This is a genomic window from Candidatus Binataceae bacterium, from assembly GCA_035308025.1.
In the GTDB taxonomy this organism is placed as follows: domain Bacteria; phylum Desulfobacterota; class Binatia; order Binatales; family Binataceae; genus JAJPHI01.
On record DATGHL010000029.1, the window covers coordinates 1 to 57,671 of the forward strand.

The following is a 57,671-nucleotide window of genomic DNA, read 5'->3' on the forward strand; positions in this document are numbered from 1 at the left end:
CGGCCTCGAATCCAAAACCCGACAGTTTTTCGACCGCCCTCAGGACATGAAGGGCGGCCGGAAAAACTTGGGATGACAAATGAGCCGAAACGGCGGCCGACACTAAGTTACGAATGGGATATCAAAAGGGGTAAGGCCAACGGGTTGATGGCGCATCAAAGTCGCCACCCACCGCTGTACGGGTGTGCGTAGAGCCCCTACCACGATCGCGAGCATCAGACCGATCTGAAGAGCCGGTGCGCTAGAAGTGCTGTGAAAAACGCCAGCGCCGCGGCCAGCCCTTGCCAATCCTGCCAAAGAGTCTCGACACCTCCGAAGACCGTGATGAAGCTGCCCGTCCAAGGATCGTGAGACCGGAGCATGGGCACGGAATTCGCAATTACATAGAGCATCGGCGCGGCTACAGTCAGAGCGAAAGTCCGATTGAGTGAATTTGTTTTGTAACGCGGGCAGGCCACTAGCATCGGGTCGTTGATCGGCTCGTTGTGTGTGCGGCTAATCAAGCTGATCGTCCGTCTAGAGCTCAACTTGAGGTAAGGCAACGGTCAGGCCGAACCTGACGGTGTACCGTGGGGTAATCCCTGCAAATTGCCGATAGGCTGTCCACTCGCCGGAGACCCAGGTATTGAGTTCAGGCCCTGCGAACCTCCACACTTTCCCGAAACCCGAACTGATCGGAATTGTCGTCGAACCGCCGTGCCGCCAGTTGACGGTCCAAGTCGAATCGGCTGATTTCACATACCAGCCATGGCCAAGTGTGTACGAGATCAGTGGTTGGAGCTTCATTTGACTTTGAGGAGTTGCCGCCGGATTCGTATAGGCGAAGGAAATCGGGTTCTGGAAAAGAACCCCCAGCATCAGATGCGGAACGCCCCGATAAACTGCCGCGGCGGCCGGTCCTACCTCCCAAGCGCGCTTGCCCGCCCCAGGCACTTGGCCGGTCGGGAACACGAATGTCGGTCCCACGGCCCACCCGAATCCGGTCCGTTTCGGATCGGGCCAATTCGAAATGAACAGATCCAACAACTCCATGTCGGCGAACCCGGTTTTGCTGTCGCTGCCCTCTGACGTCGCAAAAGTCTGTAACTTGAACGTAGGTCTTATGACCTGCTGGAAAGGAATAAGCGAGAAGTGGTTTGTTGGAATCACCGCCTGCAATTGGACAGTGTTGGTTTGCGCTGACGTCTCGAAACTCCCAGGGGTGTAGAAATCTTGAAATTTAAGTTGCGTCAGAATCGCGGTCGGATCGTCGACTTCACCTGCCAGTTGGTCCTCTTCGCTCTCGGCGCCGGCTGCGTCGGCCGCGTTTCCCCACGCCGGCGCGCTGCAAGCGACCATCAGCAAGACGATCGAGAGGAGCGCCTGTCCCACAATTTTCATGGAACTTTGTTAGACAACGACTGGATCCGTGATCGGCACGGTGTGGTTCTCCGGCGCTCGCTAATCACTCAAAAGATTACCTTTGACGAGTGGAATTACAGGGTTATTGCGAATTGCAGATTCCACTGCTGGCCGAATACATCAGAATGGACAGGCATGTTCTGCCTCTTGGACGGCAAATATCATTGGTAGTATGCCGATCCAAATAACCTTAGGGGTATGTTAAGAGGAAAAGCTCCTGTTGACAACTGCGCGAGGGCGATTGAACTAGAATTTCTACCTGACATTGAGCGCAACGAGCTTAAAAGATAGTTCGTCGAAAAATGTCCCTGCAGAGTTCCCGCAAGCGGTCCGCGACTATTACTAAATGGTGCGTGACCGGCGTCCATGAATTCCCACGCGGCGCCGGCGGTGACATCCCTACTGATCTCGTATTGGTTGCCGGTCCCGTAGCGTAGCTGACGATCAATCGGCAGGACCGCATTACGGTTCGCCTTGGAACCCGGCGAACTGTCATAGGCAAATCTCGCTGACCAGACCCATTTTTCGGCGACGTGGGATTGCTGCCCGATCGCAATCTGACAGGTATCTGAAAAATGCAGATTCGCCCCAACCGTCTTCTGATTGGTCGCCTAGGTTCCAACTGGGAACTCGCCGAAGGCCTGCCAATTCTCAATCCCACGTTTCCCAGCAAGCGCCAGTTGGGCAATACCTCGTAAACCGCGCTAGCCATCACTTGCTGGGGCTCGGTCATCGGGACGTCGATCCTAAGGTCATATGGCGCGCCGCGCTCACGGAATCATCCGGCATTCGAAAAGCTTGTTGGTGGAAGCCGCTACGGTTAGAGATACCTTCCAGCGCTATCTGCGACTCGGCAGCGTTCACTTCCTCAAGTTGGAGCTCGAGCGCGATGGGATAGGCCAACGATTGCTAGCATACCCAGGCCCCGTCGGTTTGCCGCGTCGCGAGAAGTCAATGCGCACGCCATGATGATAAGCTCATAGGTCCATTAATTGCCCGGTAAACTCCGCGTCATTATCCGCGAATAGGCAGCGCGGCGCGCCGTGTTTCTGTACCAGCCGGTTGAGTACTGCTACTAGCTGTTCACCGCGTAAACGATGACCTAACTCGATCGCCAGGGCTTCGCGGCTGTAGACATCGATCACTGTCAAAGCCCGGAAGCTTTGCCCATTACTCAGTTGGTCGTGCACGAAATCCACACTCCAGGCGTCGTTAACCCGTGTGGGGCGGTAGCGCGCCTCGCGATTTACCGCCGCCTTGCGGCGGCGCGGGCGCCAGCGACGCAGCACCAGGCGCTCTTCGGGTACAGACGATAAACCAGGTTACGGCCCACGCTCCAGCCCTCACGCTTAAGCAGAATGTGTACCCGCCGATAGCCATAACGCACCCGGGTCTGCGCGATCTCATGCATCCGTAGGCGGATGGCCGTGTGGGGCTTGCGCCGGCTCGGCTTGCGCTGGGTCGAGCGGACCTGGAGTGTCAGCGCACAGGCTCGGCGCTCGCTGTAGCGGTGACACGCCGTCACGTAGACCACAACGTCTTTCATGAGCGCTGGCCTGAATTCGGCTCGCGCTACGCGCTCGCCAAGGCCAGCGGCATCCCAGTCACCACGTTGCAAAACTACGCGACGGGTTCGCGGCCGGGCATCGACACCCTCACGACCCTGGCGCGCGTCGCCAATGTCGACGCGACCTGGCTGTTAACCGGCCGCGGCCAGATGCGCGGCGACGGCCAACAATCCGGGGCTTTGCTCGCGGATGTTTTGCTGGTGGATCAACACGATCCCAACGCCTCACTAATCCATCCGACGATCCTCAATCAGCTCCCCTTCAGCCGCCATTATCTCGAGCGCACGCTGGGAATCAGCGAACCTACCTGGCAGTCGCTCCTGGCGATTGCCGCACCAGCGGAATTGTTCGACATCACCTAAGGCGATTTGTTGTTGATCGATCGCCGGCAGGCGCAACTCGCGCGCGACGGAGCCTACCTTCTGAGTCTGCCGGGATTTAGCCTCAGAGGCATCTTCAACCGGCCCGACAACCGCGTCAGCGCGATTGAACCACGTTTGAGTCGAGCCGCGGGTTCGATTCCGGCAAATGGCGCACTGTTGGCTGAGGCCTCCGCCGCCTATCAGATCGATCGCCAAGAATTACTCCTCGATGGGCCGCGGAGTTCAAGTGGTTGGGCGCGTCGTCTGGGTTGGCCGCGGCCGCTGAGCTTCAAAATGGCACCGCATCGCGATCCCTGATGTCGAAAAATCTTTTCCCTGTTCTGGACATAAAAATTCCCTCTTCGGCGCTTTACATTTCGCTGTTATGCGTCGTAGGGAATTTACGCGATAATCGCCCAGATACGCCTTCTTTCGATCGATTGCTAAGCCGTCCTTTTAGCCGTTTCCCTGAATTTGCGGGTAAATCAGGGAACTTTAATACAGAGAACAGTTCGAAGCAGACTGCCCCATCCGCCAGCCCGTCGCGAAATCAGATTAGACGCCGAACGGCGCGACCCAGGCGCGTGGGCCCGAGATTCCGCGAGCTTTCGCGGCGCCGGACAGCGTCAGGAGCAGTTATCTTGCGGCATCATGCAGCGCGCGCTTGAGCGCGTTATCGCGGTCGGCCTTGAATTGCTTTGACACCATCGCCGACGGCGCGAAGAGATCGAAGCCATGAAAGGCCCCAGGATAAACGTGGAGCTCAGTGGGCACGCCCGCCTCGATGAGACGCTGGGCGTACTCGATATTCTCGTCCACAAAAAGATCGAGTGCGCCAACTGGAATGTAGGTCGGCGGCAGATTGGTCAAATCGGTAGCCCGCGCCGCCGCCGCATAGGGCGAGACGTCGGCCCCACCCCCGTCGCGGCCCAGGTAGGCTTTCCAGCCCAGGCGGTTGCTCTCGCGATTCCACATGCGCGGGTCGGTAATCGCATAACTGGCCGGGGTAACGTTACGATCATCGATCATCGGGTAGATGAGAAGTTGAAAAGCGACCTGCACTGCGCCACGGTCGCGCGCCAGCAATGCCAATCCCGCGGCCAAGCCGCCGCCGCCGCTTGCGCCCCCAATGGCGATCCGAGATGACTCAACACCAAGCTCGTCGGCATGGGCAAACAGCCACTTTAGGCCGGCATAACAATCCTCGACTGGTGCGGGAAACGGATGTTCCGGCGCTAATCGGTAATCGACCGACACCGCCACGCAGCCGATTCTCTTGACCAGTTGCCTCATAAGTCGGTCGTCTTGCTCGATGTCTCCCATCACGTATCCGCCGCCATGAATCCAGTATAGGGCGGGAAGCTTGCTCGGCTGATCATTTGGCCGATAGACGCGGACTCGCACGGCAGGATCGCCTTGAGAACCGGGTGCGAATTGATCCTGGCTGGTGACACCCTCTACCGCGGCGAAGTTCGCCAGCATCGCGGTCACCATTTTTTTCATCTTCGCCCGGGCGGCTGGAATCTTATTGAGATCCAAAGGTCGATCAGTCGGCAGTTTCTCCACCGCGACGCGCAGCTCAGGGTCTAATTGGTCCATGAAGTTCATAGTCATTTCCTCGGTAGCACTTCACTGATGTCGCGAAAATCTACTTCATAATCTCTGCGAGGCCGGCGATCGTAGAGTAGGTGTTGAGATCTTGATATTCGCCGGGAACGTCGGCGTCGGCCAACATGTCTCGCCGACCTGAGCTCCTGGTTGAGGTGTTAGTGATGTGACCGCTCTTCACATCCCACGCGGTCGATGTGAACGCCCCGGGAACTTCGCCGAGTCCAGTCGCCGGCACAGTACGCTGCGCAATAAAACCCATCTTCCACAATTGCAGATTTGTATCGTAAACATCCTCCCACAGCGCATAATGTAGTTCAGAATCTTCGTAAATTATGCGTTTACCATAGCAATAGCCTGCCTGTTCGGCGGGTATTCGGCGAACGTCGATAACGTCGACGTCCCGTAACTGCCATCTTCCCCAAGACGGCTTGGGCCATCCGAACGTGGTGTAGTAACCGGCGGGGAAATCGCTTGTTACCGAGTCATAGCTGCCGGCCAGCGCCAGAATCCTTCGATGATCCAGAAATCGCGCATCGAAAGAGCCGATCCCGCCATTGAAACCCTGCCGTTTGAAATCATCTTGCGTGTAATCGGTTCCAGCAATAGGACTACATCGAGCCGTTAGTGACACTCTAAGCCAGCGCCGCAGCGCCGGGATAAAAACGGACTGCTCGATTGGACGCTGGTTGTCTTTCGGGTAGAGCGTCAGCTGCGTCGTGTATTTCAACTGCTCGGGCTCTTCGATCGACATCCACTCCGTGTACCAGTACTTCCTTGAGCCCGTCTCATCCATTGCAACATTTGGGTCGGTGTTGTAGGCCATCTGACGATATACATAAGATAATTTTATGCAACTGGAATACGACTCGCGAGTTTGCGTGCAGATCGTTAGCGGGTTGCTAGATGTACCAGCAACCAGATGGGGGATATAGGAAAACCACAAGTCAGCGAGAAGTTTGTCGCCCTTGTCGGGCGGTTGGGGATTCGGAAAGGGCTCGCCACCCTGGTAATTTTGGATGTCGTGATGTCCATCAGGAAGCAGCACGAGCCGTGCCTGCCGACTGTATTCTTCGGTGGCTGCCCGATAATTTCGCGAAGGCTTCAGAGCGGTTGTGCCGCCAATATCCATTTCGAAATCGGCGGGCATCTTCCAGAAGTAGCTACCGCGGAATAGAGCAATCATCCCGGTCGGCATATACCGTTGATATTCGCGCCAGTTCCGAGGGTTGATCCTGGTGCCAATCGGAATATCACCCCCGCCAACCTCCAGCACTGGGGAAAAGTTGTTTGCGGGTTTCGCAGGAAGGGAAGCCGGCACCGAAGGTGACCGGGTCCGATAGTGCAGGCTGTGAGCATGGGCTTGCGTGTGAGGGCGAGTTTTCGGCAGATTTAGTTCCTGTTGCATTACAAGGTGCCCGGCGGCTCTTACTGCTCTTTCTACTATATCACCACCACCCGCTTGGCGAAGCGAGGAGAGATCGGCCTCGGTAGGCGCGAAGGTGATTCCATGCTCTTCGACGAGATCGGCAACACGACTAGGGTAAACTCCCCCCGCCAGCAACTTCAGTAAATCACTTTCACTCAGGGGTCGGATCGGCGCGGCATTTACTATCGGACACAAGGTGCTTATTCCTATTGCAAGCAACAGAGCGGCCAAGATTCGTTTCATAGGAAACTCTCCGTCCCTGAATTGCGTGGGGTCTCGGGTTTGCAGCGTTCGTGGTCGGGGCTGACCGTCAGAATGCACCTTGAGTGCAGCCTTCGGGTTCATGCTTCAAGGTTTTGTAGGGTCCGGAGGAATGTCCAAGACCAGCTCCTCCGCCGTTTTGGCTCGATAAGCGCGCGCGATCTCATCGCGCAGTTCGTCGCGCCCAGGATCAGTGACTAGACCGGCCTGGAAGATTTTGATCGCGCCGTCATAGTCGCCCCTCGCGAGCAATTTCCGGCCAACGCGTAGGCAGTTCTGGGCATGGGTATGCACAACGCCGGCCGATTTCCGCGCTTCACTCCGGGAAGCCAGTCGGCTGGAGTTCGCGGGCGGATGATTTGACTCCCTTGGACCGGCTGAAGGATTACTTGACTCGTCTTCTAATCTCAGGGTCGAGGTTTCGGCGCCGTAATCGATGAACACGCTCTGCTCAGCCCGCTTCGCCTTGGCTGCCTGCGTGATCGCATCGCGCAAGCCCGGATTGTTGGGATCGGCGGCAAGAGCGGTGTGAAAAATCTTGAGAGCGTCGCCATAGTCGCCTTTGCGCATCAATCTTACGCCGTCACGCAGTGAGTTCCGGCTGAGTACTGGCATAGGCATCGTTTGCGGCTCGCGTAGCGCGGGTATCGCATGCCGGGTGGAGGCATCTGGTGTAAGCGATGCGCCGTTCCCGAGCTCCCGAGCCAGCTGTGATAAAATCGATGAGGCTGACGCGTGTGTGTCAGAGTTCGACACGAAGCGAGAGTGTGATAACGCCGACATGCGCGGCGCCATACCCTTATGGAGAGCCGTGACGGCGAGAAAAAGTATCGCCGTGGCCGGACCGGCACTCGCCAGAGTTAGCACGCGCCGATTAGTGAGCACGTTGCGCAACGCCCGACCTGTCTGGCGCAGGTCGGCGGAATTGCCTGACGATCTTGGTGTAAGTAAATTCTTTGCCGGAACTCGATCTCCCGGAAGACTTGCAGCTACTTCGGATTCATCTCCGAGTTGCGCGATGAGTTCACCGTTGATGGTCGCCTTTCGCTCGCGCCCTACGGTTTCCAATACCCTCTCGCACAAACCATTTATCGCGGCCGGAACGCCCCGGCTGATATCCGCAATCCGCGCACAAGCAGCCGGCGAGAAGACGCTGGTTTCGATCTCTCCAGCCATCTGCAGTCGATGGCCTATATACTCGGTCGCTTCGCTCGGTGTGAGAGCTCCAAATTCATAGGTCCATGTCTCAACGGGTCCGAAGCTTAGCGGAGCAAGCGCAGCGAGGCGGGTCCGGAATGCGGGCTGTCCGGAAAGTACCACTTGTACCAGCTTGCCGGTCCGATTGCTCAGCTCCGCTATCTGCAAGATCAACCCGAGCGCATGTCCGTCAAGCTTGTCCGCATCGTCTATGATTATGACGAATCGTTTCCCGGCACTTCTCTGGCGAAGGGCAAACTCGCCGAGCATATCGAGCATTTCCGCGGGAGCCAGTGTGTCTGACCACAAGACGGCCAATACCGACCGGCGCATATTCGACGAACCCCAGTCGTCACCCTGGAGAAAGATCGATCGCACCGAATCGTAGAGTTCATCGGCGAGGCGGCTGAGAAGCTCAGTCTTGCCCAAGCCGGAGTGGGCGAGGAGAAGTAGCAATGGCCGCCCGCCCCCGATGCCGGATTTGAGCGAATCCTTGATGTGACTTCGACTTGGCGAGAGGTATCGGCAGCGCCGGTCAAAGATTTTCCCTACCGTCGCTTTATACAATTCTAAAGAACGGGCTGAAATGTCAGTGTCACGCAGAGCATCGGATTTCACCGGCCCTTTCGCAGCCTTAGATGCCATCGCAATGCGCACACCTTGCTTGCGGGAATGCAGCCCTAACTCGTGACAGACTCACACCCGCCTAAAATTCTCAGACGGAACTTTTACTCATCTAGATTGGCTGTACCGGGTCTAGTGAACTTACAGCCGCACCTTCCCTTAATTCCTCACTCTCGTCTGTTGTAGCGTATACTCGGCTATATCTTGCCGAGTCAAGAGACGAGTAGGCGAATACCCTATTCAGGAAAGCTCTGCGAGACGAGCCCCCGACGATCATACCTTTTCCGACCCTCTGCTCGTGTCGGACGCGGCCTGAAGTAGTCGAATGTCATAGCGAGGAGACCAGATGGGAGCTCATTGAGATTGTGCTCCGTCCGCGATCACGATCCAGGCGGGCGCGTGGTCGCTCGCTTTTTCCCAGCCGCGGACTTCGCGATCGACGCCTGCGCTAACCATACGTGCGGCCGCAGACGGGCTCAGAAGCAGGTGATCGATGCGTAGTCCCGCATCGCGCACCCAGGCATTTCGGAAGTAATCCCAAAAAGTGTAGATGCGCTGGTCTTGATAGAGCTTACGCACCGCGTCGGTCCAGCCCATTGCGAGAAGATCAGCAAACGCGCTCCGTACCTCTGGCAGAAAGAGCGCGTCATCAAGCCAGCGTTCGGGCTTATAGACATCAATATCAGTCGGGATAACGTTGTAGTCGCCGGCGAGAACGACCGGCTCTGTCGTGGCGAGTAGTTCCTCTGCGTGTTTCGTCAAGCGTTCCAACCACCGCAGTTTATAATCGAACTTCGGGCCAGGCGCTGGATTGCCGTTGGGTAAGTAAAGGCATCCCACGCGCACGCCATCGATCAGCGCCTCAATATAGCGACTGTTGAAGTCCGCTGGATCGCCGGGCAGGCTGCGACGACTCTCAACCGGATCTGCTCCACGCGCAAGGATAGCGACACCATTCCAGCTCTTCTGGCCATGCCAGATCGCGCCATAACCTGCTGCGCGAATCGCGGCTTCCGGAAATTTCTCCTGCGGCGCCTTCAACTCCTGAAGGCACGCAACGTCCGGCTTGGATTCGGCGAGCCAGCGCAGAAGCGCCGATAGGCGCGCACTGATGCCGTTGACGTTGAAGGTCGCTATCTTCATTGGTTTTCGATTTAGTCTGTGACGAAGCGTCTGCGCAAATCCTGTCACATCGTGTTTATGGTGTAGACTTAGCTTGTGCCGAAGCAAGACGCTACGGAGTTGCTCTCGATTAACGGACACGAGGTCGCGGTTACTAACCCGGGCAAGCTGTACTTCTCGAAGCAGACAAAGCTCTCAAAACTAGACCTGGTTCGCTACTATTTGTCGGTCGCGGCGGGCGCGCTCGCCGGAATCCGCGACCGGCCGCTTGTCCTCAAGCGGTACGTTAACGGCGCCGAAGGCGAAGCCTTCTATCAGAAGCGTGCACCAGTGCAACGCCCCTCGTGGCTGCGAACGATAACGCTCGCGTTCCCTTCGGGACGGACTGCGGAAGAGATCGTTGTCGATGACGCGGCGGGGCTTGCATGGATCGTCAATCTTGGTTGCATCGAGCTGCATCCGCATCCTGTGCGCTCCGGCGATCTCGATCATCCGGACGAGTTGAGGGTCGATCTCGATCCTGTTCCGGGCGTCAGTTGGGCGGACGTGCGCACGGTCGCGCTCGAAGTGAAGTCGCTGCTGGATGAAATGGGCCTGTATGGCTGGCCCAAGACCAGCGGGTCGCGCGGGATGCACATCAATGTGCGGATTTATCCGCGGTGGACCTTCGCAGAGGTGCGCCGCGCGGCGCTCGCGCTGTCGCGAGCGGTCGAGCGGCGCGCGCCCAGCCTGGCCACATCGAAATGGTGGAAAGAGGAGCGGCATGGCGTGTTCCTCGACTACAACCAGAACGCGAAGGACCGCACCACCTGCTCGGCCTATTCTGTGCGGCCGCTCCCCGACGCCCGCGTCTCTGCGCCGCTTCACTGGCACGAGGTTCCCGACTGCGAGCCGTCCGACTTTACCGTCCTTACTATTCCGCAACGTTTTCTCGAGATCGGCGATCCGCAGGAAGGTATCGATGGAGCGGCCGGTTCGCTCGAAAAATTGCTCGAGCTTGCCGCACGAGACGAGGCCGCGGGCCTCGGCGACGCACCTTGGCCGCCGCACTTTCGCAAAACCGCGGGCGAACCGCGCCGGATTGCACCTTCGCGCGCCAGCTCCGTCGCCAGCGAACCGCGAACGAAGATGCCCGTGATAGTTGTGGCGAACTCACCAAGTAAGGAGGCCGCGTTTTCGGGTCTGGAAAGATGGAAACGCGAACATGCCGAGGCGGCCAAGCTTCTCGCCGCCGATGACGTGCTGATTGATTCGATGCGCGGCAGATCGTCCACCTGGACGCGGATCCGAATCAACCTGCGCCATGTGCCCGATAAGTTACGGCCGCCGCACGAAACTCCTGATCCTGATGACGACCCAACTCGCGAATGGCGCACGATGCGCGCGTCGAAGAAAGGCCCTTGAGAGCATCCCGGCTCAGATGGATCCGGCAAAAATGGCTTTCAGCTCGTGCGGCGGAACAACTTCAAGCTGCTCGTAGGTGCAATCGCGCGGCTGCTTGTCGGTACGCCACCTCCGGAACTGCGCCATATGACGAAAGCGGGCGCCCTGCATATGCTCGTACGCGACTTCGACTACCAGTTCGGGTCTGAGCGGTTCCCACGATAGATCCTTACCGTGGCTCCAACGGCTCTGGCCTCCCGGCATCCGCGGCGTTGCGTCATTTGCAGTTGGCTCCGCCCACGACTTCCATGGGTGATCGATGAGAGCGTTGCGACGATAGGGCGCCAGAAATTTCACCAGCTCCTGGCGTTTAGTTTGCGTGAAGCTCGCGCACACGCCGACGTGTTGCAGCGCGCCCGAATCGTCAAACAGGCCGAGCAGAAGCGAGCCGATCGCCGTGCCGACCCCTCCCTTGTGCCATCGAAAGCCGGCGACCACGCAATCGCAGTCGCGCCCGTGCTTGACTTTGAACATCACGCGCTTGTCAGGTTGATAGGCGCCGGAAATCGACTTGGCCATCACGCCGTCGAGGCCCGCGCCTTCAAAGCGTCTGAACCAATCCGCTGCGACACTTGGTGCACGCGTCGCCGGAGTCAGATGGATTGGCGGCATCGTGCTTGCCAGCAACGACTCCAGCTTCTCGCGCCGCCGCTCGAATGAAGCGGTCCGCCAATCGCAGTTTCCTTCGCACAATAGGTCGAAAAAGACGATCGAAGCCGGACTCTGTCGCGAAAGCAGTTTAACCCGCGAGGCGGCTGGATGAATCCGAAGCTGCAATTCCTCGAAATCGAGCCCGTCGTTCTTTGCGACAACGATTTCGCCGTCGAGAACGCATCGCGCGGGCAACTGCGCGCCCAGCGGCTCGAGCAACTCGGGAAAGTATCGATTCAGCGATTTCGCCTCGCGGCTCTGCATAAGGATTTCGTCCCGGTCGCGGAAGATCAACACGCGAAACCCGTCCCACTTCGGTTCGAAGATCCAGGTTTCGCCCGCAGGTAATTTATCAATCCGCTGCGCGAGCATCGGTAGGATCGGCGGGTTCACGGGGAGATGCACGCTTTCAACGCTATTACCGGGACGGGAACGAACCAATCCGAAGACGCATGCCGGTTCGCCTTTTGGGGCGGGCGCGATCTGTGGAAATTAGCCATAGAAGATCTTATCCGGTATGCGACCGTCGCCCCGCGATCGCGCAGGCGGTTCGACGCCGCGTCCAGCCTCCGACCAAGGCGACGAAGAGAAGGCCCGATGAGACGACCTCGCAGCAGCCGCCGCCAGACCTTCGCGCACGAGCGTTCATTAGCAAAGCTAATAATTTGCGACGCAGCGTCGGTCGCTTGTCGGCGGTCAAGAATGATCCAGGATGACTCTTGACGCGCCATAGCGTCTCGATGTTCGCCCCGCCCGATGACGCTAAAGCACAGGGTGCCTGTCGCCACGCCATCCGGTCGGCTAGATAGGCGTTTGATCGCGATAATCAGCGACTCTCCGCGCGACCCGAGATAATCGCATTGTGCTCGCCGGCCTATACAGATTGGCGATATGCTGGCGCGGCCCCCGCAATGGGTCCGCGCCATCTTCTCATAAGTCTCACGCCTCGATTAGCTGCGGCGACACCAGCGGCAACTCTGAATGCGGCTGCGGCCGTCCCATGCACTCACGCAGCAAGGCCGCATAACTCCGGGTTATATGCGCGGAACTGGCGAACTCCGCCTTCGACATCAACAAGGCGTGCAATTGCGGCAACCGAAAGAACGGCACGCTCGGAAAGAAGTGATGCTCGATATGGTAGGAGACATTCTTGGGCGCCACCAGCAGCCGTCCAACCAGACCGACCTGCATCGTGCGGCTCTGGCCGAAGGCGCCGGCAGTGTAGTCGATCGCAAAATGCTCGGCGATACTTCGCCAACGCATTATCACGATAAGCCAGGTGAAAAATGGGACCACCCAGTAGAGGATCAAGGCCTCTTCTTCGCGCGTCCAGATAATCGCCGCCAGAGCGGCAACGTAAAAAGCGACGCGCGCGCGCACAAAGGCCTTGCTGGGCTTGTCAGGCGCAGAGAACGACGACGCCAGCCTGATCAGGTTGACGCCGCCCACTCCCGACAGGTCGCGCAAGGCGATGCGTAGGAGACTCGATAGCGGCTGCGGAAAGCGCCACTCCGGATTGTCTTTCTTGCGCCTCCAGTCAGGGTCCTGTTCGCTATTGACAAAGTTGTGATGGTTCATGTGATTGTGGCGGTACGCGCGCATCGTGGTCAGGTGCGGCCACGCCAACAGCAATTCCGACAACCAGTCGTTTAGACGCCGATTGCCGAACAGCCGATAGTGCGTCCCGTCGTGCATGAGGATTAACAGCGCGTGCTGTCGCGCCCCGATGAAGATCACCGTCCCCACGTATAACCACGGATTCCACCAATGCTGGCAGCATGCGATCGCCGCGATGATCAGGATCCACTCAAGCATGATGTGATAGACGCTCATCAGGGGATTGATTTGCGAAAGCGCCAGCAGCTCCTCTTTGCCCAGCTTGACCGGCGTTGCGATCCTGCCGCCGGTTTCCACTTCGTTACTTGTATTCATCTTCGCTGCTCCGGATCTTTGGTTGGCCGATTCATCTCGTTCAGCTTGATCTTTAGTTAGGTTTCTCATTTTTGGATTCCTCGCATCGAGCGGCTATCCAGCCATGGACATCTCGGCGGCAGAGGGGACCGCGGCGGCCGCCCGGCGCTCGACATGACTTGGGCGCCGCGAGGAGCCTCGGAGCAAAGGCCGCATAAAGCTTCGCATCCGTGGCACGTCGTCGGAGAACTCCGCCGCGAAAGCATCGATCACGTTGACTAAAGCCGCGCCCTGCAAAATCACCGGCTGCACCCGCAGATAGCCGCCGCCGGCGGCCTCCACGAATGGATGCTCCACGATCGGTCCGGCGCCAACGAAACCCATCGCGGCGTAAAAGCCTGCGTGCTCGTTTGCCAGATCCCCGGCGGCCAAATATGCGATGACGGCTTTGACGCCGAGCACACGTATGCGCTTCGCCAGGCCGGCCCACACGAACAATCCGGCGCCGCTGGAGAGCGACCAGTGATCACTGCATTCGAATACGGTGCGCGGAATAAAGTCCGAAAGGTCGGGCTCGCGGCAACTTTGTGGAAAGGCTTCGAGATCGTGGGTCGCGATCCCCGCGATCATGCGGTCGGCGGACGCCGCCTCATCTTTGAAGAGACCGTAAAGTTGCGACGCGGCGAGGCGCCGGCGATTCTCCGACTGCATGCGGCTGGTTTCGCGGAAAATGCCGGCCGCCGCCCGGGCTCTTTCGACCTGCTCGATGAAAACGTCGCGTTCTGCCTCATTAACGAGTTGACGGAATTCCATAAACACTCCTCCTTCGAGTGCGAGTTTGCGGAGGCGCGGGCGACCCTTTCCGCTCGCGCTCCAAGTTTTGGCTTGATTTTGGGAATAAAAATGTATAACCGCGGCTGAAGCCGCAGTCCCCCCCTCTGTGAATTTAGCTCTTCATTAGCGTCTTGAACAATTCCTATTGCTAACTAGGTGTCATCTGCGGTATCGTGCTCGTATTCTGCGCAAAACAATGGCCATAGCCGCATGGACCTCGATCTGAGGGCGAAGAAGCCCAACCTGCTGTTTCAACGGCTCGCAGCCGAGTTGACGGATACTTCGCCACTTGCTGCTCAGCCGAAACACGAAGGTCACGCCAAAGCTTTTGCGGAAATTCGCGAGCTCGCGACTTTGAACTACGCGAAGCCCTTGCGGCAGAAATTGAGCCGGGGAGAATTGCAGGAGATACTTCGAGAAGCTAAACGCGGGGCTTGGCCGAATTTGAATAAACAGGCAGTCAAGCTCGTATCACCCAACGAATTTGTCCAGCTGTGGTCTCCGTTAGGGCTGGAGATAAAGTTCGCGAATTTTTCGGCAAAAGAGGACCTCTCCCTGCTTGGTTTCTACACCAACGGCGAGGCTGTGCGCCGCCGTCCGCTGATCTGTGTCAACATCGCGCACCATCCGGCGGTCGTTGGCGCCGCGCTGGTTCACGAAATGGGGCATCACCTGACCGCAAGGATGTTTGCCTCCAATGCAGTCGCTACCAGATCTCTCAGCCTGACTGGTTACAAAGAGCATTTGACCGATCAGGCCGAGTTGGTGGCCGACATTCTCGTGAGCTTCGGTATGTATCCTGAAGGTATCGCGCGGATGCTCTTGGATAACGATGCTGCGCAAGCATCGCCGAAGCATCTATCCGATCCTGTATTTGCCAAGGTACTTGCCTACGTCGCGGATCAGTACGGTCTGCGGCTCGACGCTAAGTTTGCCGCCGGGCAGAAACTCTATGCGCTGGCGGGACTGATCCATTACACTAAATTGCGCGAGGCGTTATTGGGGGAGTTTGACACATGAAATCCAAGGAAACCCTCGGGAATTGTCTGAAGGAGCGGCGCTTGGCCTTAGGTTTCACCCAGCGCGCGCTCGCCCGCCTGCTCGGAGTTGAGGCGAGTCACGTCGCCTTTATCGAAGGGGGACGACGTCGTCCGTCGCTTAAACTAATCGGACGATTGGCCAATACCCTCGGCCTTGACCAGCAGGCACTTTTCGGCCTCGCTCATCCGGAAGCAAAAACTTTGCTGACGCCGACGTCGTACGAAGAACCCAAAAAGACCAGCCCTTCATGGCAGCGCTTCATCAGCGATCGCGCACTGCTCACGCGCTATCGCGTGACGGCTCGCGAGCTCCAGACTCTCCAGCACGTAAACCTGATGGGAAGAGTCTCTTCGCCTCAGCAACTTCTTGCTATCCTGATGTTGATACGGGATACCTCAGAAAAGGAATAGTCTCAGGATTCTCCTCTGCTCGGCGAATCGCCGCGCACACTAATTCAGGATTTCAACGACCAGTCGGCAAGACTGGTCGTTTCTTTATGCGCAAGAAACCTGAACTGTCCGAGACATTATCTCGTGCGGCAGGTAATCGACAGACTATGTTCCTAATCAGACAACTCTTTGCTCGGCCTGATTAATCCATTTATCGACTGACTCGAGATTGAAGCGCCAATCACTGCCGACCTTGAAGGCAGGCAGCTGATTCTTGCGCAGCAACCGATAAATTGTGGAAGGATGCACCCGCAGATAATCTGCCATTTCTTCAAGCGTGATTACCTTATTCATCGACTTAGCCTCTTCTTAATATCACGTACCACAGCACTGCCATTATAATCAAGAACAGTCACATCTAAAACCAGCATAGCAATGTATACCTGAAACGCGCGGAGTTATGTCGGTTTTGTTATTGGACATCAATTTACCCTTTTGGTATTCTTTTATAGGTTATGTTTGCTTACTGAGAGTTAGTTTTGTGCTAACTTTTAGTGCGCACAGGGGGATAACCAAAATGGAATCAAGACATTTTGAAGTTGAGCTGATGAGCGATCCCGCTCAACTCGCGATTTTTTCGGCGCGAATCATCGCTGGCGGCGGCTTGCTGGTTTGCGATCGCTGCTGCGACGCGGAAGAGATCATCGTGGCGATCATGCGTATTCCCGATCTGGAAGGCGCATGGTCCTTATGCGGGCCATGCCTGAGGGAACTGCCACAAGCACCGATTATTGTTTGATTTCATGCTCCGACTTGGCGAGTTGGATCCGCTTCGATCTAGCTACGCGGCGGGATCAACTTTTGTTCCGCTTAACTCGCAGTCATCGCACACCGGGAGCTCTCTGAAACTTCTGTAATGAAACACCACCCGCGCCATTTAGGAGGGCGGCAGGGAACCGCCCTTCAGAGCGGCAACCCACAGGTAGATGCGGCTAGTTTGCGCCGCGTGGGATCGATCGCAATCACAGTCGCAGCGCTTCGCTTGAAATGAGTCCGCGGGGGGAGAAAAACTCGAGCGAATGACCAGCGCTTAACCGGCCAGCAGTGCAATGCCGTACTGCCGTCCTCCTGAGCTCTCCAGCGGCTCGGCAGCGTGAGAAAAAAAGGGACGCCGAAAACGGCGTCCCTTTCGAGCTATATCTGCGAAGAGCACGCGCGTCTAGTAATAGTCGACTGGATCGATCTGACGTTTGGCGCCGTACCAGAAGAGCATGTTCTCAGTCAGACCCTGCCAAGTGAATTTGTTCGGCGGCAGCAACAGCCGCTTGAACATCGATCTGAATGAGTAGAACTCCTTCGTACAGCGCCACACCCCTTCCTCGACCTGCTGCGGCGAGAGATTCTTCGGCACGAACATGCAGCGGAAGTTGTTGGTGTACATGTCCGCGTCCGGGATGATCACGCGGCCCTCGTTTTCGAGCTGCGTGCGCATCGGCGTGCCGACCCGCGGCGTGACCGTGTTGAAGAAGGCTTCGGGCGCGCGCACCTCGTGCAGAAATTTGAGCGTGTCCTCGAAAATCTGCGGATGATCGTCCTCGAGGCCGAAAAGGAAATTCAGCGAATAGTAGATACCGTGATGCTCCAGCCGCTTGAGGAGCTTCTTGTAGTCCTTGGTGTGATTCTGAATCTTGTTCATCGACAACAGGCTGTCCTGGCTGATCGATTCGACGCCGATATTGACGTGAAAGACGCCGGCCTTGGCGGCCAGCTCGAGCAACTCGTCGTCGTGATTCGAGTTGACCGTCCATAAGCAGGAAAACCGGATATTGAGCGGCTCGAGTGCGCGAAACAATTCCTTCGCGAACTTATGCTTGCCGGTAATCTGATCATCGATAAACTGGAAGCGCTTGAAGCCGGTGACGGCGATAACCTGCTTGATCTCCTCGACGATGTCGGCGATTGGCCGCGTCCGATAACTTCCGCTGTAAAACACCGGGATCTCGCAAAACGAACAGCGGTACGGGCATCCGCGGCTGGCCTGCACCGGCACCGCCTTGAACAGGTAGCGGTTGAGCTTGAGCAGCTCGTGCCGTGGCCGCGGCAGGTTCTTCAGATCGTGCAGTTTGTCGGACTTGTAGATCTGTTTGAGCTTGCCGTCACGCCAGTCCTGCAACAGCTCCGGCCAGACCACGTCGGCCTCGCCCTGGACAACCGCGTCGGCATGTTTGAGCGCCTCCTGCGTCTGCAAGGTCGCGTGGAAGCCGCCCATCACGACGGGAGTGCCGCGGCGGCGAAACTCGTCGCTGAGCTGATAGGCGCGCAGCGAGGCGCCGATCGTCGTGGTCATCCCGACGAGGTCCCAGCCGCCATCGAAGTCGAGCTCTTCCAGGCGCTCGTCGCACAACGTGACGTCGTAGTCGTCAGGCGTTAGCCCGGCCATCAGCGGAATCATCAGGCCCATGATCAGACGCCAACGGGTCTTGTGCGGCGTCCCGTCAAGATGGAGCGTGGTCGGTTGCACCAATAGGATTCTAGGTTTTTTCACAACTTTCTCTCGGAGTGCAGATGGAGATAGATCAGTTTTTCAGGACCCTTGCCGTTGCCGACTAGTCAGAATCCAGAGCACGAACGCGAAGGCGTAGCAGCCGACCGCCGCGGTCCATGCAAACCACGCCAGCCGATTGGCGATCGCCAGAATCAGTACGATATATGCAAAGTCGCGCCCCGTCGCCCGCTCGACCTTGCTGATCCATCTGCTGGTGGAAGCGCCCGCGACGCGCAGTGCGCGATCTACGGAAACTGCGCACAGGCTGAAACCGGCCAAGAGAATCAGCAGCAGGTAAAGATATGCGGCGCTGTGGTTGACGCGATAACAACCCGTCATCAGGCCGGCGAAAATCGCCACGTGGACCAGATTGTCGGTGAAGACGTCGAGCTTGCCGCCGAACTTGGTCTCGACCATGCGCAGGCGCGCCAGTTCGCCATCAACGCCATCGATCGTCGTCGATACCACGAACAGCATCGCACCGAGGAGCCTCAGCCAATAGCTGGTCGACGCCAGCATGGCGGCGCAGCCGAACCCCAGCGCGGTATTCGCGAGCGTAACCGCGTTCGGTGAGACACGGCGGCGCGCGAGTGGCAAGCTGAGGCGCCACGACAGTCGCCGATCGAGCCATCGCGCCATCGGTGCGTCGGAGGCGACGCTTTCATCGCGCACGGCGCGCGCCAGTCGCACTTCGGCTTCGTTCCGATCCTCGGGGCGTCCATTCAGCGCGAACGGCAGCACGCCAGTGACCATCCGGTCGGGCCGCGCAGCGCCTGCCGCGTCGCCGTCGAGCAAATTCCTTAGCGGACCCACTATGATCGCACCGCCCTGCTCCGGGTCGGCACTGTTGATAGTCAACGTACCACCCGGCGATGCGGCGTACTGCGCGAGCGCGCGCCTCAGGTTCGACTGCGCCATCACCAGATTACCGGTGAAACGGACACATGGCGTAGAGGGCTCAATATCTTCACTCGCATCGGCAAGAGATTCGACCAGACAAACCGCCGGATTGTCGCGAAAACGTCCCAAAGCCGCCTGAGCTTCCGCACGCCGAGCCGTCGGGGTTTCAATCAGGAAGCGCCGGATACCTGCGCGTTCGCAGAGGATCATCAAGCGCTCCAGCAACGGCCGGCCGAAGATAGAATCTTTTGCTCTCGACGGGGCTTGTATTAGCGCAGTTTCTATCACAGGCAATTACGGAACACGGTTCTAAACGATTCTGACCGATGAGTCAATGTAACAAGCCGACAACTCGCGGTTAACACCCTATGCGTAAGTATAGCCCCGGGTCACTGACTCGATGGGACCAAGGACAGCCGATCGTCGCCCACCCTATATGTTCGGCCCAGAGAGGGGCTGCTAAACTCGTGCGGACGAATGCGCGCTCTCCTCTTCGACTTCGGTGGAACGCTAGATTTTCCGCGCCATTGGCTCGATCGTTTCGTCGGACACTACCACGGCGCCGGGCTGAGTCTCAGCCGCGCCGAGCTTGACCCGGCCTTTGCGGCGGCAACTTTGGCGGGTTATCGCGCAGGGCCGGCGATTTGGAATTACAGTCTGCGCGAACTGGTTGCGTTTATGGTGGATCACCAAATCAGATTCTTGAGTAATCAAAAGATGAAAGGACATCCGTTCTATGGAGAACCGAACCAACTTCCGCTCATTGGGGAAATGAAGCATCTTATCCAGTCGGCTTTTGTCGAGGAGTCCGAGATCGGACTCGCGCGTAGCCGCGGCCTTATCTCAACGCTCGCGCAGGAATTCAGGATCGGCGTGGTGTCGAACTTTTACGGCAATCTGGAGCGGGTGCTCGACGACGCCGGGTTCGGCAGGATTATCACGACAGTTGCGGATTCGGGGCGGTTGGGGGTCTACAAGCCCGACGCAGGAATCTATGCGGCGGCGCTCGCGATGCTCGGAGCCGAGGCGCGCGCGGCCGTGATGGTCGGTGATTCCCTGAGCAAAGACTGCGCGCCCGCCCGCCGCGTCGGGATGCGCACGGTTTGGCTGCGACACGCGGATGCAACCGCCATCGAACCGGTTGAAGCCGATTTCACGATCGATACGCTCGATGAGTTGGAGGATGTGCTATGCCGGATGGGCTGAGTGGCGCGATTATCGCGGCTGGACGCGGCGAACGTCTGCGAGCGGCCAGCGGCGGGCTGCCCAAGCCGTTGGTCGAGTTGGGCGGCAAATCGCTGCTCTTGCGTCAGGTTGAGGGGCTGACGCGGCTCGGCGCCAATCCGATCCACGTAATCGTTAATTCCGAAACGGCAGCTTTGATGGGGGCGCGGCAAATCCGCATGCCCGATCAGGTGCAATTGATTGTAGCCGATACGCCGAACTCGATGGAGTCGCTGCTGATTCTGGGTGAGCGGATCCAATCACCGCGGTTTCTCTTGAGCACGGTCGATGCGATCGTCGCTGAGGATGAACTGGAAACGTTCGCGGCACACGCGCAGCTCGCGATGGAATTACGCTCGCTGGACGGCGCGCTTGGCGTCGTGCGATGGCGCGGCGACCATCGGCCGCTGTTTGTCGAGACTATCGCCGACGGTGCGATCACTCACTTTGGCGGCGAAGCAGCCGCTCGCGTGACGGCCGGAATCTACCTCTTTACGCAGCGAATCTTTACGTATGCTGCCATGGCGCACGCGCGGCGACTCGGCGCGCTGCGCGAGTTTCTGGGGTTCCTGCTTGAGCAGCGGCTGCGGTTTATCGCGATTGAACTGAAGAGTGCAGTGGATATCGACGAGGCGGCAGATCTCGCTTTGGCCCGCTCGATAATCGCGAGCCGGGCGACGGGAGAATCCGGATGAGTCTGCAGGTTCTCGGTATCTATCGGGAAGTTGAGTTTTCGCCCGGCAAGGTCGGGGCGGACCGCGCAATCATGGACGCCGCACTGGATTGTCTGCGTGCGAGAGGAGCGCGAACCGCGGCGCTGGAAGCCCCGGCGTTCGTCTCGTCGTCGGCGGAGCTGCCCGACACGCAACTGGTGCTGGCAATGTGTCAGGGCGGCGAGGCGCTCGCGCGTCTGGCCGCGGTTGAGAAAGCCGGCGCTGTCGTAATCAACTCCGCCTTGGCGATCCGCAACTGTTATCGCGACCTGCTCGGCCTGGGTTTGAGTAACGCCCGAGTGCCGACCCCTGCCGGGGCGGTGGTGCAAACGCACGCGCCATATTTTTCATCGCCCGGCGGCAGCGCCGCTCCGTTGTCGCGGCTTGAGCCGGTTCCGAGGTTGGGGCTCACGGCCTCGCAGCCGTTGGATTTGTCGCGGCCGATGTACGTCAAGCGCGGGGATATGCACGCGCTGGCCGAGGACGACGTCAGTCGGGTAGACGGGGGCGCACAACTCGAGGCGGCGTTGCGGCGGTTCGCGCAACGCGGGATTGCCCAAGCCTATGTTCAGCAGGAGGCCGAGGGCATCGTGATCAAGTTCTATGGCGTGGGCAACGGGCAGGAGTATTTCTCGACGCTTGCGGCTGACGGTCTCCAGTTGCCGGAGGAGGTTCGTCGTGAACTAGTCTCCGCGGCCGGCCGCGGCGCGAAAGCCCTGGGACTCGAAGTCTGGGGCGGGGACGCCGTGATTGGCGCCGGCGGCCTTTCGGTGATCGATTTTAACGACTGGCCGAGCTTTGAGCGCGTGCGCGCCGCCGCCGCCCCCGCTATCGCCCGCCGTGGCCTCGATTGCTGGCGGCGTCACGTGGCGGAGCGCGACGTTGCAGTCTGAAAATCCAGCCGTGAGCTGGGTCTCTCAGTGCACGTAGTTGAACCCGAGATAGCCTAACACCATGTCGGCGTCCACGTTCGAGAGCATCGCGGCGCTGACCACCTGCAGCACCTGATCGGTGACATTGGCGGGAACGGGCTCATCTTCACGAGGATCAAACAGCAACGGATCGTCGGGTTTGGGTTCTCGTCCGAAGCGTTCGCGAAACGCCTCGTAGCGAATACGCGCAATCTCAAGCAACGCCGAAGCAATTCGTGTATCCCGCTCGAGCGGCTCGAGCGATTCGGACGTGTCGTGGGTATCGTGCATTGTGAATAGCCCCCTTGGCGCCCTTCCAAATTTGGAAGCGGCACACGAGGTTATTCAGCAACGCCTGTGCCATCCGCTTTGCGATACCAGTGGGAACCAACGGCTGCTTTGCGATATGCGCGCGGTGCGCAACGACCCATCCATACATTTTCGATACGTTGCGCTTTCGAGCGACCGTATCGATCTCGCCAGCGGTTTCTTGTGCAAGCTCGCGTAATCACCGGCCGGATCGGAACCGATTGCAGGCCCGCGCTAACGCAAGCCGTACTCCTTGACTTTGCGCTGCAGCTGCACCCGCGAAACCCCCATCTTCTTGGCCGCCCGCGAGAGGTTGCCCGCACACTGCTGGAGAATTTCGCCGATGTAGCGGGCTTCGAAGGCGGCACGCGCTTCGCGGAGCGAGCGGTCGCCATTTATCTCAGCGGCGACGCTAAGATCGTCGGACAGATTTATCTGCGATTCTGACACGCTGGCGGCGGCCCGCGTTGATGCAGCGGGCGGCGTTGAACCCGATTGCAGGACAGCCGAGAGGCGGTCTGAGCCGATGATCTCGCCGTCGCGGGCGAGCGCGGCGGCTCGTTCAACTTCATTTTGCAGCTCGCGGACATTGCCCGGCCACGAGAAGGCGCTGAGCAGTCGCGTCGCCGCGTCATCGAAGCCGATGAGTTGCTTATGATGGCGCGGGGCTGCGCGGGTTAGGAAACGATTCGCCAGAATGGGAATATCTTCGCGCCGTTCGCGCAGGGGGGGTACGCGGATGGGAAAGACCGCTATTCGGTAAAAGAGGTCTTCACGGAAGGTTCCGCGTTGAATTTGCGCGCGCAGATCGCGATTGGTAGCCGATAAGACGCGGACGTCGACCTTGACCGGGAAGCTCTCGCCGACCGGCACGATCTCCTCCTCTTCGAGCACGCGCAGCAGCTTGGCTTGCATCGCGAGCGGCATGTCGCCGATCTCGTCGAGAAAGACCGCGCCGCCGGTCGCAGCGCGGAAGAGTCCCGGGCTATCGCGCAGTGCGCCGGTAAAGGCGCCGCGGCGATGGCCGAAGAGTTCGCTCTCAAGCAGATTCTCGGGCATCGCCGCGCAGTTCACCGCGAGGAACGGCGCCTCGGCGCGAGGGCCCGCGCGATGGATGCCGCGCGCTACCAGCTCCTTGCCGGTGCCGGTCTCGCCCTCGATCAACACCGTTATCGACGACGCCGCTGCGGTCTCCATCAGCGCAAACACTTCGGCCATCGCCGGGCTGGTGCCGATCATCTCGCTGAAGCGATCCTGGCGGGCGAGGTCGCGGCGCAGCGCCCCGACCTGGGTCCGCAGGGTCGCTTCGGCGGTGCGCATCTGTGCGTAGAAGCGCGCGTTCTCGACCGCGATCGTGATACTGCCAGCCAGCGCCTCGAGGAAGTGAACATCCTCGCTGGAGAAGGGTTCGAGGCCGCGCCGGTTGACCACTTCGATCACGCCGAGCGGACCCTGCGGTGAGATCAGCGGCGTGGCGATCAGGTTGCGCGTAACCAGTCCGGTGGTCTTATCCGCGCCCTGATAAAAACGCGCGTCGCTCTGGGCATTGTCCACGCGCACCGAGCGCCCGGTTTTCAGCGCCTCGCCGGCGAAACCCTGATCGGCGGAGAAGCGCACGCCGCCCAGACGCGTAATGGCCTCGGCCTCGGCGCCGGAGACGTAGGGAAAATAAAATTCGTTGCGTTCGCGATCGAGCAGGAGCAGCGACGAGCCGTCGGCGTTCATCGCATCGCGGCACTTCTTGATGATGAAGGGCAGCAGCTCATCGAGTTCGAGGCGCGCGGCGAAACCGCACCCTAGGTCGTAGAGCAGCTTGAAACGCGCGCTTTCGCTTTCCACGTTCGGCGTCCGGTCGAGAGCGACGGTCTAACTACTGCTACTTATTTGACGCCGGACGATCTGTAAACCTCGCCCAGGCTCAGGAGCCGAATTGTTCGGCGCGTTTCTCGAGCGCGCGCAAGCGTCGCGCAAGTTCGGGTAGGCGCGGCTCGACCGCAACCATCCGACGGAAGACTTTCAGATCGATCGCCGGCGTGCCGCCGACCAGAGCGTCGTCCGCCAAATCGTTATGCACGCCCGCCTGCGCAATGACGCGAACCCGATCGCCGATATTAGCATGATCGGCGCAGCCCGATTGTCCGCCGAACTGGCACCAGCTCCCGAGCTTGACCGAACCGGCGAGGCCGGACTGCGCCGCCATCCGCGAGTATTCGCCAACCTCGCAGTTGTGCCCCACCTGAATCAGATTGTCGAGTTTGACGCCACGCCGGATGAGCGTCACGCCCATCGTGGCGCGATCAATCGTCGTGTTCGCGCCGATTTCGACGTCGTCCTCGAGCATTACGCTGCCGACCTGCGGGACCTTGAGCAAGGCGCCGCGATGCTCGACGAAGCCGAAGCCGTCGGCGCCGATCACCGCACCGTTGAGAATCACGACGCGGTTGCCGATCGTGACGCCCTCACGAAGCGAAACCTGGCTGTGGCAGACGAAGTCGTCACCGATACGGACGTTCGCGTAAATCGTTACATGGGGATGAATCACCGCGTTGCGGCCGATCTTGACGTTCTCGCCAATCACCGCGTATGCGCCGACATGGGCGTTGTCGCCGATCCGGGCCGACGCGGCGATGGCGGCACTCGGATGGATTCCGGCCGAGGGACGATAGGGCGGAAAGAAGACCTCGAGCGCGCGCGCGAAGTCGAACGCCGGATTCTCGCTGATCAAGACGGCGCCCGGGGCATCGCCGACGAGGTCGGCGGGCACGATCGCCGCGGCGGCGGCCGAGGATCGTAACGCCGCGGCGTATTTCGGCCCGGTCGCAAAGGTAATCATGCCGGGCCCGGCCATCTCGATCGGAGCCGGGCCGGCGATCTCGACTGATCCATCACCGCGAATTGGCAAGCCGAGCTTTTGCGCAAGTTCAGTCAGCTTCATGAGCGATTCTCCGGTCCAGGTGAACTAAAGCTATATTTGGCGATTATGCTGGACTTGACTAACGGTACACCGTGTGTTAGATTTGTCGCATGAACATATGGAAAGATGGCGAACCGCAGATTGCCCGCCAGATGACGCTTGCTGACTTTGACCGGATGTTTCCTGATGAAACGGCGTGCAAGCTCTACCTGACCCTGAAGCGCTGGCCCGGAGGCGTTCAGTGCCCGCGCTGCGCCAATACCAAGGTTTACGAGAGCACCAAGCGCCCGTTCCATTGGCAGTGCATGAAATGCGGTCCAGGAAAGCGCAGGCCCTATCGGTTCTCGGTCACGGTCGGTACTGTATTCGAGAACACTAATTACAAACTGCTGGTTTGGTTTAAGGTTCTGTATCTGATCCTTACCAGCAAGAAGGGAATCAGCGCGCTTCAGATTCACCGCATGATCGGAAGCGGCTCCTACCGTACGGCTTGGTTCATGTGCCATCGGCTTCGCGCTGGACTCGCCGACGAGGGATTCCGCAAGTTGATGGGTATTGTCGAAGTTGACGAGACCTATATCGGTGGACTCAATGCAAACCGACCGCTGAAAAAGCGCTTCGCCCAGAAAGGACGCGGCCCGTCCGGAAAAACTGCGGTTATTGGAGCTATCGCCCGCAAAGGTAACGTCACCTGTCAAATCATCGAAGATACTTCCATCCCGACCATTTCGCGGTTCGTCCGTAAAGCGGTCTCCGACAAGGTTAGCTTGGTCGCCACCGATGAAGGCGCGGGCTATCGCTCTTTGCATCGTGAGTTTCCGCACGACACGGTTGACCATAAGGCACTCGAATACGTTCGCGGCGAAGTACATACGAACAATATCGAAAGCTTTTGGAGTCTGCTGAAGCGCGGAATTATCGGCACCTATCACAACGTGAGCACGAAATACCTGCCGCTGTACCTGAATGAGTTTCAGTTTCGCCACAATAACCGCAAAAATCCTGACATATTCGGCGAGGCGGTAAGAGGATGCTGAAGCGTCCGAACTGGCGGATGCTTCTGCATCATGCGACCAGAAAGCCAACGCAGCTTGATTTGTTTCCGCGAGCACGGCGCTACTGTTGATCCTGCACGGCTTTAGCCGCCGCTTCTTTGGCGCGTTTGGCTTTGCGCCGCTTCATCGCCCGATAGTGCGGATGTGTCTTCAGGTGATACTCAGCGCACGGGCGGCAGAAGAAGTGAATGATTTTCTGTTTATACATAAAGGTTCAGACACCTCATTTGCCATTTTGGATGACTATTTCAAAGTAATCCAACTTTCTCATGTTGGCATCTTCGACGTCCGTCCGGTCAATACCAAAGTCATAGAGCGTGTTTGCTAGAACAGCAGCGCACGTATCATCGACCTTTGAATGAATGACGAGCCGGGACTTTAATCGGGTCCATCCGTGCGATGTTGGCTCCCAGGGCATTGCCCAGCCAGCCCGCGCTAGAACCGCAGTGAGGGCGCGACTATCATCCTCGCAGCCCACTGAAGGGCAACGTAGTATGAGTGCCCTGCAATGCAAATTCATACTCTGTGCGCGTTTCGCTATCGCATCGCCCAAATCTGCCTGGTCCTGCGGCTTGATGAGTGTGCTTGTTACTGGTGCGAAAATCCCTGTCGCGGCGCTGCTTGGGATAGGAGCGGCACGCTCAACGCTGGATGGTATTGGGATAGCTTTAGGAGCGCCCGCCGCTACAATAGGCGCCCCGACAACTTGCTGAAAGGGCAAGCTAGAAGGGCTGCTAGTTGACCTAATTACTGCGAGCATAATAGCCGCTACCATGCAGGCTACTCCGAAGGCATAAGAGAACACGGCCCAGATGCGATGCCGATGGTCTAGTGCGTAGCCGCCGTACACAAAAGCTGCGCCTCCGAAGAATAGGGTGAGTAAGATCCCAAACATGAGACGCCCCTCCGCATCGAGAGATTCAGGCTCGCCAAAGTGGTGAAATCTTTGGCAATCTCTTGACCGGAGACGCTTATAGCCCGGCCCGACTTGTTAGTCAAGCTTGGCATAATCGCCCTATATTTCAGGATGGTCGAAAGCGCCGAGCTGCACGAGCGTCGCCGCGACTTCGCTCGCGGTAATAGCGTGCAGACAGTCGTAGTGTCCGAAGCGGCAGGTGCGCGCCAGACACGGGCTGCACGGCGGGGGATGAAGGATAAAGCGGGCACGCGGCCCGAGCGGTCCGGTGCGCGCTGGGTTAGTCGAGCCGAAGATCCCGACCGTCGCAATGCCGAGCGCCGCCGCCAGATGCATCGCGCCCGAGTCGTTACCGGCGAAGCCATCGCAGAGACTCAGCAGTGCTATCTGCTCACCCAAGGAGAGCGCTCCCGCGGCAACGATCGCACCGCCGCGCGCGACCGCCGCAAGCTGTTCGCAGCGGGTTCGCTCCGAAGCAGCGCCAACGATCACGCATCGTGCGCCGTGCACTTCCTGCAAGCGATTGATCAGCTCGACGTAACGCGCGGAGGGCCACTCCTTGGCCGCGCCGTACGCCGCGATCGGAGCGATCGCGACCAGCGCTCCGACGTGCCGGCCGCGCTGAGTATCGAGCCATGCGCGGATCCGTGCGAGATTATCGCGCGAAGGCTCGAGCTGTTCGCCGGTCGTTTCGGCGCTAGTCTGCGCGCCCAGAGTATCGCGCACCATCCCCAGCCAATAACCCGCCTGGTGGCCGCCGAGTGCGTCCGGCGCCGGTGTGGCGCGATGGGTCAAGAGAGGCCGCCGCCCGCCGGTCGCGTAGCCGGCGCGATTGGGAATTCTCGCCAGCGTCATCCATAGCGCCGACTCGAAGCTGTTGGGAAAGAGTATCGCGAGGTCAAAACTTCGCGCACGAATTCCCCGAACCACATGCCAATTGCGGCGCAGGACGCGCAAGCCGGAAGCGTCGCGGTAGGTGATCGTCTCGTTGATCCAGTCGATACCGTCGAAGAAACCTGCGAGGTTCTCTCTGACCAGGACGGCGAGCCGGGCGGCTGGAAAAGCGGCGCGTACGGCGCGCAGCGCCGGCAGGCTCATCACGAGGTCGCCGAGCCAGTTGACCTCCTTGACGAGAATCCGCTGCGGAACGATCTCTAGCGCACGCGGAGCGGGCCGATGTGGCGATGTCGGCGTGGGTGAGACTTCATCCATCGCGTGGGCGGATAGGCAAGTAGAGATCGTCGCTCAACCGTCGAGCTTGCGTTTGAGAATGTCGTTGACCATGCGCGGATTGCCCTTGCCGCTCATCTCCTTCATGACCGAGCCGACGAAGAAGCCAAAGAGCTTGTCGCGGCCCGCGCGATATTCGCCGACTTTGCGGATATGTCTTTCGATTACGCGATCGCATGCGTCTGCGATCGCGGCCTCATCGGAGACCTGCATCAGGCCCAGTTCGCCGACTGTGGCAGTGGCGCTTTTGCCCGACTTGACCATCGCGGCGAAAGCGGTCTTCGCGGCGTTGAGGCTGATCGCGCCGTCCTCGATTAGTTTGAGCAGCGCGCCCGTTTCTGCCGCCGCGGGCGCGGCCTCGGCGAGCGGCTTGCCGCTCTCGTTGACCAGGCGGAGGACTTCGGTCATCACCCAGTTGGCTGCAGCCTTGTAATTTTTGAGGCCCACGGCGAGCAGATTGGTGAAGTAGTCGGCCAGCTCGCGATCTTCGGTGAGCACGCCCGCTTCGTATGCCGTTAGCCCATAGTCGCGCACGAGGTTTTCGCGAAGCTGGGCAGGCAGCACCGGCATCGCCGCGGCGATCTGCTCGATCATTTCGGCGCTTACGCGCAGCGGCGGCAGGTCGGGCTCGGGGAAATAACGATAGTCGTTGGCGAACTCCTTGGAACGCATCGGGCGGGTCTCTGCGCGCACCGGATCCCACAGCAGGGTTTCCTGCGGGATGCGGCCGCCCGCCGCGATAACGTCAATCTGGCGCGCGACTTCGTGACCTATCGCATCCTCGACGAAGCGGATCGAATTGAGATTTTTGATTTCGGTCCGTGAGCCGAATTTTTCCGAGCCCCTGGGCCTGACCGAGACATTGACGTCGCAGCGGAAGTTGCCCTCTTCCATCCGCGCCTCGGATGCGCCGGTATAGCGCAGCAACGCGCGCAGCGCGTGCAGGTAGGCCGCGGCCTCGGCGGCCGTGCGAATATCAGGCTCGCTGACAACCTCGACGAGCGGCACGCCGGAACGGTTGAAATCAACCAGGCTAAAGTCGCCTTCGTGGATGTTCTTGCCGGCGTCTTCCTCCATGTGAATGCGCACGAGGCGGATAGGCCTTACCCCGCCGTTATGGGGAATCTCGATATAGCCGCCGATACACAGCGGCTGATCATACATGCTGATCTGATAGCCCTTGGGCAGGTCCGGATAGAAGTAGCTCTTGCGCGCGAAGATCGAATCGGGCGCGATGGTGCAATGGGCGGCGAGTCCCATCCGAATCGCCAGCTCGACCGCGTCCCGATTGAGCACCGGCAACACTCCCGGCATCCCGAGACATACCGGGCACGTATGCTCGTTGGGTCCGGCGCCGAAGCCGTTCGCGCATCCGCAAAACAGTTTCGAGCGGGTCGCCAGATGGGCGTGGACTTCGAGTCCGATTACCGCTTCATAGGTTTCTGAAGAAATTGACTCGTTCATTCTATTAAGCCGCACTGCGCAACGGCGGTGTCCGGCGCTCGCAAGCGCCCGAGTTTTCGTAGGCGTCGGCCGCGCGCAGCATCGCCTCTTCGCCGAACGGTGCGCCGATGATCTGCAAGCCGATCGGCAGCCCGGCGCCGTCGTAGCCGCAAGGGAGCGAGAGCCCGGGCAGTCCCGCCAGATTAACCGAAATCGTAAAAATGTCCGAGAGGTACATCTGCATTGGATCGGCCGTCTTCTCGCCCAGGCGAAAAGCCGTGGTTGGCGCGACCGGCGTAGCGATAAGGTCGCAGCGCGCGAAGGCCGCTTCAAAGTCACGCCGAATCAGCGTGCGCACCTGCTGCGCCTTCAAATAGTAGGCGTCGTAATAGCCGCTCGAGAGTGCGAAGGTGCCGAGCATGATCCGCCGTTTGACCTCGGCGCCGAAGCCGCGCGCGCGCGTCCGGTTATACAACTCGATATTGTTGTCGGCATCGACGCGCAGGCCGTAGCGGATGCCGTCGTAGCGCGCGAGATTGGCGCTCGCCTCGGCGGTCGCGACAATGTAGTAAGTCGCGATCGCATAATCGGTATGCGGCAGCGAGATTTCGACCAGCTTCGCGCCCAGCGACTCAAACTGCCGCAACGCGGTGCGTACAGACTCCTCGACTTCAGGATTCATCCCGCTGACGAAGTATTCGCGCGGGACGCCGATTCGCAGCCCCTCGATGTCGCCGGTCAGCGCGCGCTCGTAATCGGGAACGGGCCGCGCCGAACAGGTCGAATCCTGCGGGTCGCTGCCCGCGAGCTCGCGCAACATGATCGCGGCGTCGCGCACGGTCTTGGTGAAGGGGCCGACCTGATCGAGCGACGAAGCGAAAGCGATTACGCCGAAGCGGCTGACGCGGCTGTAGGTCGGCTTGAGGCCGACGACGCCGCAGAACGATGCCGGCTCGCGGATCGAGCCGCCGGTATCGGTGCCGAGCGCGGCGAGACACTCCTCCGCAGCGACCGCCGCGGCCGAGCCGCCCGACGAGCCGCCGGCGACGCGCGTCAAATCGTAGGGATTGCGCGTCGGCCCGAAGGCGGAATTCTCGCTCGACGAGCCCATCGCGAACTCGTCCATATTGGCCTTGCCGACGAAGACTGCGCCGGCCTCCCGCAGCCGTGCGATCACCGTGGCGTCGTAGGGCGCGACGAAATTGCCGAGGATCTTTGACGCGCAGGTCGTCCGGATGCCGCGGGTCAGATAGATGTCCTTGATCGCGAGCGGGATGCCGCAGAGCGCCGGGGCGTCGCCGCGCGCGAGCCGCGCGTCCGCCGCCGCGGCCTGCTCCAGAGCTTCGCGCGGGCAGACCGTGATGAAGGCGTTGAGACGGCGCTCCAACTCGGCGATGCGATCGAGGCAGGCGCGCGTCAGCTCCTGCGCGGAGATTTCGCGGCGCACGAGGCGATCGCGGGCCTCGGCGATAGTCAGTCTGAACAACTCTCCACTCATCGTTACGGTGCCCGGGCCTACTCGATAATCTTTGGCACCCGAAAGAAATGGTCCTGACGTGCGGGCGCGTTCGCGAGCATCGGTTCGGCCGCCGGCGCGTTGAGAACCTCATCGGCGCGCATCGGAACGCCGATCTCGCCGACCTGAGCAGTTGGCGGGATGGCGCTGGTGTCGAGCTGATTGAGCTTGTCCACGTAAGTGAGGATCGCGCTGAGGTCATTCTGCAGCGCACCTTCTTCCTCGGGCGCCAGTTCGAGCCGGGCCAGGCGCGCGACATGACGGACCTGCTCGAGGGTTATGCGGCTGTCAGACATGGACGGAAATCGTAACATCGGTCGCGGGCCAAGTCAGGGGCTTTGGGCATCGCCGCACCCGGGTAATCGCGCCCGCGGTGGCGGCTCGTTAAGATAGCTCATCCGCACCAAACTCCGATGCCGCCAATACCGTCGCACAGCCGCTCAATCCGCAACTGGATCCGAAGGCCGTACATCGCGCTGGGCGAGCTCCTGGATCGCTGCTACGAGGAGCTGCCGTGGCGCAGACGGCTCCCGCTCGGTCCGCGCGGCGAGCAGATCGCACGGCGCTATCTGCGCCGCTGCGGCTATTTGATTCTAGCGCGGAACTATCGCGCGATGGGCGCTGAAATCGATCTCGTCGCGCTCGACGACGCCGCGCTGGTGTTCGTCGAGGTCAAGGCGCGCAGCGGCCTCGAGGCCGGGACGCCGCAGGAGGCGGTGGACGAGCGCAAGCAGGAGCAGATCCGCCGCGCGGCCGAGGCCTATGTCGCCGCCCGCCACGCCCACGGCGTCGCGACCCGCTTTGACGTAATCGCGATTACCGGGGCCGGACGCCGGCGCAAGCTCGAACTGATAAAGGATGCGTTCTAAATGCTGGATATCAAGCTGATTCGCGAACAGACCGCCTGGGTCAAGGCGGAACTCGGCCGTGCCGGAGTGCCTGAGGGTGATGTCGACACGGTGCTCGAAGCAGATGTGGCGCGCCGCCTCGCACAAAAGGAACTTGACGACCTACGCGCGCATCGAAGCAGCAGGTCAAAGGAACTCGGTGCCTTGCCGGCCGCGCAGCGCGAAAAGCTTCGCGGCGAAATGCGCGAGGTGGGCGACCGGATTGCCGCGCTGGAGCAGCATCAGGCCGAGGTCGAGAAACGCTTCGCCGAATCGATGCTCGCCTTGCGGAACATCCCGCGCGACTACGTTCCGACCGGCAATAGCGAGGCCGATAACCGCGTGATCCGGACCGAGGGTGAGCCGCGCCAATTCGACTTCAAGCCGCTACCGCATTGGGAGCTCGGTGAACGCCTCGGCATCATCGACTTCGAGCGCGGGGTGAAGCTCTCCGGCTCACGCTTCTACTTGTTGCGCGGGCCTGGCGCGCGGCTCGAGCGCGCGCTCATCTCATGGATGCTCGACCTCAAGCGCGAGCAGGGTTATCTCGAAATCATCCCGCCGCTGATGGTCAACACCGCGACGGCGACCAGCACGGGACATCTGCCAAAGAATGCCGACACGATGTATCGCGACGTCGAAGACGATTTTTGGTTCATCCCGACCGCCGAGGTGCCGCTGACCAGCATGTATCGCGACGAGATTCTCGACGCCGGCCAGCTACCGATCAATCTCACGGCCTATACGCCCTGCTTCCGGCGCGAGCGGATGTCGGCCGGCCGCGACGTGCGCGGTATCAAGCGTGGCCATCAGTTCGACAAGGTCGAGATGGTCAAGCTGGTGCGGCCCGAGACCTCGGATGAGGAATTGAAGACGTTGGTCGATCACGCCGCCGCGGTCTGCCGCGGGCTCGAGATTCCGTTCCGCGTCGTGCAGCAGTGCACCGGCGATCTTAACGTGGCGAGCGCCGCGAGCTACGACCTCGAGCTGTGGGCGCCCGGACTCGGCGAGTGGCTCGAAGTAAGCTCGTGCTCGAACTGCACCGATTTCCAGATGCGACGCGCCAATATCCGCTTCCGGCCGCAGAAAGGCGGCAAGACCGAGTTCGTCCACGCGCTCAACGGCTCGGGGCTGGGATTGCCGCGGACGCTAATCGCGGTGCTCGAGAATTATCAGCAGGCCGACGGCAGTGTCACGATTCCCGAGGTGCTGCGTCCGTATATGGGTGGGTCAGCGACGATTTCGGCGGGTTGAGGACCGCCGGCCCATAGACTCGTCGTCCACGATCGGGCTCCTGCAAAATTCACGGGGAGCTCTCAGGCCCAAGGCCAAGTCACGTTGGTAGGCTTTTAACAATTTGATAACACGCGCTACCTGTACTTTTGGTAGACCGCAGGTTGTGATCAAAGTCGGCCGGTTTTGCGCGTCAGCACAATGGGTGTCGTTATATTGCCCGCGCCGGGATTAAGATGGATCACGAGCAGCAGCTCCAGAGTAGTGAGGGATGGCGGATAAACTGGAAGCCCGGCGGCTTAGCGCCTGGTTCGGCAAGACGCGCGCGCTGCACGAGATTAGTCTCGGCGTCGCGGCGAATCGGATCACGGCGATCATCGGTCCGTCGGGCTGCGGCAAGTCAACGCTGGTGCGTTGTTTCAATCGTATGCACGAGGTCATACCCGGCGCGACGGCCGAGGGTGAGGTGCTGCTGGACGGCAAGAATATCTACGATGCCCCGATTGATCCGGTAAGGGTGCGGCGGCGGATCGGAATGGTCTTTCAAAGGCCGACGCCGTTCCCGACGATGTCGGTCGCCGAGAATGTCGCCGCCGGGTTGACCCTCAATGGCGCCGCGCCCTCGCGCGCCGAGCGCGATCGCATCGTCGAGCAAAGTTTGCGGCTGGCGGCCTTGTGGGATGAGGTCAAAGATCGCCTGCGACGACCCGGCACCAGCCTGTCAGGCGGTCAGCAGCAGCGGTTGTGTGTGGCGCGCGCCCTGGCAGTCGAGCCGGAGGTGCTGCTGATGGACGAGCCATGCTCGGCGCTCGACCCGATCTCGACGGCGCGGATCGAAGAGCTGCTGCTCGAACTGAAGGAGAATTATACGATCGCGATTGTGACGCATAATATGCAGCAGGCGGCCCGCACCGCGGACTTCACCGCGTTCTTGTATGCGGGCGATCTGATCGAGTTCGGCGAGACCAAGCAAATTTTTACTAATCCGTCGAAGCGCGAAACTGAGGACTACATCACCGGCAGATTCGGCTAAAGGCGGTAAGCGAGGAAGTCTCATGGACACGGTTCAGCCCCAGCACACTAATCGCCAGTACGAAGTCGAGTTGCGCGAGCTGCGAGCCGGTCTGATCAAGATGGGCGGTCTGGTTGAGAGCCAGATCGCCGAGGCGATCGAAGCCCTGACCGAGCGCGATACTGCGCAGGCGCACGCGACGATTGCTCGCGACGCCGAGGTCAACCGCATGGACGTCGAGAACGATGAGCGCTCGATTCGCCTGCTCGCACTGCATCAGCCGGCGGCGAGCGACCTGCGCTTCATCACGACCAGCCTCAAGATCACCACGGATCTGGAAAGGATCGGCGACAACGCCGTCAATATCTGCGAGCGCGCGCTTGAGTTGAGCGGGCTGCCTCAGATCAAACCTTATATCGACATTCCGCGCATGGCTGCGATTGCGCAATCGATGGTCAGGGATAGCGTTGACGCCTTCATGCGCGACGATCCCAACCTGGCCGAAGACGTGATCAGCCGCGACGACGAAGTGGACGCGCTCAATTATCAGATTTACCGCGAGCTGCTGAGCTACATGGCGGAGGATCCGACGATCATCGGGCACGCCACGCAGGTGTTGTTTGTGTCGAAGAACCTTGAACGCGTCGCGGATCACGCGACCAATATCGCGGAGATGGTGGTCTATATGGTGAAAGGGCGGACGATCCGGCACATGGAAAAGAAGCAGCCATGATGAATCAAACAGCCGAAGCGACGCGGGAACGGATTCGCCAGAAAATCCTGGTGGTCGAGGATGAGGCCGACATCCGCGAACTGCTCTGCTACAGCCTCACGCAAGAGGGTTACGCAGTCGAGGAAGCCGCCGACGGCGCCGAGGCGCTTGAGCGCGTGAACCGGCGCGCGCCGGACCTCGCGATGCTCGATTTGATGCTGCCGCGCATGTCGGGGCTCGAGGTCTGCCGGCGCCTGCGCGCCAATCCCGAAACCGCGCGTCTGCCGGTGATCATGGTGACGGCGAAGGGCGCTGAGGTCGATCGCATCCTGGGGCTCGAAATGGGCGCGGACGATTACGTCGTCAAGCCCTTCAGCCCGCGCGAAGTGGTCGCCCGCGTCAAGGCTCTACTGCGGCGCGCCAACGCAGAGCTCGAGCCGCGCGCCGCGGGGAGCTACGAAAAAGGACGACTGCGGGTGGACTTCGGCACCTATGAAGTTTTTGTCGAAGACGTTAAGCATGATCTCGCCTTGCGCGAGTTCGAGCTGCTGCGCTTTTTCGTCCAGCACCCGCTGCGCGTTTACAGCCGCGAGCAATTGCTCGACCTGGTGTGGGGCCGCGACACCTTTGTCGAGCCGCGCACCGTCGACGTCCATGTACGCCGCCTCCGTCAGCAGATCGAGCGCGACGACGCCAACCCCGAACTCATTCTGACAGTGCGCAGCGTCGGCTATCGGTTCAATCCGGAACCGCTTGGCTAGATCGTTCACGGCCCGGCTAGCGGCCGCGACCTTTCTCGGATTCCTTCCGGCGGCCGCGCTCCTCCTGGTGCTCGCCGCACGTGGTGTGGTGGCGCCGCTTTGGGTTGGGCTGGCGCTCGCGCTGAGCCTGCTTACTGGAGGAGCCGCAGTGGCGGCCTTGGCGCGCGGCCGGCAGCGGCGTGATGAGCGCCTGGCCGCGGTGGCCGACGCCCTGATGCGGCACAAGCCGCCGTTTCATCTGATTACGCGCCGCCGCGACGCACCGCCAGATCCGGTGGAGAGCCGCCTGCTCGACGCCGCCGCCGCGATCGCGGCCGAACTCGCCGTCCTGGCCGGCCAGCGCGAGGAATTCGAGGCGATTCTGCGCAGTATGTCGGAGGCCGTGGTCGTCACCGGCCGGCGCGGCGACGTCGTCCTGCTCAATGGCGCTGCCCATCGGATGTTTGCGCTGGCGCCTGACGCCAACTACCTCGCGCGCGATTTCGTTGAACTGTGCCGCGATCCGCGCCTGCAGGAGTTCGTCGCCCGCGCCACCGCCGCCGACGCCACCGAGCTGATTGCCGGCGAGGTGCAGATTCAGTTACCCGCGCCCCGCGCGCTCGAGGTCAGCGCCGCGCCGGTGCGTCAGAATCCGTCGGCTGCCGCCTGGGTCTTCGTCTTTCACGACATCTCACGGCTCAAGTCCTACGAAACCATGCGCAGCGACTTTATCGCCAACCTGACGCACGAATTGCGCACGCCGCTGACGGCGCTGTACGGCTACGCCGAGACCCTGCAAAAGGGCGTCGATGATCCGCCCACCGCCCGCCGTTTCCTCGGGATCATCGCGCGCCAGACACGCCGTCTCGCGCGGCTCATCGACGACCTCGTCTCGCTCTCCGACCTCGAGCGCGGCTTTACTCCGCTCAAGTTCGAGCGGGTCGCGCCAATGAGGGTGATCGAGGAGGCCGTCGAGCTGATGCTCGAGCAGGCCCGCGAGCGCGGGGTCGCGCTCGCCGTCAAGCCGGAAGCCGCTGAGGCGGAGCTCACCGCGGACCGCGATCGCCTGCATCAGGTGCTGATCAATTTGATCGATAACGCGCTCAAATACACGCCGCGCGGCGGAAGCGTGACCGTGCAGGCGCACGCCGTCGAAGACATTGGGGTCAACATCGCGGGTCACAACCCGTTGGGTGGCATCGCTTTCAGCGTGGCGGATACGGGCGAGGGGATCCCAGCGGCGCATATCCCGCGGCTCACGGAACGCTTCTATCGGGTCGATCGCGCCCGCTCGCGTGAACTCGGCGGCACCGGGTTAGGCCTTGCGATCGTCAAGCATATCGTGCAGATGCATCGCGGCAACCTGAAGATTGAAAGCCGCGTGCGCGAAGGCACCACCGTAACGGTCTTCCTGCCCTCGGCGCCGCCGCGAAATTAAGGCCGCAGTGCGTCTTGCGATAGCCCTCCGCTTATGGACAATGAAAGGTTCACGCCAGCCGCGCCCTTAGCTCAGCGGATTAGAGCAACAGACTACGGATCTGTGGGTCGGGGGTTCAAATCCCTCAGGGCGCGCCATTTCCATCAGCTGATTCCGGTCGCGCCGACTTTGCCTTTGCTAAATTGTGTTCTCCAGAGAACATTCAGTTACTTACGGTCCTTCCCGGCGCCCGGCTGCCAGATTAGATATGAGAGACCCTGGAGCGCAGAACAGAATGGAACTTAGCTAGCCGCTCCCCCCGGCAAGTCGGTTCTATAAGTTCTGCGCCCTCCCAGGGCCTCCTTCCCGCCTTCACGTTCAATCTTTAGTCTTTGAGACAACTTTCGCGGCGGCGCCCGAAGACGACCCACCGTCTGACAGCCGCCGCCACCCCTTGAACCTTTCATTCTGCACGGTTAGACGATGCAACCTGCATCGGCTGATCGGCTGGACGCCAAATAATCGAGGCTTTCCCACTTCCGGCGCGCGGCACGGATGCTGCTCCGCCTCTCGCTCATGATGGACTTTATTTTCCTTTCGACGACCGGCGCATTCTTCCTGATCGCGCTTGCATATGTCTGGGGGTGCACACGCCTATGAGCCCGTGGGAATTGGTGATGGGCTCGCTCATGGCGGTGGGGCTGACGACCTACCTGGTCTACGCAATGTTGCGCCCGGAAAAGTTCTAGGCGGAGCCGTCGATGCTAAACGCCATCATTCAAGTTGGACTATTTTTCGTTCTCGTGACTGTGATCAGCGTGCCGTTGGGACTCTACATGGCGCGAGTTTTTGCGGGCGAACGGACGCTGCTCGATCCCGTGCTGAGGCCGGTCGAGCGCTTGATCTGTCGACTGTGCAGTGTGCAGCCCGCGACCGAGCAGACTTGGGTCGAGTATGCGGTCGCGATGCTGCTGTTCAGCGCGGCTGGCATGATTCTGCTCTACGCGATGGAACGGTTGCAGCAATTTCTCCCGTTGAATCCCGCCGGGTTAGGGGCGGTCGCGCCGGACCTCGCTTTCAACACCGCAGCGAGCTTCACGACCAATACCAACTGGCAGGCCTACGGTGGCGAATCGACCATGAGCTACTTCACGCAAATGGCCGGGCTCGCCTTTCACAACTTCGTCTCGGCCGCCGCGGGTATCGCCGTCGCGATCGCGGTTATCCGCGGCTTCGTGCGCCGCAGCAGTAAGACGATCGGGAATTTCTGGGTCGATCTCGTGCGCGCGACCCTGTGGGTGCTGCTGCCGATCAGTCTCCTCGGCACGCTGGTGCTCGTATGGCAGGGCGTGCCGGACAACTTCAGCTCCTACACGCACGTGAAAACCGTTGAAGGGGCCGAGCAGGTAATTGCGCAAGGTCCCGTCGCGTCACAGGAAGTGATCAAGGAGCTCGGCACCAACGGCGGCGGCTTTTTTAACGCCAACTCGGCCCATCCGTACGAGAATCCGACGCCGCTGACCAACTTGCTCGAGATGCTTGCGATCTTAGCGATCAGCGCCGGCCTCACTCACACCTTCGGCCAGATGGCCGGCGACCGCCGTCAGGGCTGGGCGTTGTTCGGCGCGATGGCGCTTCTGTTCCTGATGGGCGCCGCGGTCGCCATTCGCAGCGAGCAGCACGGCAATCCGCAATTCGCCGCGATGGGCATACATCAGGCCGCCAGCGCGACGCAAAGCGGCGGCAACATGGAAGGTAAGGAGACCCGCTTCGGCATCGTCAATTCAGCGCTCTGGGCGACCATCACGACCGATACGTCATGCGGCGCGGTCAATGCGATGCATGACAGCTTCACGCCGCTCGGTGGCCTGATTCCGCTGATCGATATGCAGATCGGCGAAATCATCTTTGGCGGCGTCGGCTCGGGGCTCTATGGGATGCTGATCATGGCCGTGCTCGCAGTTTTCATCGCGGGCCTGATGGTCGGTCGCACGCCGGAATATCTCGGCAAGAAAATCGAGGGACGCGAGATGAAACTCGCGATGCTCTTCATCCTGATTTTTCCGACAGTAATTCTCTTGCCGGCTGCGATCGCAGTAGTTATCAAGCCCGGACTCGCCGGCATTTCGAATCCCGGCCCGCACGGCTTTTCGCAGATTCTCTATGCCTTCACTGAGGCCTCGGCGAACAACGGCTCGGCCTTCGGCGGACTCAACGCGAACGCACCGTTCTACAACGTGACGCTCGCGGTGGTGATGCTCTTCGGCCGCTTCATGATGAAAGTGCCCGCGCTGGCGCTGGCCGGATCGTTGGTGGTCAAAAAAACCGTGCCGCCGAGCGCCGGAACCTTTCCCACCAATGGCGCGATCTTCGTGGTGCTGCTGGTCGGCGTCATTCTGATTGTCGCCGCGCTGACGTTTTTTCCTGCCGACGCGCTCGGACCAATCGTCGAGCATCTCGTGATGCGCGCCGGCAAGCTCTACTAGGAAACCTCTGCACAACCTCCTGTGTCATCCTGAGCGAAGTGAGCGACGCGAACGCAGTCGAAGGACCTCGGACAGCTTCGCGTCAGCGAAGCCGGCACCGGTTTCTGAGCTCGGTGAGTTCTGGTTTTTTCAAGGAATTTCTAACCCGCTCTACTAGGCAAGAGGACTGAGCTGAAATGGCTGATCGCAAGGCAACCCCGCTGTGGCAAGGCGAAATCGTTCGCGGCGCGATGCGGGACTCCATCCGCAAGTTCGATCCGCGCATCCAGGCGCGCAACCCGGTGATGTTCGTGGTCGAAGTTACGGCGCTCGCCGTGACCTTTATCCTGGCGCGCGATTTTTTCATGGGACGCAACACGCTCGCGCTCTTCGAGCTGCAAATCGCGCTGTGGCTGTGGTTTACCGTCGGATTCGCCAACTTCGCCGAGGCGATGGCGGAGGGGCGCGGCAAAGCCCAAGCCGACAACCTGCGCAAAACCCGTACGGAAACTCAGGCGCGGCAGATCAAAGACGACCGTGAAATCATAGTGCCGGCGCCCTCGCTGCGGCGCGACGATGTCGTCCTGGTCAAGGCGGGCGAAGTGATCCCCGGTGACGGCGAGGTCATCGAGGGCGTCGCCGCGGTCAACGAGGCGGCGATCACCGGCGAGTCGGCCCCGGTAATTCGCGAGAGCGGCGGCGATCGCAGCGCGGTCACCGGCGGCACCACCGTCATCTCGGACTGGATCAAGGTACGGGTCACCGCCAATCCGGGCGAGACCTTTCTCGATCGCATGATCGCGCTTGTCGAGGGCGCGGCGCGGCAAAAAACCCCCAACGAGATTGCACTGAGCATCCTGCTCGCCGGCCTGACGATCATCTTCATGCTGGTCTGCGTGAGCCTCTATCCGTTCGCGCTTTTCGGCGGCACGACCTTGACGCTGCCGATGCTGGTGGCCTTGCTGGTCTGTCTGATTCCAACCACGATCGGCGGCCTGCTCTCGGCGATCGGGATCGCCGGCATGGACCGGCTGGTGCAGCACAACGTACTCGCGATGTCCGGCCGCGCGGTCGAGGCCGCCGGTGACGTCGATACCTTGCTGCTCGACAAGACCGGCACGATTACCCTGGGTGATCGGATGGCCACCGAGTTTCTTCCCGTCGGCGGTTTGAGCGCGGCTGACCTCGCCGACGCGGCGCAGCTCGCGTCGCTGGCCGACGAGACCCCAGAAGGGCGCTCGATCGTGGTGCTGGCCAAGCGCGAATATAATCTGCGCGGCCGCGAGCTGGCGGACGCCGGCGCGGAATTCATCGCGTTTTCGGCGCAGACCCGCATGAGCGGCGTCGATATCGGGGGGCGCAAAATTCGCAAGGGTGCCGCCGCGCAAATCACCAGGTTCGTCCAAGACAATCACGGCCTGGTGCCGGAAGAGCTCGCCGAGATTGTCGAGCGTATCGCCAAGGGCGGCGGCACGCCGCTGGTGGTCGCCGACAGCGCGCGCGTGCTCGGCGTGATCCATTTGAAGGACATCATCAAAGAGGGCATCAAGGAGCGCTTCGCCCGGCTGCGCGCGATGGGTATGCGGACCGTGATGATCACCGGCGACAATCCGTTGACCGCCGCCGCGATCGCGCGCGAGGCCGGCGTCGACGACTTCCGCGCCGAGGCCACGCCCGAAACCAAGCTCAAGCTGATTCGCGACGAGCAGGCGGACGGCAAGCTGGTCGCGATGATCGGCGACGGCACCAACGATGCACCCGCGCTCGCGCAGGCCGACGTAGGCATCGCCATGAACGCCGGCACGCAGGCGGCGCGCGAAGCCGGCAATATGATCGATTTGGATTCGAATCCGACCAAAATTATGGAGGTCGTCGAGATCGGCAAGCAACTCCTGATCACCCGCGGCGCGTTGACTACTTTCTCCATCGCCAATGACGTCGCCAAATACTTCGCGATTATTCCCGCCATGTTCGTCATCGGCTATCCCGAGTTGCAGTCGCTCAACATCATGCATCTGGCGACGCCGCAGAGCGCGATCCTCTCCGCAGTAATTTTCAACGCGCTGATTATCGTGGCGCTGATTCCGCTGGCGCTGCGCGGAGTGAAGTACCGCCCAGTTGGTGCAGCCTCGATTCTGACGCGCAATCTGCTGATCTACGGGATGGGCGGAGTGATCGTCCCGTTCATCGGGATTAAGGTTATCGATCTCGCGATCGCCGCGCTCCATCTGGCCTAAGGAGAATTAGGTTATGCGCCTCTGGACTGCGCTCAAGATGACGTTAGTGCTGACCGTGCTTACGGGTATAATCTATCCCGTCGCGATGGCCGGCATAGCCAATCTGGTATTCCCCTATCAGGCTCAGGGTAGCCTGCTGAGCCGCAACGGCAAAATCGTCGGTTCAGCGTTGATCGGGCAGAATTTCAGCGCGCCGCGCTACTTTCAAAGCCGTCCTTCGGCGGCCGGCGCCAAGGGTTACGACGCCTCGAATTCGAGCGGCTCGAACCTGGGTCCGACCAACAAGGCGCTCATCGACGCGGTGCGGCAGCGGCTGAAGGCTGTGACCGAGAACAATCCGGGCGTTACCGCGGCCCAAGTGCCGATCGATCTGGTAACTGCTTCCGGCAGCGGGCTCGATTTCGAGATCAGTCCCGCCGCCGCCGATCTTCAGGTTGAACGGGTGGCCAAGGCGCGCGGGCTGGATGAGGCCGCGGTGCGGAAGCTCGTCGCGGATCACACGCGGGGACGCTGGGCGGGAATCCTCGGCGAGCCGGGCGTCAACGTCTTGGCCCTCAACCTCGCGCTCGAGCGCCTGACGCCGGGATCGCCACCGAGCGGCGCGGGGCGGAATTGATCCGAGCCGGCAGCCAAGCTTTACCCCGCCGATGAACGGCGACGAGCGCAAAGATCCGGAAGCCTTCCTTGACCTCGTCGCGCAATCAAAGAAGGGGCGGCTGAAAATCTATCTCGGCGGCGCCGCCGGCGTCGGCAAAACCTACCGCATGCTCGAAGAGGCGCATCAGTTGCGTGAGCGCGGCCACGATGTAGTCCTCGGCTTCATCGAGACCCATGGCCGCGCTGGAACCATCGCGCAGATCGGCGACCTCGAAATCGTCCCGCTGCGCAAGGTCCCCTATCGCGGCGTGAACCTCGAGGAGATGGACCTCGACGCCATCATTGCGCGCGCACCCGAATTCGCGATCGTCGACGAGCTGGCGCATACCAATGTCAGCGGTTCGCGTCACGCCAAGCGCTTCCAGGACGCCGAGGCTCTGCTCGCCGCCGGCATTAATGTGATCACAGCGTTCAACGTCCAGCACATCGAGAGCCTCAATCAGATGGTCCGGCAAATCACCGGGGTCGAGATTCGGGAAACCATCCCGGACGCTTTTTTGCAGCGCGCCGACCAGATCGTAACCGTCGATGTGCCGGTGGATGAGCTGCGCCAACGCCTTCGCGAAGGCAAGATATATCCGCCGGAACGGGTCGAGAACGCGCTCAAGAACTTTTTCAAACCAAGCAACCTCGCCGCCCTGCGCGAGCTGGCATTGCGTGAGGTCGCGCGCGATCAGGGGCGTCAGCGCGAGGAACTCGAACTGCTCAAACGCGACGGGGGCCGCCGCACCGCCGTCACCGAGCGCCTCATGGTCTGCCTGTCATCGAATCCCGAGGGCAGCGAGGAGCTCTTGCGCAAGGCCGCGCGCACTGCGGCGCGCATGAATGCCGAGTGGTATGCGGTCCATGTCGAGACCCCGGCGGAGTCGGTGCAGAAAATCAGCACCGCCGACTTTCGCGCACTGCTCGACAATATCAGCCTGGCCGCCGATCTGGGCGCCGAGACCGTCTGGCTGAAATCCGCCGATGTCGTCAAGGCCACGATTGATTTCGCACATGAGCACAAAATCAGCCACATCATCGTCGGCCGCACCCATCCCACCCTGCTGAACCGCTTGCTGCGCCGTTCGATTGCCGATCGGATTATCGCCGCGGCGGGCGATTTTGACATCGAACTGGTCGGCCAGGAGACCAAGAGGAAGCGAGGATGAGACCGCCCCGATTAAGCGCGCGGATTCGGAACGGCACGCTGGCGATGCTCGTGCTGACCCTGACCATCGGGGCCTTCGCCGTGCCGACGGTGCATAAGCTCGGCGGCTCGATTCGCGCCACCCTCTATCGCAATTACATCAGTATCGAGGCCGCGCAGCATATGCACGCGGCGCTGAGCGCGGTCGAAGTGGCGCAACTGCGCGGGACCTTGCCGGCAGTGCTGCCGTCGAGCCGCGCGACCTTTATTTATTGGATCAACGTCGAGCTGGGCGATATCACGGAGGTCGGCGAGGACGCCCTCGCGCATGAGATCCAGCGCGGCGGCGCACGCATCTTCGACGCGCTCGATAAAGGTCGGGTGCCCGCTCCCAAGGAATTCGACCGCCTGCATCAGCGCATCGATGCGCTGATTGAGATGAATCAGTCCGCGATGTTCCGTGCCGACAGCCGCACCATTCGCATGAGTGATCGGCTCGCCTTCGAATTCGCGATCGCACTCGTGGTACTGCTGGTGCTCGGCGCGGCGCTCTCCGGTACCCTCGCCTGGAGCATTGCAAAGCCGCTGGCGGAGCTCTCGGAGCATCTGCGCAGCTTCAGCCTGCGCGGCCCGGCCCTGCGCTTGGGTCCGCAGCCGCTGGCCGAACTCGAGGCCGTCGCCTCCGAATTCAACAAGATGGCGGAACGTCTCGAACAATTCGAGAAGCTCAACGTGGACCGCTTGATTTATGAGAAGGGCAAAACCGAGGCGATCCTCGAGAGCATCGAGGACGGCATCGTTTTGATCGACGCGAACGGCATCGTCACGCACATCAATGAGATCGGCGGCATCATCCTCGGGGTCGGGCGCGACGAGGCCCTGGGCAGCCAGTTCGACGATCTCAACAGCAATCATCCGCATTACCTGCGCGTGCGCGCGGCGCTGCGCGGGATGGCGCGGCAGGCCGCGGAGGTGCCACGGGTCGAAGTCGACCTGCACGTGCGCGGACGCAATCACACCTACGTTTTGAAACCGGTGCCGTTGCGTCAGGAAGGCGGCCAGTCGTTCGGCACGATTCTGATTCTCCAGGACATCACCTACCTGCGCGACAAGGACCGCGCACGCACCAACCTCGTCGCGACGCTTTCGCACGAGCTCAAGACCCCGCTGACGTCGCTCGCGTTGTCAGCAGAACTGCTCGAACGCAGTAACGGGTTGAACGCGGAACAGCGCGAGATGGTGGGGACAATCCGTCAGGATATCGCGCGCATGAGCACGATGGCCAACGAGCTGCTCGACCTCGCGCGCGGCGCCGGCGCAGCAATCACGCTGCAAAGTGCTGAAATTGATCTCACGCAGTTGCTCGAGGCCGTGACGCGGACTTTTACGCTGCAGGCCGAACAGAAGCCGCTCCGCTTCGAAACCGACTTCGATCGCTCGACGCCGCCGATTCGCGCCGATCCGGTTAAACTGTCATGGGTGATCTCGAACCTGGTCGCCAATGCGCTGCGCTACACGCCCGCAGGCGGCACGATCGCGGTATCCTCACGCTCGCTGGCGCAGGTGGTGCAATTGCAAGTGCGCGATAGTGGCCCCGGGATCGCCGCCGAGGTGCGCGCGCATCTCTTCGAGCGCTTCGCCCAATGGAACGTCAATGGCGTGGCGCCCGGCGCCGCCGGACTCGGCCTGGCGATCGCCAAGGAGATCGTCGAGGCCCATGGCGGCCGCATCTTCGTCGATAGTGAGTTGGGTAACGGCGCCTGCTTTACCGTCGAGCTGCCCGCAGGGTCGGAGGCGGCATGGCAACCCTCCTGATCGTGGATGATGAAAAGACTATCCGCGCCCGCCTGGTCACCTTCTTCGCCGGCTGCGGGCACGAAGTTCAGGGGGCCGAAAGCGGCGAGCGCGCTGTACAGCTTTTGGCCAACGGGCCGCCCTTCGATGTCGTCCTGACCGACTATCGCATGGCCGAGCTCAACGGGCTCGAGCTGCTCCAGCAGATCAAGCGCCAGGCGCCGGAGACCTCGGTGATTCTGATGACGGCGTATGGCACCGTCGAAAATGCGGTGACCGCGATGAAGGCCGGTGCCTTCGATTATTTGACCAAGCCGTTCTCGCTGGATCAGGTGCAGCACGTGGTCGAGCGCGCGCTCGAGTTGCGCGGGCTGCGCGAGGAAAACCGCCGCCTGCGCGGCGCGCTCGAGGAGTTGCCGTTGCTCAAGTCGCACAGCCCGGCGATGATCGAATTGCTGCAAACTGCGCGGCAGGCCGCGGCGAGCGACGCCACCATCCTCCTGACCGGCGACAGCGGCACCGGCAAGAACGTGCTGGCGCGCCAGATTCACGACTGGAGCGCGCGGCGCACGCATCCGTTCGTCGTCGTCACCTGCACGACTCTCTCGGAGCAACTCCTCGAGAGCGAGCTCTTCGGCCATATGCGCGGCGCCTTCACCGGCGCGATGAAGGACAAGCCCGGACGGCTCGAAGCGGCGGACGGCGGCACGGTCTTCCTCGACGAAATCGCCGATTTGCCGGCGGTCCTGCAGAGCAAGTTTTTGCGCTTCTTGCAGGATCAGAATTTTGAACGGGTCGGCGGCGAGCGCACGCTGCGCGTCGACGCGCGCATTGTCGCGGCGTCAAACCGCGACCTCGAAGCCGAGCTCGCGGCGCATCGCTTCCGCGAGGATCTCTTCTACCGCCTTAACGTCATCGCGCTGCGCGTGCCGCGCCTGCGCGAGCGCCGCGAAGACATCATCGCGCTGGCGGAGTGGATCCTGCGGGCTGCGAGCCTGCGCAATCGCCGCGCGCCGATGAGCCTGACCGACGCTGCGGTAGAAGCGATCCGGAATTACAGTTGGCCGGGCAATATCCGCGAGCTGCGCAACGCGCTCGAGCGGGCAGCCGTGCTCTGTCGCAGCGACACGATCGGAAGTGACGACCTGCCCGACGCGCTTTTCCGCGCCACTACAGAGCCGCCCGCGGCCGCGGCGTCAACCAACAGCCTCGAAGACCTTGAGCGCCAGCACATCGCGAGGGTGCTCGCGCAAAGCGCCACACTCGAAGAAGCCGCGGCCACGCTCGGCATCAATGTCACCACGTTGTGGCGCAAGCGCCGCCGCTACGGCATCGAATGAGGGCTCGCTAATCAGCCGTTTCCAGCTCGGAGGGCGCGCGAGCGCACTCGCATTCGTATGGCCGGGCGCCTAGCCCGCGGCAACGATCGAAGTGGTGGTCTCGGCGCCATGATGGCCGATCGCGCCGCGGATTGCCTCAAGCAATACCGCTTTCCTGACCGGCTTGGCGACATGGGTGTCGGCCCCAGCTTCGATACAGCGGCGGACGTCGTCATTGAGGGCTGAGGCCGTGAGCGCGATAATCGGCGTCCGCGCCGCGCCCTGCGCCTGCTCGAACGCGCGTATCCGGCGCATCGCCTCGAAGCCATCGACCACCGGCATCTGCAGGTCCATCAACACAATGTCGTATGCGCCTTGCGCAAATTTGCGGACGCCGACCTCGCCATCTTCCGCCTCATCGATCAGATGCGGCTGATGTCTGAGATAGGCGCGAATCAGCAGCCGATTATCGGGCGAGTCCTCGACCAACAGGACGCGCCAATGCGGCTGCACCGCGGGCGCCGCGATGGCCGTGGCCGCGCCGCGGCGATAGGCAGGTGCGGCTTGGTTGTCCATCGCCTGCGCGATAGCGTCGAAGAGCTCCGCGCGCCGCACCGGCTTAACCAGGTAGGCATTGAGCCCGAGCGCGCGGGCGCTTTCCACTTGCAGCGCGAGGTCGTCCGAGGTCAGCATCAGCACCGTCATCTCACCGTCGTGCCGCCGCTTGAGTTCCCGCGCCACCGCAAAGCCGTCCATTCCAGGCATCCGGCAGTCGAGCAGGACCAGTTGGTAAGGACGGCCGTTGCGCCGCGCCGCAGCGATATCTTCGAGCGCCGCCGCGCCGCTCGCCGCCTCTCCGATTAAGGCGCCGCGCGCAAAGAGCATCTCGCGTAAGAGCATCCGATTGGCTTCATTATCGTCAACGATGATGGTCCGCAGACCCACCAATCGCGGATCGCGCACAGCGGTGGGCGGACGGGCTTGCGAGACCTCGAATTGTGCAATGAAGTGAAACGTGCTGCCCGCGCCGACGGCGCTCTCGACCCACACCTGCCCGCCCATCAGTTCGACCAGCCGCTTGACGATCGCGAGACCGAGTCCGCTGCCGCCATAACGCCGCGCGGTCGAAGAATCCGCCTGCGCGAAGTTGGCGAACAGCGTCGGCACCTTGTCTGCAGCGATTCCGATACCGGTGTCGCGCACGGCAAAATGGAGCGCGCCCCGCCGATCGGCGTTTTCGAGCGTCACGTTGATTTCGCCGCGCTCGGTGAACTTGATCGCATTGCCGATCAGATTGACCAGCACCTGCCGCAGCCGCAGCGGATCGCCAATCAGATGGGTCGGCAGGTCCGGCGCGATCCGCAGCGTCAATTCGAGCCCTTTGGCGTGCGCGCGCACCGCTAGCGTCTCGCCGATTTTGTCGAGCACCTGCTCGGGCTCAAAACTCATCTGCTCCAGGCTGAGCCGCCCGCTTTCCACCTTGGCCAGATCGAGGATGTCGTTGATCAGGGTCAACAGCGCGTTGCCGTTATTGCGCATGACCTCGAGGAATTTCTGCTGTTGGCCGTCCAGCGGGGTCTCCGCCAGGAGCTCCGCCATGCCGAGAATCGCGTTCATCGGCGTGCGGATTTCGTGCGACATGCTCGACAGGAACTCGGACTTCGCGCGCGAAGCCGCCAGCGCCTCCTCGCGCGCGGCAATCAGATCGCGTTCGGTTTGCTTGAGCCCGGTGATGTCGTGCGCGACGAAAATCGCGCATCGCTCCCCGTTGATTTCCACCACCGAGCTTGAGGACAGGGTCTGCAGCACGCGCCCGTCAGGCAGCCGATAATCGAGTTCGACGTTGTGCATCGGCTCGCCGCGGCGGAAGCGTTCGAGGTTCTCGTCGCGATCCGTATAATTCCTCCACAGGTCGAGCACATGAGCCGATTGGCCCAGCAGCTCGGCGGGCTTCAGGCCAAACATCGTGCACGCAGGATTGGCTTCGAGGAACACGCCGTCGCTCAGCCGCCGGATCGAAATCCCCTCGTCAACCGAATCGAACAAGCACCGCAGCGTAGCCTCTTTTTCCCGAAGGCTGATCTCGGTCGCGCGATGCTCGGAAATCTCCTGATGCAGCCGCGCCTCGCTCATCTGCAGACGCAGGACCTGACGGCGCTGGGCGGCGCGGAAGCGCTCGCCGATCACCGTCGCACACTGCCCCAACGCGACCGCACTAATCAGGCTGAGCCATCTGATCGTGCCGGGATAGTCTGCGCCGTCGCGCGAGCCAATGAGATAACTTGCGAGGATCACGCCGCTGAACATTAGTTGCCAGCGCGCCCGCCACGGCACCAGCGCCCCGCTGCCGATCGCGAAGAGCAGCAGCCCCAGATAAAGTTCTAACGACTGACCCGAGACCAGCGCGAGCGCAGTCATGCCGAGGACGACAGTCGTGCACATCGCAAACGCGATCAACGGCCAAAACCGTTCGACCCAGCCGCGCTTCGCGTGCAGACCCGCAAAACCTGCTGCGCCACTCGCGATACAAAAACCGTGCAGCAGCCAGACCACTGGCGTTAGCGGAGCACTCCAGTACAGCGCGAGCAGTAGCGAAGTTACCTGAAAGAGCACGATGATGACCGCGCCCGTGCTCACCAGTGTGATCGACCACTCGAACTCGAGTGCGGCGCTTTTGCGCGCCGCCACCACTTGCGGCGGTATGTCGGGATCGTGAGGTTCGAGGGGTCCGGACTCGCTGCCGTGCAAAATTTCACGTTCAGCGTTAGTTAGTTCACCGGCTTCAGGTTCGTGCCTGTTACGCTTGATGCTGAGGTTCATAGCGTCCGACAACTCTAGTATGGCATACAAGCAAGGCCGATGCCGGTCCGCAGTTGTCCACGCTTTCACTTGTTAGGCGGAGATGTCGCGATTCAGGACGGTATGTAACGATTTCGCGCTAGCTCTGAACCCCGATCGCGCCGCCAACTCGGGAAAAGGTCACGCTGACGCTGCCCGAGCGGTCGAAAAACGCTAGCCGAGATAATCGTCCACGACGATCGCCGCGATCGCAAAATCCCGCACCTGGTTGTCGCGCATGATCTTCAGCACGACGCTCTCGCCGGGGCGATGGCGATTGATCGCCTCGTACAGCGCCTTGCGCTCGCGAATCTCGCTCCCGTCGGCGCTCAATACCAGGTCACCCTGCCGCAACCCTGCTTTTTCGCCCGGGCTGCCCGGCATCACGCCCGCGATCACGACGTGCTCGCGCAGCGTGTAGGAAAGCACCCCCAGCCATAACCGCTGTGGCGTGCTGACCCGATGGCCATGGCGCACCAGCTCGTCGCGGCCCGAAAGAAAGCATTCGCCCGGGATGCCCAGGATTGGCCGGACCAACTCGGCGAAATTCAGATAGCAGACCGCGAGCAACTGGCCCTTGGTGTTCACGATCGGGCCGCCGCTCAGTCCGATATTGAGCGCCGACGCAGTCACGCAGACGCAGCGTTCGAGCACGAATTCCCAAGCCGCGTCAAAGGGTCCCAGATAGGTGATGTGACCGACGTCGGCGCAGCGTTTCTCGCCGCCGATGCTCGAAACGATCAGGATCTCATCGCCTAGCGCCGCGAGCTGCGACGACACCACTTCCAGATGGGGCAGGCGGGTGCCGTCGATTTTCACCAGGCCCAGGCTGGTGGTGAAGTCGCGCGCGATGACGCGGCCGGGCGCCTGCTCGCCATTCGCGAAGGTCACGATGACGTCCTGCGCGCCCATGATCATGTAATTGACTGTGATGATCAGGCCGTCGGCGCTGACCAGAGCGCCAGTGCCGCGCCGATCAGTCCCCAATCCGATCGCGACCGATGGATGGGTATGCGGGACCTGCACATGAATACCCACGGTCGCGCGTGAAACTTTTTCGAGCAGTGGTAACGCAGCGTTCAAGCTTTTACTCTTCGGCCTCGCCGCGATGCGAGGGGACAATCAATGCTTAATCATTCTCAAAGTCGCGTCAACGCAACTGTCAGGACGTTCCATCCTTGACTTTCGTGCAGCGCAGCATAGTGCCGAAGAAAAATTCGTCAGCGCAGCGGCTGCGGCGCTCTCACGTCGAGCCCTGTATCAGCGCGCCGGCCCCGCGCGCGAGCAGGCGGGCGCCGAGCTCCTCGCCGAGGGCTGCAGGATCGGCGGCGCGTCGTTGCTCGCTTTCGCCGGAGAGACTATGCGCGCCGTCGAGGCTGAAAAGCAGCGCGCGGAGCGCGAGGTGATCGCCGGTTAGCGTGCCTTTGACGCCGACCGGCGAGACGCATGACGCGCCGATCTTAGCCAGAAAAGCGCGTTCGGCGGCGACTTCGGCCGCGGCGCAAGGATCGTTCAGGTAGGCGATCGCCTGCCCAATCCCGTTCGATCCGCCAGCGCCGAACTCCGCGAGGCTTTCGATCGCGAGCGCGCCCTGGCCTGCGGACGGCACGAAGTCCCTTTCGTCGAGCTCGACGGCGCTGACACCATCGATCCGGTTCAGTCGCTTAAGCCCGGCCATCGCGAGGATAATCGCGTCGAAGTCGCCAGCCGCTAATCGGCGCAGCCGTGTATCGACGTTACCGCGCAGAGGGAGGATCTCCAGGTTAGGACGCAGCCGCAGCGCCTCGAGCCGCCGGCGCGCCGACGCCGTGCCGAGGCGCGCGCCCGGCGCGAGCGCGTCCCATCCCATGCCGTCACGCGTGAGCAAAGCGTCTCGCGGATCCCCGCGCGCAGGCACCGCAGCGATCCGATAGGCCGGGGCCAGCACCGCGGGCAGATCTTTCATCGAATGCACAGCGAGATCGATCGTCTTTGCGCTCAGCGCTTGCTCGAGTTCACGAATGAAGAGCCCCTTGCCGCCGACCTGCGCGAGCGATGCAGTCGCCATCCGGTCGCCGCTGGTGCTGATCTGCACCACTTCGACCGCAAGGCCGGGCAGTAGAGCTTCGAGCTGATGCTGGACAATCGCGGCCTGCGCCAGAGCCAGCGAACTGGGCCGCGAGCCGATGCGCAGTGGCGTCATGAATCCTCACTCTTGTCGTCGGCAATCTCACTCGCGATCGCGCTCGATTCGGCCTGCTGACAGAGCAGGCGGCGCGCGAGTTCTGCGGCATGCAACTGCGCCGCGGCGCCCGCGCTTTCGTCGCGCAACGCCGAGAGCACGCGATGGAGCAGCTTGTTGACCAGCCCGCGCGTCATCGCTTCGACGCGCTCGCGCTCGCCGGCCGGCAGCGCCGCGAGCCAACCCTCATTGCGCTCGAGTTCGTCGTCGCGCAACTGCTCGATACTCGACCTGATCTGCTTGATCGCGGGCACCAGTTCGAGCGCGCCGAGCCAGCGCATGAAGGCGTCGGCTTCGAGCTCGACCAGTTCTGCCGCCTTTTCCGCCTCTCGTGCGCGGTCCTCGAGCGAGCGCGCGGCGACCGCGCCCAAATCGTCGATATCGTAGAGATAAACGTCGGCGAGCAGATTGATCCGTTCATCAAAATTACGCGGCACGCCCAGATCGATCAGGAACATCGGACGATAGCGGCGCTCCTTGATGATCGCCTCCACCTCGGATCGTTCCAGCACCGGGTTGGCCACCGCCAGTGAAGCAATCACAATATCCGCGAGCTTGAGCCACGACTTGAACTCGTCAAAGGGGACGGCGGTGCCGCCGAGCTCGCCGGCCAGGGCCGCCGCGTGCTCAAAGGTGCGGCTCGTGATGAGCAGCGACTTGATCCCCGCGCGCCGCAGGTTGCGCGCGGCCAGTTCGGCGACCCGCCCGGCCCCGATCAGCATCACGGTCTTGTCGCGCAGGCTATCAAAAATCTTCGCCGCGAGCGTGACCGCGGCCGAGCTGACTGAGACCGCGCCGTGCCCGATCAGCGTTGCCTTGCGGACCTGCTTGCCGACCGCAAAGGCGCGATGGAACGCGCGATGGAGCACCAGGCCGGTGGCGCCCGCGGCCACCGCTTCGGCGTAGACCGCTTTGAGTTGGCCGAGAATCTGCGGCTCCCCGACCACCATCGAATCGAGGCTGGCGCTGACGCGGAACAGATGGCGGACGGCGTCGCGGCCAGTGAAGTGATAGAGCATCGGCGCGAAGCGCTCGGCGGCAAGGCCGCGATCGGCGGCGAGGAATGCGGCGATTTGCCCGGCGCTCGGCGGCTCGCCGTGGGCGAGCGCGATCAGTTCGACGCGGTTGCAGGTCGAGAGCAGGGCCGCTTCAGCGATCGGCGGGAGCTGCTCGCGTAAACGCCCCAGCGCCGGCACGATCTCAGCGTCGGCATAGGCGAGGCGTTCGCGCACCGCGACCGCGGCCGTGCGATGGTTGACGCCGACCACGAAGATTGCCCGGCCCATCCTAGCCGAAGCTCCCGCCGTGCTTGCCCGGAGTCACAAGCTGTATCCCGACGAACGACCCAATCAACAGGGTGAAAACCACAATGGTCAAGGCCGCGACACGCCGCCCACGCCATCCAGCGGTCAGCCGCGATTCGAGCAACGCCGCATACATCAACCAGATCACCAGCGACCACGACTCCTGCGGCTCCCATGACCAAAAATGGCCCCAGGTGGAGTCGGCCCAGATGGCGCCGGTCACGATCGCCAAGCTGAGCATCAGAAAGCCCCAAATCAGCAGACGGTAATTAACGCGGTCGAGCTTTTCGAGGCTTGGCGCGCGCTCGTCGTCCGGCGCCAATGGCCGTTTGGCCTTCAGCCGATGCTCGAAGATGAGGTAAACCAGGCTCACGCTGGCGGCTAGCAGAAAGAGGGCGAAGCCGGCGAAGGCGAGCGTCACGTGAATCGGCAGCCAGGCGCTGCGCAGCGCTGCAGGAATGCGCAGGTTCTGCCGGCTCATCGTCGCGACGGCGATCGTCGTCGCGACCAGCACTAGTGGCGCGACGAAAGCGCCAATCACCGCCATCCGAAACCGCAGGATCAGGATCAAACCGGCAAGCGCGGTCAGCCACGATAGAAAATCAATCGATTGCACCAGGTTGGTGACCGGCATATTGCCGGCTTCCGTCGCGCTCCCGATCAGCACTGCCGCCTGCGCCACGATCCCGACCGCAAAGGCGCCGAGCGCGATCCGTGTCCATCGGCGATCGCGCCCCTCACGATCGAGAATAAAACCGGTGGCCGCCGCCAGGTAACAGATCAGCGCCGGCAGGAGCACGAGAGGATTCATTTGGCTTCGACGGCCGGCGTAACTTGATAGTGCAGCGGATCGGACAACCTCGCATCAAGGCCGAGGCCGGCGAGGGTGGCCCCAAGATGGCGCATCAGGATATCGTCCAGCGCGGCATAGTCGCCCCGCGTGATCGCGTTGCGCAATTCCCGCACGAGGGTGTTCGAGAGCTGCGCTCGTCGGGCTAAGTCCGGTTCGCATTCGCGGAGTCGGGCGCGGGTCTGAGCCAGGATTGTCAGCAGCGTCGCGTATTCCACGCCGAAAGACTGCTCGAGCTCCTGGCGCAGCATCTTGGCCAAAGCCGGACTCGCCCCGCCGGTCGAAATCGCGATCTGCAACGCGCCGCGCTTGACTACGGCAGGCGCAATAAAAGTGCACAGTGCGGTACGATCGGCAACATTCAGCGGGATGCTCAGAGCTCGGGCTTCGAGCGCTATAGCGCGCCCCAGGTCGAAATCCGTTTCGTAGCACCAGGCGAGCACGAAACCGCGCAGATCGCCCGACGTGAACGCGCGCCGGCGATGGCGGATCTGCTGGTTCGCCGCGAGGCTCGTCAGTCCCGCGGTCACCTCGGCGCTGATCACCGTTACATCGGCCGCGGCCTCGAGCAGCGTCCGTACGCGATGCTCGGCCAAACTATCGCCACCGATCACGACGCAGGGCTGCGCAGTGACGTCGAAGAAAAGTGGGACGTAACCCATTACGCGATTCTATTACAACGATGGGTTTGGGAGACAGCCCGATCCAATTGTCCTGATTCAACCCGCTTGATTGATTTACCCCCGCGGCGAAAAATCGGGGAGCGCCAGGAGCGACTATCCGGATGATGCGGGCAGTCAATCAGACCCGAGGCACCGTCCTCTGCGCGCGGCTCGACGTCGCCGACGGAACTGGCGGCCGCGCCCGCGGCTTGCTAGGGCGGATAAGTATCGCACCGGACGAGGGACTGCTCTTCGTCCGCAGCCGCTTCGAACCCTTTATGCTGATGCACATGTTCTTCATGCGCTTCGCGATCGATATCGTGTTCCTCGACCGCGCCGGTCGCGTCGTGCGGATCAGCCGCGAGCTCAAGCCGTGGCGTCTTTCGCCAATCGTTTTCGCGGCGCGCCAGGCGCTCGAGCTGGCGCCCGGCGCAGCATCGCGCAGCCTTACCGCGGTCGGCGATTCGATCAGGATTGTCGAAGACTAAGCCGTGCAATGCCGGCTATCGGCTACTCGGCCGCAGTCGCCGGAATGTATCCTACTATGCCGCTCCTCAACTGAATCCGCAGCCAGCCGCCCGCGATGCCGGTTACGTGAACCAGCTTGCGATGATGGACTTGGGCAACCACTTGCGCGCTGCTGTCCGGCGCCTGGTAGACCGGTGAATCGTGAGTCAGCAGGAATTTCCGGTTGAGAGGGCGCAGTTTTGGCGGCGGCGTTGATGCGACCGTACCGGTCGTCGCAGGAGTCGGAACCGTCGGCGGCGCCGTTACCACCGGCGCCGCGGTCATCAGGCTCGGATCGAGCGCCTTAACCTGCGCATACTCGGCCTGCGCCTCGTCCTGACGACTAGTATCGGCGCTGAGCAGGTTGCCGAGAGCCAGATGGGCATGAGCATTTTTCGGCTCGAGACCGATTGCAGTCAGGAACTGGGCTTCGGCCTCTCTAGGCTTGTTGCGCCTCTGCAGGAGCGCGCCCAGCTTGAGGCGATAACTCACGGCTGCCGGATCGAGCGCGACCGCGGCGCGATACTGCGCCTCCGCCAGACTGGTCTGCTCGTCTGCGTAAGCGTCGCCCAAACCGGCGTGGGCCGCCGCGTTTTTGGGATCGAGCTCCAGCGCCTTCATGTATTCAGGTTGGGCCTGACCGAGCTTATGCTCGAAGGCGTAAAGGTTTCCGAGCGCCAGATGAGGCCGCGCATCCTGCGGCGCGGCGTTTATCGCCGATTGATAGTCAGTTTCAGCATTAGCCACTTGCCCATTAGCCATTGCCTGATCACCGTCGTGCAGATAGTCATCGACCGTCTTATGCGCGCATCCGCTGACTATGAAGAATAAAAACGCAACAAATATTATCCGCATTGCGACGCCTGGCAGCAGATTCCGCTCGATTCGCATGGTAGTGGCTCCGATTATCCCGACGGTGCTCGAGCCCCGCCTTCCAGTTTGCGCGGCGAGCGCTCGCACTCATATCGTGCCATGAACATCACGAGTGTCAAAGAAACGCCGCGCGTTTACGGTTGGCGCGACCGGCACGGTGCGTTATAAGAGGCAGCGTGCGGGTTGTTCTTGTCGCAGCCAAACAACTGGCGCTCGCGAAATCGCGGCTGGCGCCGGCCTTACCCTCGAACCTCGAGCGGGCGACGCTCGCCGAGGCGATGTTCCGCGACGTTCTCGCCGCGGCGCTGAGCGCGCGGCTGGCTGACCGTGTCGCGGTTGTGACCTCGGATATCCGCTTGATTGGTTATGCGCGAGCGGCCGGAACGCTCGTGGTCGACGAGGAATTCCCGCGCGGACTCAACGTCGCGGTGCGGATAGCGACGACGGCATTGAGGGACGCCGGCGCAACCACGATCTGCACCGTCCTATCGGATATTCCATTGACGACCGGCGCCGACATCGATACCGCTCTCACCGTTGATCCCGCTGCACAAGTCGTGCTGATTCCGTCGCGCGACTGCTCGGGCACCAACATGATAGTGCGGACGCCGCCCGACGTCATTGCCACCCAGTTCGGGCGGCTCAGCCTGGTGCGTCATCGCGAGGACTGCCGTGAGCGCGCGATTTCCTGTCAGGTCGTGCGAATCTCCCGTCCGGCGCTTGACCTCGACCTTCCCGCCGACTTAATTGAGTTCGCGCGAACGCCCACCATGACCCATACTTTTCGCAACCTTGACCGCTTGGGCCTGCTCCACGGCTGACCACTCGGCGCGGGCTGCAGACACTATGCTTCAACGAATCCAGCGGCTTGGCGCCGCAATCCTCGACGGGGTCTCGCGCCTGGGACTCTTTGTGCTCTTCCTTGGCGCCGCGCTCGCCCACATAATCGTGCCGCCCTACAAGCCGCGATTGTTGATCCGGCAGATTCGCGCAATCGGCGCGGACTCGTTCTTTCTCGTTGCGCTGATCGGCCTGTTCACCGGCATGGTCTTGGGCCTGCAAGGCTATAACACGCTGCGCCGCTTCGGCTCGGAGGGCGCCCTGGGCACCGTCGTCGCGCTGGTGCTGGTCCGCGAACTCGGACCAGTGCTGGCCGCCTTGATGATCGCGGCGCGCGCCGGCTCCGCGATGGCGGCCGAAATCGGCGCGATGCAAGCGACTGAGCAGATCGATGCGCTGACTGTCATGGCGATCAATCCGATCCAATATCTGGTCTCGCCGCGGGTACTCGCGGGGG

51 protein-coding genes, 1 tRNA gene and 1 pseudogene (1 of these 53 running past the window's edge) are annotated in these 57,671 nt (G+C 61.4%); 27 read left to right on the forward strand and 26 right to left on the reverse strand.

The window, feature by feature from the left end; translation table 11 throughout:
* Window positions 1–516: 516 nt before the first annotated feature.
* Complete coding sequence (locus VKS22_08180) at window positions 517–1,380, reverse strand: hypothetical protein (protein ID HLW70588.1); 864 nt, start codon at window positions 1,378–1,380, stop codon at window positions 517–519.
* A 1,001-nt stretch (window positions 1,381–2,381) separates the two neighbouring features.
* Window positions 2,382–2,899, reverse strand: a pseudogene (locus VKS22_08185) (DDE-type integrase/transposase/recombinase).
* 12 nt (window positions 2,900–2,911) lie between these two features.
* Between VKS22_08185 and VKS22_08190 the strand changes: the two are divergent.
* Window positions 2,912–3,331, forward strand: a complete 420-nt coding sequence (locus tag VKS22_08190; protein HLW70589.1) for a helix-turn-helix transcriptional regulator — start codon at window positions 2,912–2,914, stop codon at window positions 3,329–3,331.
* A 636-nt stretch (window positions 3,332–3,967) separates the two neighbouring features.
* On the opposite strand, the gene VKS22_08195 is transcribed toward VKS22_08190, so the two are convergent.
* The 4 genes from VKS22_08195 to xth all read right to left on the reverse strand — a co-directional run bounded on the left by VKS22_08195 (window position 3,968) and on the right by xth (window position 9,593).
* Window positions 3,968–4,939: an alpha/beta hydrolase gene (locus VKS22_08195; GenBank protein ID HLW70590.1), complete on the reverse strand. Its 972-nt coding sequence runs from the start codon at window positions 4,937–4,939 to the stop codon at window positions 3,968–3,970.
* A gap of 40 nt (window positions 4,940–4,979) precedes the next feature.
* Complete coding sequence (locus VKS22_08200; protein ID HLW70591.1) at window positions 4,980–6,611, reverse strand: DUF1329 domain-containing protein; 1,632 nt, start codon at window positions 6,609–6,611, stop codon at window positions 4,980–4,982.
* A gap of 105 nt (window positions 6,612–6,716) precedes the next feature.
* Complete coding sequence (locus VKS22_08205; GenBank protein HLW70592.1) at window positions 6,717–8,471, reverse strand: AAA family ATPase; 1,755 nt, start codon at window positions 8,469–8,471, stop codon at window positions 6,717–6,719.
* Between the two features lie 333 nt (window positions 8,472–8,804).
* A complete protein-coding gene (gene xth, locus VKS22_08210) occupies window positions 8,805–9,593 on the reverse strand; it encodes an exodeoxyribonuclease III (GenBank protein HLW70593.1) in 789 nt (262 codons plus the stop codon).
* A gap of 75 nt (window positions 9,594–9,668) precedes the next feature.
* Between xth and VKS22_08215 the strand changes: the two genes are divergently transcribed.
* Entirely contained in the window at window positions 9,669–10,976 is a 1,308-nt protein-coding gene (locus VKS22_08215; GenBank protein HLW70594.1) for a DNA polymerase domain-containing protein, read from the forward strand.
* A 12-nt stretch (window positions 10,977–10,988) separates the two neighbouring features.
* Here VKS22_08215 and VKS22_08220 read toward each other — a convergent pair whose 3' ends face one another.
* The 3 genes from VKS22_08220 to VKS22_08230 form a co-directional block, all read right to left on the reverse strand.
* A complete protein-coding gene (locus VKS22_08220; protein ID HLW70595.1) occupies window positions 10,989–12,059 on the reverse strand; it encodes an ATP-dependent DNA ligase in 1,071 nt (356 codons plus the stop codon).
* Window positions 12,060–12,605: 546 nt separating this feature from the next.
* Window positions 12,606–13,598: a fatty acid desaturase family protein gene (locus tag VKS22_08225; protein ID HLW70596.1), complete on the reverse strand. Its 993-nt coding sequence runs from the start codon at window positions 13,596–13,598 to the stop codon at window positions 12,606–12,608.
* A gap of 93 nt (window positions 13,599–13,691) precedes the next feature.
* Window positions 13,692–14,390, reverse strand: a complete 699-nt coding sequence (locus VKS22_08230) for a hypothetical protein (GenBank protein HLW70597.1) — start codon at window positions 14,388–14,390, stop codon at window positions 13,692–13,694.
* 231 nt (window positions 14,391–14,621) lie between these two features.
* On the opposite strand from VKS22_08230, the gene VKS22_08235 reads away from it, so the two are divergent.
* On the forward strand, window positions 14,622–15,431 hold the full coding sequence (locus tag VKS22_08235) for a hypothetical protein (protein ID HLW70598.1): 810 nt from the start codon (window positions 14,622–14,624) through the stop codon (window positions 15,429–15,431).
* Window positions 15,428–15,862 (forward strand): helix-turn-helix domain-containing protein, encoded by a 435-nt coding sequence (locus VKS22_08240; protein ID HLW70599.1) that lies wholly within the window; start codon window positions 15,428–15,430, stop codon window positions 15,860–15,862. Before VKS22_08235 ends, VKS22_08240 begins: the two co-directional genes overlap by 4 nt.
* 156 nt (window positions 15,863–16,018) lie before the next feature.
* Here the strand turns inward: VKS22_08240 and VKS22_08245 are convergent, their stop codons facing one another.
* A complete protein-coding gene (locus tag VKS22_08245; GenBank protein HLW70600.1) occupies window positions 16,019–16,195 on the reverse strand; it encodes a helix-turn-helix domain-containing protein in 177 nt (58 codons plus the stop codon).
* Between the two features lie 253 nt (window positions 16,196–16,448).
* On the opposite strand from VKS22_08245, the gene VKS22_08250 reads away from it, so the two are divergent.
* Window positions 16,449–16,640, forward strand: coding sequence for a hypothetical protein (locus VKS22_08250; GenBank protein HLW70601.1), 192 nt, complete (start codon window positions 16,449–16,451; stop codon window positions 16,638–16,640).
* Window positions 16,641–17,060: 420 nt separating this feature from the next.
* Here VKS22_08250 and VKS22_08255 read toward each other — a convergent pair whose 3' ends face one another.
* The gene (locus VKS22_08255) at window positions 17,061–18,386 is read right to left on the reverse strand and encodes a radical SAM protein (GenBank protein HLW70602.1); all 1,326 of its coding nucleotides are present in this window, start codon (window positions 18,384–18,386) and stop codon (window positions 17,061–17,063) included.
* A 39-nt stretch (window positions 18,387–18,425) separates the two neighbouring features.
* The gene (locus tag VKS22_08260) at window positions 18,426–19,496 is read right to left on the reverse strand and encodes a CDP-alcohol phosphatidyltransferase family protein (GenBank protein ID HLW70603.1); all 1,071 of its coding nucleotides are present in this window, start codon (window positions 19,494–19,496) and stop codon (window positions 18,426–18,428) included.
* Window positions 19,497–19,763: 267 nt separating this feature from the next.
* Here VKS22_08260 and VKS22_08265 point away from each other — a divergent pair, with 267 nt between their 5' ends.
* Genes VKS22_08265 through VKS22_08275 form a run of 3 tightly spaced genes read left to right on the forward strand, consistent with a single transcriptional unit; the run spans window position 19,764 to window position 22,116 of the window.
* Window positions 19,764–20,492 carry an HAD family hydrolase gene (locus VKS22_08265; GenBank protein HLW70604.1) on the forward strand — a complete coding sequence of 243 codons (729 nt, stop codon included), beginning with the start codon at window positions 19,764–19,766 and terminating at the stop codon, window positions 20,490–20,492.
* Complete coding sequence (locus tag VKS22_08270) at window positions 20,477–21,205, forward strand: NTP transferase domain-containing protein (GenBank protein ID HLW70605.1); 729 nt, start codon at window positions 20,477–20,479, stop codon at window positions 21,203–21,205. Before VKS22_08265 ends, VKS22_08270 begins: the two co-directional genes overlap by 16 nt.
* Entirely contained in the window at window positions 21,202–22,116 is a 915-nt protein-coding gene (locus VKS22_08275; protein ID HLW70606.1) for a hypothetical protein, read from the forward strand. The genes VKS22_08270 and VKS22_08275 overlap by 4 nt, the downstream gene beginning before the upstream one ends.
* 24 nt (window positions 22,117–22,140) lie before the next feature.
* Here VKS22_08275 and VKS22_08280 read toward each other — a convergent pair whose 3' ends face one another.
* The 3 genes from VKS22_08280 to lpxD form a co-directional block, all read right to left on the reverse strand.
* Entirely contained in the window at window positions 22,141–22,425 is a 285-nt protein-coding gene (locus VKS22_08280; protein ID HLW70607.1) for a hypothetical protein, read from the reverse strand.
* 252 nt (window positions 22,426–22,677) lie between these two features.
* The gene (locus VKS22_08285) at window positions 22,678–24,282 is read right to left on the reverse strand and encodes a sigma 54-interacting transcriptional regulator (protein ID HLW70608.1); all 1,605 of its coding nucleotides are present in this window, start codon (window positions 24,280–24,282) and stop codon (window positions 22,678–22,680) included.
* Window positions 24,283–24,361: 79 nt separating this feature from the next.
* A complete protein-coding gene (gene lpxD / locus VKS22_08290; protein HLW70609.1) occupies window positions 24,362–25,378 on the reverse strand; it encodes a UDP-3-O-(3-hydroxymyristoyl)glucosamine N-acyltransferase in 1,017 nt (338 codons plus the stop codon).
* Window positions 25,379–25,467: 89 nt separating this feature from the next.
* Here lpxD and VKS22_08295 point away from each other — a divergent pair, with 89 nt between their 5' ends.
* Window positions 25,468–26,394 carry an IS1595 family transposase gene (locus tag VKS22_08295; GenBank protein HLW70610.1) on the forward strand — a complete coding sequence of 309 codons (927 nt, stop codon included), beginning with the start codon at window positions 25,468–25,470 and terminating at the stop codon, window positions 26,392–26,394.
* Window positions 26,395–26,479: 85 nt separating this feature from the next.
* Complete coding sequence (locus VKS22_08300; GenBank protein HLW70611.1) at window positions 26,480–26,740, forward strand: hypothetical protein; 261 nt, start codon at window positions 26,480–26,482, stop codon at window positions 26,738–26,740.
* Window positions 26,741–27,427: 687 nt separating this feature from the next.
* On the opposite strand, the gene waaF is transcribed toward VKS22_08300, so the two are convergent.
* The 4 genes from waaF to gatC are packed head-to-tail and all read right to left on the reverse strand — an operon-like array spanning window position 27,428 to window position 31,813.
* Window positions 27,428–28,540: a lipopolysaccharide heptosyltransferase II gene (gene waaF / locus VKS22_08305; GenBank protein ID HLW70612.1), complete on the reverse strand. Its 1,113-nt coding sequence runs from the start codon at window positions 28,538–28,540 to the stop codon at window positions 27,428–27,430.
* Between the two features lie 33 nt (window positions 28,541–28,573).
* On the reverse strand, window positions 28,574–30,022 hold the full coding sequence (gene gatB / locus VKS22_08310) for an Asp-tRNA(Asn)/Glu-tRNA(Gln) amidotransferase subunit GatB (protein ID HLW70613.1): 1,449 nt from the start codon (window positions 30,020–30,022) through the stop codon (window positions 28,574–28,576).
* A gap of 4 nt (window positions 30,023–30,026) precedes the next feature.
* Window positions 30,027–31,487 carry an Asp-tRNA(Asn)/Glu-tRNA(Gln) amidotransferase subunit GatA gene (gene gatA / locus VKS22_08315; GenBank protein HLW70614.1) on the reverse strand — a complete coding sequence of 487 codons (1,461 nt, stop codon included), beginning with the start codon at window positions 31,485–31,487 and terminating at the stop codon, window positions 30,027–30,029.
* Between the two features lie 29 nt (window positions 31,488–31,516).
* Window positions 31,517–31,813 carry an Asp-tRNA(Asn)/Glu-tRNA(Gln) amidotransferase subunit GatC gene (gatC, locus tag VKS22_08320; GenBank protein HLW70615.1) on the reverse strand — a complete coding sequence of 99 codons (297 nt, stop codon included), beginning with the start codon at window positions 31,811–31,813 and terminating at the stop codon, window positions 31,517–31,519.
* Window positions 31,814–31,930: 117 nt separating this feature from the next.
* Here gatC and VKS22_08325 point away from each other — a divergent pair, with 117 nt between their 5' ends.
* The 14 genes from VKS22_08325 to VKS22_08390 all read left to right on the forward strand — a co-directional run bounded on the left by VKS22_08325 (window position 31,931) and on the right by VKS22_08390 (window position 47,140).
* The gene (locus tag VKS22_08325) at window positions 31,931–32,386 is read left to right on the forward strand and encodes a YraN family protein (GenBank protein HLW70616.1); all 456 of its coding nucleotides are present in this window, start codon (window positions 31,931–31,933) and stop codon (window positions 32,384–32,386) included.
* Window positions 32,387–33,658: a serine--tRNA ligase gene (gene serS / locus VKS22_08330; protein ID HLW70617.1), complete on the forward strand. Its 1,272-nt coding sequence runs from the start codon at window positions 32,387–32,389 to the stop codon at window positions 33,656–33,658. It abuts the gene before it with no gap.
* 250 nt (window positions 33,659–33,908) lie between these two features.
* Window positions 33,909–34,670, forward strand: a complete 762-nt coding sequence (gene pstB / locus VKS22_08335) for a phosphate ABC transporter ATP-binding protein PstB (protein HLW70618.1) — start codon at window positions 33,909–33,911, stop codon at window positions 34,668–34,670.
* A 22-nt stretch (window positions 34,671–34,692) separates the two neighbouring features.
* Complete coding sequence (gene phoU / locus VKS22_08340) at window positions 34,693–35,382, forward strand: phosphate signaling complex protein PhoU (GenBank protein ID HLW70619.1); 690 nt, start codon at window positions 34,693–34,695, stop codon at window positions 35,380–35,382.
* Window positions 35,379–36,122 (forward strand): response regulator, encoded by a 744-nt coding sequence (locus VKS22_08345; GenBank protein ID HLW70620.1) that lies wholly within the window; start codon window positions 35,379–35,381, stop codon window positions 36,120–36,122. The genes phoU and VKS22_08345 overlap by 4 nt, the downstream gene beginning before the upstream one ends.
* The gene (locus VKS22_08350) at window positions 36,115–37,539 is read left to right on the forward strand and encodes an ATP-binding protein (GenBank protein ID HLW70621.1); all 1,425 of its coding nucleotides are present in this window, start codon (window positions 36,115–36,117) and stop codon (window positions 37,537–37,539) included. The genes VKS22_08345 and VKS22_08350 overlap by 8 nt, the downstream gene beginning before the upstream one ends.
* Before the next feature lie 60 nt (window positions 37,540–37,599).
* A tRNA-Arg gene (locus VKS22_08355) sits at window positions 37,600–37,676 on the forward strand.
* Between the two features lie 498 nt (window positions 37,677–38,174).
* On the forward strand, window positions 38,175–38,267 hold the full coding sequence (kdpF, locus tag VKS22_08360; GenBank protein HLW70622.1) for a K(+)-transporting ATPase subunit F: 93 nt from the start codon (window positions 38,175–38,177) through the stop codon (window positions 38,265–38,267).
* Between the two features lie 12 nt (window positions 38,268–38,279).
* A complete protein-coding gene (gene kdpA, locus VKS22_08365) occupies window positions 38,280–40,004 on the forward strand; it encodes a potassium-transporting ATPase subunit KdpA (GenBank protein ID HLW70623.1) in 1,725 nt (574 codons plus the stop codon).
* Window positions 40,005–40,180: 176 nt separating this feature from the next.
* The gene (gene kdpB / locus VKS22_08370; GenBank protein HLW70624.1) at window positions 40,181–42,220 is read left to right on the forward strand and encodes a potassium-transporting ATPase subunit KdpB; all 2,040 of its coding nucleotides are present in this window, start codon (window positions 40,181–40,183) and stop codon (window positions 42,218–42,220) included.
* A 13-nt stretch (window positions 42,221–42,233) separates the two neighbouring features.
* On the forward strand, window positions 42,234–42,836 hold the full coding sequence (gene kdpC / locus VKS22_08375) for a potassium-transporting ATPase subunit KdpC (GenBank protein HLW70625.1): 603 nt from the start codon (window positions 42,234–42,236) through the stop codon (window positions 42,834–42,836).
* Window positions 42,837–42,867: 31 nt separating this feature from the next.
* Entirely contained in the window at window positions 42,868–44,028 is a 1,161-nt protein-coding gene (locus VKS22_08380; protein ID HLW70626.1) for a universal stress protein, read from the forward strand.
* Window positions 44,025–45,821 carry an ATP-binding protein gene (locus VKS22_08385; protein HLW70627.1) on the forward strand — a complete coding sequence of 599 codons (1,797 nt, stop codon included), beginning with the start codon at window positions 44,025–44,027 and terminating at the stop codon, window positions 45,819–45,821. Before VKS22_08380 ends, VKS22_08385 begins: the two co-directional genes overlap by 4 nt.
* Window positions 45,806–47,140 carry a sigma-54 dependent transcriptional regulator gene (locus VKS22_08390; GenBank protein ID HLW70628.1) on the forward strand — a complete coding sequence of 445 codons (1,335 nt, stop codon included), beginning with the start codon at window positions 45,806–45,808 and terminating at the stop codon, window positions 47,138–47,140. Before VKS22_08385 ends, VKS22_08390 begins: the two co-directional genes overlap by 16 nt.
* A gap of 69 nt (window positions 47,141–47,209) precedes the next feature.
* Here the strand turns inward: VKS22_08390 and VKS22_08395 are convergent, their stop codons facing one another.
* The 6 genes from VKS22_08395 to VKS22_08420 form a co-directional block, all read right to left on the reverse strand.
* The gene (locus VKS22_08395; GenBank protein ID HLW70629.1) at window positions 47,210–49,939 is read right to left on the reverse strand and encodes a response regulator; all 2,730 of its coding nucleotides are present in this window, start codon (window positions 49,937–49,939) and stop codon (window positions 47,210–47,212) included.
* Window positions 49,940–50,131: 192 nt separating this feature from the next.
* Complete coding sequence (locus tag VKS22_08400) at window positions 50,132–51,040, reverse strand: S1C family serine protease (protein HLW70630.1); 909 nt, start codon at window positions 51,038–51,040, stop codon at window positions 50,132–50,134.
* 160 nt (window positions 51,041–51,200) lie between these two features.
* Window positions 51,201–52,139 carry a hydroxymethylbilane synthase gene (gene hemC / locus VKS22_08405; GenBank protein HLW70631.1) on the reverse strand — a complete coding sequence of 313 codons (939 nt, stop codon included), beginning with the start codon at window positions 52,137–52,139 and terminating at the stop codon, window positions 51,201–51,203.
* Window positions 52,136–53,464 (reverse strand): glutamyl-tRNA reductase, encoded by a 1,329-nt coding sequence (gene hemA, locus VKS22_08410; protein HLW70632.1) that lies wholly within the window; start codon window positions 53,462–53,464, stop codon window positions 52,136–52,138. Before hemA ends, hemC begins: the two co-directional genes overlap by 4 nt.
* A 1-nt stretch (window position 53,465) precedes the next feature.
* Window positions 53,466–54,293: a c-type cytochrome biogenesis protein CcsB gene (ccsB, locus tag VKS22_08415; GenBank protein HLW70633.1), complete on the reverse strand. Its 828-nt coding sequence runs from the start codon at window positions 54,291–54,293 to the stop codon at window positions 53,466–53,468.
* Complete coding sequence (locus tag VKS22_08420; protein HLW70634.1) at window positions 54,290–54,994, reverse strand: bifunctional precorrin-2 dehydrogenase/sirohydrochlorin ferrochelatase; 705 nt, start codon at window positions 54,992–54,994, stop codon at window positions 54,290–54,292. The genes ccsB and VKS22_08420 overlap by 4 nt, the downstream gene beginning before the upstream one ends.
* 122 nt (window positions 54,995–55,116) lie before the next feature.
* Between VKS22_08420 and VKS22_08425 the strand changes: the two genes are divergently transcribed.
* On the forward strand, window positions 55,117–55,482 hold the full coding sequence (locus tag VKS22_08425; protein ID HLW70635.1) for a DUF192 domain-containing protein: 366 nt from the start codon (window positions 55,117–55,119) through the stop codon (window positions 55,480–55,482).
* Window positions 55,483–55,504: 22 nt separating this feature from the next.
* On the opposite strand, the gene VKS22_08430 is transcribed toward VKS22_08425, so the two are convergent.
* Entirely contained in the window at window positions 55,505–56,392 is an 888-nt protein-coding gene (locus tag VKS22_08430; protein ID HLW70636.1) for a tetratricopeptide repeat protein, read from the reverse strand.
* Window positions 56,393–56,550: 158 nt separating this feature from the next.
* Here VKS22_08430 and cofC point away from each other — a divergent pair, with 158 nt between their 5' ends.
* Both cofC and VKS22_08440 read left to right on the forward strand, forming a co-directional pair.
* On the forward strand, window positions 56,551–57,195 hold the full coding sequence (gene cofC / locus VKS22_08435; protein HLW70637.1) for a 2-phospho-L-lactate guanylyltransferase: 645 nt from the start codon (window positions 56,551–56,553) through the stop codon (window positions 57,193–57,195).
* A 25-nt stretch (window positions 57,196–57,220) separates the two neighbouring features.
* Window positions 57,221–57,671 carry the 5' portion of an MlaE family lipid ABC transporter permease subunit gene (locus VKS22_08440; protein HLW70638.1) on the forward strand. It continues 320 nt past the right edge of the window, so the window shows 451 of its 771 coding nt (coding positions 1–451); the start codon lies at window positions 57,221–57,223; its stop codon lies off the right edge, out of view.

Excerpts from the sequence above, each read along its gene's own strand:
- gatB (HLW70613.1), bottom strand. The coding sequence starts at position 30,022 with ATGAACGAGTCAATTTCTTCAGAAACCTATGAAGCGGTAATCGGACTC.
- VKS22_08275 (HLW70606.1), top strand. The coding sequence starts at position 21,202 with ATGAGTCTGCAGGTTCTCGGTATCTATCGGGAAGTTGAGTTTTCGCCC.
- xth (HLW70593.1), bottom strand. The coding sequence starts at position 9,593 with ATGAAGATAGCGACCTTCAACGTCAACGGCATCAGTGCGCGCCTATCG.
- kdpF (HLW70622.1), top strand. The coding sequence starts at position 38,175 with ATGAGCCCGTGGGAATTGGTGATGGGCTCGCTCATGGCGGTGGGGCTG.
- VKS22_08295 (HLW70610.1), top strand. The coding sequence starts at position 25,468 with ATGAACATATGGAAAGATGGCGAACCGCAGATTGCCCGCCAGATGACG.
- VKS22_08265 (HLW70604.1), top strand. The coding sequence starts at position 19,764 with ATGCGCGCTCTCCTCTTCGACTTCGGTGGAACGCTAGATTTTCCGCGC.
- hemA (HLW70632.1), bottom strand. The coding sequence starts at position 53,464 with ATGGGCCGGGCAATCTTCGTGGTCGGCGTCAACCATCGCACGGCCGCG.
- VKS22_08390 (HLW70628.1), top strand. The coding sequence starts at position 45,806 with ATGGCAACCCTCCTGATCGTGGATGATGAAAAGACTATCCGCGCCCGC.
- gatC (HLW70615.1), bottom strand. The coding sequence starts at position 31,813 with ATGTCTGACAGCCGCATAACCCTCGAGCAGGTCCGTCATGTCGCGCGC.
- VKS22_08230 (HLW70597.1), bottom strand. The coding sequence starts at position 14,390 with ATGGAATTCCGTCAACTCGTTAATGAGGCAGAACGCGACGTTTTCATC.
- VKS22_08385 (HLW70627.1), top strand. The coding sequence starts at position 44,025 with ATGAGACCGCCCCGATTAAGCGCGCGGATTCGGAACGGCACGCTGGCG.
- pstB (HLW70618.1), top strand. The coding sequence starts at position 33,909 with ATGGCGGATAAACTGGAAGCCCGGCGGCTTAGCGCCTGGTTCGGCAAG.
- serS (HLW70617.1), top strand. The coding sequence starts at position 32,387 with ATGCTGGATATCAAGCTGATTCGCGAACAGACCGCCTGGGTCAAGGCG.
- VKS22_08380 (HLW70626.1), top strand. The coding sequence starts at position 42,868 with ATGAACGGCGACGAGCGCAAAGATCCGGAAGCCTTCCTTGACCTCGTC.
- ccsB (HLW70633.1), bottom strand. The coding sequence starts at position 54,293 with ATGAATCCTCTCGTGCTCCTGCCGGCGCTGATCTGTTACCTGGCGGCG.
- kdpB (HLW70624.1), top strand. The coding sequence starts at position 40,181 with ATGGCTGATCGCAAGGCAACCCCGCTGTGGCAAGGCGAAATCGTTCGC.
- VKS22_08205 (HLW70592.1), bottom strand. The coding sequence starts at position 8,471 with ATGGCATCTAAGGCTGCGAAAGGGCCGGTGAAATCCGATGCTCTGCGT.
- VKS22_08270 (HLW70605.1), top strand. The coding sequence starts at position 20,477 with ATGCCGGATGGGCTGAGTGGCGCGATTATCGCGGCTGGACGCGGCGAA.
- VKS22_08420 (HLW70634.1), bottom strand. The coding sequence starts at position 54,994 with ATGGGTTACGTCCCACTTTTCTTCGACGTCACTGCGCAGCCCTGCGTC.
- lpxD (HLW70609.1), bottom strand. The coding sequence starts at position 25,378 with ATGAAGCTGACTGAACTTGCGCAAAAGCTCGGCTTGCCAATTCGCGGT.
- VKS22_08425 (HLW70635.1), top strand. The coding sequence starts at position 55,117 with ATGATGCGGGCAGTCAATCAGACCCGAGGCACCGTCCTCTGCGCGCGG.
- VKS22_08250 (HLW70601.1), top strand. The coding sequence starts at position 16,449 with ATGAGCGATCCCGCTCAACTCGCGATTTTTTCGGCGCGAATCATCGCT.
- VKS22_08325 (HLW70616.1), top strand. The coding sequence starts at position 31,931 with ATGCCGCCAATACCGTCGCACAGCCGCTCAATCCGCAACTGGATCCGA.
- waaF (HLW70612.1), bottom strand. The coding sequence starts at position 28,540 with ATGGATGAAGTCTCACCCACGCCGACATCGCCACATCGGCCCGCTCCG.
- hemC (HLW70631.1), bottom strand. The coding sequence starts at position 52,139 with ATGACGCCACTGCGCATCGGCTCGCGGCCCAGTTCGCTGGCTCTGGCG.
- VKS22_08430 (HLW70636.1), bottom strand. The coding sequence starts at position 56,392 with ATGCGAATCGAGCGGAATCTGCTGCCAGGCGTCGCAATGCGGATAATA.
- VKS22_08195 (HLW70590.1), bottom strand. The coding sequence starts at position 4,939 with ATGAACTTCATGGACCAATTAGACCCTGAGCTGCGCGTCGCGGTGGAG.
- kdpC (HLW70625.1), top strand. The coding sequence starts at position 42,234 with ATGCGCCTCTGGACTGCGCTCAAGATGACGTTAGTGCTGACCGTGCTT.
- VKS22_08180 (HLW70588.1), bottom strand. The coding sequence starts at position 1,380 with ATGAAAATTGTGGGACAGGCGCTCCTCTCGATCGTCTTGCTGATGGTC.
- kdpA (HLW70623.1), top strand. The coding sequence starts at position 38,280 with ATGCTAAACGCCATCATTCAAGTTGGACTATTTTTCGTTCTCGTGACT.
- VKS22_08345 (HLW70620.1), top strand. The coding sequence starts at position 35,379 with ATGATGAATCAAACAGCCGAAGCGACGCGGGAACGGATTCGCCAGAAA.
- VKS22_08245 (HLW70600.1), bottom strand. The coding sequence starts at position 16,195 with ATGAATAAGGTAATCACGCTTGAAGAAATGGCAGATTATCTGCGGGTG.
- phoU (HLW70619.1), top strand. The coding sequence starts at position 34,693 with ATGGACACGGTTCAGCCCCAGCACACTAATCGCCAGTACGAAGTCGAG.
- VKS22_08260 (HLW70603.1), bottom strand. The coding sequence starts at position 19,496 with ATGATCCTCTGCGAACGCGCAGGTATCCGGCGCTTCCTGATTGAAACC.
- VKS22_08395 (HLW70629.1), bottom strand. The coding sequence starts at position 49,939 with ATGAACCTCAGCATCAAGCGTAACAGGCACGAACCTGAAGCCGGTGAA.
- VKS22_08240 (HLW70599.1), top strand. The coding sequence starts at position 15,428 with ATGAAATCCAAGGAAACCCTCGGGAATTGTCTGAAGGAGCGGCGCTTG.
- VKS22_08235 (HLW70598.1), top strand. The coding sequence starts at position 14,622 with ATGGACCTCGATCTGAGGGCGAAGAAGCCCAACCTGCTGTTTCAACGG.
- VKS22_08280 (HLW70607.1), bottom strand. The coding sequence starts at position 22,425 with ATGCACGATACCCACGACACGTCCGAATCGCTCGAGCCGCTCGAGCGG.
- VKS22_08200 (HLW70591.1), bottom strand. The coding sequence starts at position 6,611 with ATGAAACGAATCTTGGCCGCTCTGTTGCTTGCAATAGGAATAAGCACC.
- VKS22_08225 (HLW70596.1), bottom strand. The coding sequence starts at position 13,598 with ATGAATACAAGTAACGAAGTGGAAACCGGCGGCAGGATCGCAACGCCG.